General features: G+C 71.5%; 39 protein-coding genes and 1 pseudogene (1 of these 40 cut by a window edge). 21 read left to right on the top strand and 19 right to left on the bottom strand.

Annotated features, from left to right (window positions below; genetic code table 11):
• Positions 1–204 precede the first annotated feature (204 nt).
• Positions 205–741 carry a DUF4245 domain-containing protein gene (locus tag ACIRPT_RS17635; protein ID WP_403827968.1) on the bottom strand — a complete coding sequence of 179 codons (537 nt, stop codon included), beginning with the start codon at positions 739–741 and terminating at the stop codon, positions 205–207.
• 205 nt (positions 742–946) lie between these two features.
• Here ACIRPT_RS17635 and glpX point away from each other — a divergent pair, with 205 nt between their 5' ends.
• Positions 947–1978 carry a class II fructose-bisphosphatase gene (glpX, locus tag ACIRPT_RS17630; protein ID WP_033266154.1) on the top strand — a complete coding sequence of 344 codons (1032 nt, stop codon included), beginning with the start codon at positions 947–949 and terminating at the stop codon, positions 1976–1978.
• A 145-nt stretch (positions 1979–2123) separates the two neighbouring features.
• On the opposite strand, the gene ACIRPT_RS17625 is transcribed toward glpX, so the two are convergent.
• Both ACIRPT_RS17625 and ACIRPT_RS17620 read right to left on the bottom strand, forming a co-directional pair.
• Positions 2124–2432, bottom strand: coding sequence for a WhiB family transcriptional regulator (locus ACIRPT_RS17625; RefSeq protein ID WP_403827899.1), 309 nt, complete (start codon positions 2430–2432; stop codon positions 2124–2126).
• A 468-nt stretch (positions 2433–2900) separates the two neighbouring features.
• Positions 2901–3500 (bottom strand): annotated as a pseudogene (locus ACIRPT_RS17620) (DUF1707 domain-containing protein); the annotation flags it as partial.
• A 320-nt stretch (positions 3501–3820) separates the two neighbouring features.
• Between ACIRPT_RS17620 and ACIRPT_RS17615 the strand changes: the two are divergent.
• From ACIRPT_RS17615 to ACIRPT_RS17585, 7 genes are all read left to right on the top strand, one after another.
• Entirely contained in the window at positions 3821–5515 is a 1695-nt protein-coding gene (locus tag ACIRPT_RS17615) for a fumarate hydratase (protein ID WP_403827897.1), read from the top strand.
• Positions 5516–5643: 128 nt separating this feature from the next.
• The gene (gene murJ, locus ACIRPT_RS17610; protein ID WP_403827895.1) at positions 5644–7329 is read left to right on the top strand and encodes a murein biosynthesis integral membrane protein MurJ; all 1686 of its coding nucleotides are present in this window, start codon (positions 5644–5646) and stop codon (positions 7327–7329) included.
• Between the two features lie 169 nt (positions 7330–7498).
• Positions 7499–7813: a hypothetical protein gene (locus ACIRPT_RS17605; RefSeq protein WP_403827893.1), complete on the top strand. Its 315-nt coding sequence runs from the start codon at positions 7499–7501 to the stop codon at positions 7811–7813.
• A gap of 136 nt (positions 7814–7949) precedes the next feature.
• Positions 7950–9374 carry a class II fumarate hydratase gene (locus tag ACIRPT_RS17600; protein WP_403827891.1) on the top strand — a complete coding sequence of 475 codons (1425 nt, stop codon included), beginning with the start codon at positions 7950–7952 and terminating at the stop codon, positions 9372–9374.
• A gap of 127 nt (positions 9375–9501) precedes the next feature.
• Complete coding sequence (locus ACIRPT_RS17595; protein WP_403827889.1) at positions 9502–10206, top strand: DUF402 domain-containing protein; 705 nt, start codon at positions 9502–9504, stop codon at positions 10204–10206.
• Positions 10207–10417: 211 nt separating this feature from the next.
• The gene (locus tag ACIRPT_RS17590; RefSeq protein WP_403827887.1) at positions 10418–11101 is read left to right on the top strand and encodes a class I SAM-dependent DNA methyltransferase; all 684 of its coding nucleotides are present in this window, start codon (positions 10418–10420) and stop codon (positions 11099–11101) included.
• Positions 11102–11164: 63 nt separating this feature from the next.
• Positions 11165–13672, top strand: coding sequence for a SpoIIE family protein phosphatase (locus tag ACIRPT_RS17585; protein ID WP_403827886.1), 2508 nt, complete (start codon positions 11165–11167; stop codon positions 13670–13672).
• Between the two features lie 145 nt (positions 13673–13817).
• Here ACIRPT_RS17585 and ACIRPT_RS17580 read toward each other — a convergent pair whose 3' ends face one another.
• Complete coding sequence (locus ACIRPT_RS17580; protein ID WP_403827884.1) at positions 13818–16127, bottom strand: transglycosylase domain-containing protein; 2310 nt, start codon at positions 16125–16127, stop codon at positions 13818–13820.
• A 262-nt stretch (positions 16128–16389) separates the two neighbouring features.
• Between ACIRPT_RS17580 and ACIRPT_RS17575 the strand changes: the two genes are divergently transcribed.
• The 9 genes from ACIRPT_RS17575 (at position 16390) to ACIRPT_RS17535 (ending at position 27433) form a co-directional block, all read left to right on the top strand.
• Positions 16390–17346, top strand: a complete 957-nt coding sequence (locus ACIRPT_RS17575; RefSeq protein WP_403827882.1) for an SPFH domain-containing protein — start codon at positions 16390–16392, stop codon at positions 17344–17346.
• On the top strand, positions 17343–17612 hold the full coding sequence (locus ACIRPT_RS17570) for a hypothetical protein (protein WP_403827880.1): 270 nt from the start codon (positions 17343–17345) through the stop codon (positions 17610–17612). Before ACIRPT_RS17575 ends, ACIRPT_RS17570 begins: the two co-directional genes overlap by 4 nt.
• Positions 17613–17694: 82 nt before the next feature.
• Positions 17695–18162: a hypothetical protein gene (locus tag ACIRPT_RS17565; protein WP_403827878.1), complete on the top strand. Its 468-nt coding sequence runs from the start codon at positions 17695–17697 to the stop codon at positions 18160–18162.
• On the top strand, positions 18159–20555 hold the full coding sequence (locus ACIRPT_RS17560) for an FtsX-like permease family protein (RefSeq protein ID WP_403827876.1): 2397 nt from the start codon (positions 18159–18161) through the stop codon (positions 20553–20555). The genes ACIRPT_RS17565 and ACIRPT_RS17560 overlap by 4 nt, the downstream gene beginning before the upstream one ends.
• A 107-nt stretch (positions 20556–20662) precedes the next feature.
• Complete coding sequence (locus ACIRPT_RS17555) at positions 20663–21187, top strand: PadR family transcriptional regulator (protein ID WP_403500827.1); 525 nt, start codon at positions 20663–20665, stop codon at positions 21185–21187.
• Complete coding sequence (locus ACIRPT_RS17550; protein WP_403827874.1) at positions 21184–21873, top strand: ABC transporter ATP-binding protein; 690 nt, start codon at positions 21184–21186, stop codon at positions 21871–21873. Before ACIRPT_RS17555 ends, ACIRPT_RS17550 begins: the two co-directional genes overlap by 4 nt.
• A gap of 13 nt (positions 21874–21886) precedes the next feature.
• Positions 21887–24283, top strand: coding sequence for an FtsX-like permease family protein (locus tag ACIRPT_RS17545; RefSeq protein WP_403827966.1), 2397 nt, complete (start codon positions 21887–21889; stop codon positions 24281–24283).
• 2 nt (positions 24284–24285) lie between these two features.
• On the top strand, positions 24286–26709 hold the full coding sequence (locus ACIRPT_RS17540) for an FtsX-like permease family protein (protein ID WP_403827872.1): 2424 nt from the start codon (positions 24286–24288) through the stop codon (positions 26707–26709).
• Positions 26710–26836: 127 nt separating this feature from the next.
• A complete protein-coding gene (locus tag ACIRPT_RS17535) occupies positions 26837–27433 on the top strand; it encodes a Uma2 family endonuclease (protein WP_403500818.1) in 597 nt (198 codons plus the stop codon).
• Here ACIRPT_RS17535 and ACIRPT_RS17530 read toward each other — a convergent pair.
• Positions 27430–28392 (bottom strand): LysR substrate-binding domain-containing protein, encoded by a 963-nt coding sequence (locus tag ACIRPT_RS17530; RefSeq protein WP_403500815.1) that lies wholly within the window; start codon positions 28390–28392, stop codon positions 27430–27432. The genes ACIRPT_RS17535 and ACIRPT_RS17530 overlap by 4 nt on opposite strands.
• Before the next feature lie 156 nt (positions 28393–28548).
• Between ACIRPT_RS17530 and ACIRPT_RS17525 the strand changes: the two genes are divergently transcribed.
• Positions 28549–29103 (top strand): peroxiredoxin, encoded by a 555-nt coding sequence (locus tag ACIRPT_RS17525; protein WP_403827869.1) that lies wholly within the window; start codon positions 28549–28551, stop codon positions 29101–29103.
• Positions 29104–29133: 30 nt separating this feature from the next.
• Positions 29134–29667, top strand: a complete 534-nt coding sequence (locus ACIRPT_RS17520; protein ID WP_403827867.1) for an alkyl hydroperoxide reductase — start codon at positions 29134–29136, stop codon at positions 29665–29667.
• An 89-nt stretch (positions 29668–29756) separates the two neighbouring features.
• Here ACIRPT_RS17520 and ACIRPT_RS17515 read toward each other — a convergent pair whose 3' ends face one another.
• The 4 genes from ACIRPT_RS17515 to ACIRPT_RS17500 all read right to left on the bottom strand — a co-directional run bounded on the left by ACIRPT_RS17515 (position 29757) and on the right by ACIRPT_RS17500 (position 35710).
• Positions 29757–31274: an AI-2E family transporter gene (locus ACIRPT_RS17515; RefSeq protein WP_403827865.1), complete on the bottom strand. Its 1518-nt coding sequence runs from the start codon at positions 31272–31274 to the stop codon at positions 29757–29759.
• Positions 31275–31419: 145 nt separating this feature from the next.
• Positions 31420–32115 (bottom strand): transglycosylase SLT domain-containing protein, encoded by a 696-nt coding sequence (locus ACIRPT_RS17510; protein WP_403500804.1) that lies wholly within the window; start codon positions 32113–32115, stop codon positions 31420–31422.
• Between the two features lie 408 nt (positions 32116–32523).
• Positions 32524–33846, bottom strand: coding sequence for a PhoH family protein (locus ACIRPT_RS17505; protein WP_403500802.1), 1323 nt, complete (start codon positions 33844–33846; stop codon positions 32524–32526).
• Between the two features lie 1066 nt (positions 33847–34912).
• Positions 34913–35710, bottom strand: a complete 798-nt coding sequence (locus ACIRPT_RS17500) for an isoprenyl transferase (protein ID WP_403500799.1) — start codon at positions 35708–35710, stop codon at positions 34913–34915.
• Between the two features lie 124 nt (positions 35711–35834).
• Here ACIRPT_RS17500 and mgrA point away from each other — a divergent pair, with 124 nt between their 5' ends.
• Positions 35835–36872 (top strand): L-glyceraldehyde 3-phosphate reductase, encoded by a 1038-nt coding sequence (mgrA, locus tag ACIRPT_RS17495; RefSeq protein ID WP_403827862.1) that lies wholly within the window; start codon positions 35835–35837, stop codon positions 36870–36872.
• A 256-nt stretch (positions 36873–37128) separates the two neighbouring features.
• On the opposite strand, the gene ACIRPT_RS17490 is transcribed toward mgrA, so the two are convergent.
• Complete coding sequence (locus tag ACIRPT_RS17490; RefSeq protein ID WP_403827860.1) at positions 37129–37866, bottom strand: prepilin peptidase; 738 nt, start codon at positions 37864–37866, stop codon at positions 37129–37131.
• A 75-nt stretch (positions 37867–37941) separates the two neighbouring features.
• On the opposite strand from ACIRPT_RS17490, the gene ACIRPT_RS17485 reads away from it, so the two are divergent.
• Positions 37942–38328 (top strand): DUF192 domain-containing protein, encoded by a 387-nt coding sequence (locus tag ACIRPT_RS17485; protein WP_403827858.1) that lies wholly within the window; start codon positions 37942–37944, stop codon positions 38326–38328.
• 469 nt (positions 38329–38797) lie between these two features.
• Here ACIRPT_RS17485 and ACIRPT_RS17480 read toward each other — a convergent pair whose 3' ends face one another.
• From ACIRPT_RS17480 to ACIRPT_RS17440, 9 genes are all read right to left on the bottom strand, one after another.
• Positions 38798–39439 carry an OmpA family protein gene (locus tag ACIRPT_RS17480; protein ID WP_403827856.1) on the bottom strand — a complete coding sequence of 214 codons (642 nt, stop codon included), beginning with the start codon at positions 39437–39439 and terminating at the stop codon, positions 38798–38800.
• Between the two features lie 8 nt (positions 39440–39447).
• Positions 39448–40035, bottom strand: a complete 588-nt coding sequence (locus ACIRPT_RS17475) for a hypothetical protein (protein WP_403827854.1) — start codon at positions 40033–40035, stop codon at positions 39448–39450.
• A gap of 131 nt (positions 40036–40166) precedes the next feature.
• On the bottom strand, positions 40167–40874 hold the full coding sequence (locus ACIRPT_RS17470; RefSeq protein ID WP_403827852.1) for a pilus assembly protein TadG-related protein: 708 nt from the start codon (positions 40872–40874) through the stop codon (positions 40167–40169).
• Between the two features lie 14 nt (positions 40875–40888).
• A complete protein-coding gene (locus tag ACIRPT_RS17465) occupies positions 40889–41053 on the bottom strand; it encodes a hypothetical protein (protein ID WP_403827850.1) in 165 nt (54 codons plus the stop codon).
• 694 nt (positions 41054–41747) lie between these two features.
• A complete protein-coding gene (locus tag ACIRPT_RS17460; protein WP_403827848.1) occupies positions 41748–42647 on the bottom strand; it encodes a DUF5936 domain-containing protein in 900 nt (299 codons plus the stop codon).
• Positions 42648–42668: 21 nt separating this feature from the next.
• Complete coding sequence (locus ACIRPT_RS17455) at positions 42669–43619, bottom strand: type II secretion system F family protein (RefSeq protein ID WP_403827846.1); 951 nt, start codon at positions 43617–43619, stop codon at positions 42669–42671.
• A gap of 35 nt (positions 43620–43654) precedes the next feature.
• Positions 43655–44995, bottom strand: a complete 1341-nt coding sequence (locus ACIRPT_RS17450; protein WP_403827844.1) for a CpaF family protein — start codon at positions 44993–44995, stop codon at positions 43655–43657.
• Between the two features lie 43 nt (positions 44996–45038).
• Positions 45039–45473: a TadE/TadG family type IV pilus assembly protein gene (locus ACIRPT_RS17445; protein ID WP_403500775.1), complete on the bottom strand. Its 435-nt coding sequence runs from the start codon at positions 45471–45473 to the stop codon at positions 45039–45041.
• A protein-coding gene (locus ACIRPT_RS17440; protein ID WP_403827842.1) for a TadE/TadG family type IV pilus assembly protein crosses the window boundary here: on the bottom strand, positions 45473–45549 show its end. Its footprint extends 307 nt past the window's final position; only the last 77 of its 384 coding nucleotides appear in the window; its start codon lies off the right edge, out of view — the gene reads right to left on this strand; it ends in the stop codon at positions 45473–45475. The genes ACIRPT_RS17445 and ACIRPT_RS17440 overlap by 1 nt, the downstream gene beginning before the upstream one ends.

Raw genomic sequence — 45549 nt, 5'->3', positions numbered from 1 at the left:
TCCCCGCGCCCCCCCCGCCTCCCCTACGCCGTGGCCGGCGCCTGGGTGTGCGCGCCTTCGGGCGCCCCGGTCGCGGGTGTGGCCCGCCCACGGGGGGCCCCCCCCCCCCCGGGGGGGGGCGCCGGCCTCTCCTTGCATTGCCTTGCGTTGCCCTGCGTTCACCGGCCGGGTACACGCCCCGGCCCCGGGGGCCTCGGCCCGCCCTCAGCCCTTCTTCGCCACCAGCGCGGCGGCCAGATCCGCGAGCCGCCCGTAGGGCGCCGTCCCCGTGATCACGGTGGTCACCCCCGGATCCCGACGCACCAGCGCCCGGTACCGGTCGCCCTTGTAGCGGTCCCACTTCTTGCTGCCGACGGCCTGCTTGCCCTCGACCTTGGCCGCGCCGAGCGTGACCTCCTGGATGAACTTCTTCGCGGGCGCGTCGCTCTGCTCGACGGCCGCGTACTGCTGCTCCGGATCCAGCATGCCCAGGTGCCAGGCGCCGCCCTTGCCGTCGTCGCTCGCCTTGTACGAGACGGAGGTGGCGCGCCAGGTCTTCGGCAGGCCCTGGGGCGCGGCGACCGGGTACGGTGCGGCCCGCCGGGCGGTCGTGACCTCGACCCGGTAGTCGACCGTTTTGACCGCCTGATTCTCGGCGCCCCGGCTGTCGTCGTGCGGAATGAAGATGTAGACCGCCGCCACCACGACGCCGATCACCGCCAGCGACAGGATCATGTCCCGCACCGTTTGCCTGCCTCGCATACCTGCCACGCCCCCTATCGTCCCCTATGGCCGCGGCGATCCCGACAGGCCCCCCGCACACGGCCGCGACCTGCGCACTTACCACGCTCGGGGGCTTCCTTGACGGCGCTCATGCGAAGGGCCCTCTGCTCATTTTGGCGACGTACGGATAAAGTCGTATCACCCTCATCCTTCACGGCCGTCGCCGTACAGAAAGGTGCGCTCGATGACCGAGCATCATCTCCCGTCCCAACTCGAGGTCAGCCCCGAGGCCCCGGACCGCAACCTCGCCCTGGAACTCGTCCGGGTCACCGAGGCCGGCGCCATGGCGTCGGGCCGCTGGGTGGGCCGGGGTGACAAGAACGGCGCGGACGGTGCAGCGGTCAAGGCCATGCGCGCCCTGATCCACACCGTCTCGATGAACGGCGTCGTGGTCATCGGGGAGGGCGAGAAGGACCACGCCCCGATGCTCTACAACGGCGAGCGCGTCGGCGACGGGACCGGCCCGGAGTGCGACGTGGCCGTGGACCCGGTGGACGGCACGACCCTGACCGCCAAGGGCATGGCGAACGCCGTCTCCGTGATGGCGGTCGCCGAGCGCGGCTCGATGTTCGACCCGTCCGCGGTCTTCTACATGGACAAGCTCGCCACCGGCCCGGAGGCGGCGGACTTCGTCGACATCACGGCGCCGGTGGCGGTGAACATCAAGCGGATCGCCAAGGCGAAGAAGTCCGCCGTCGAGGACGTCACCGTCGTCATCCTGGACCGGCCCCGCCACGACGGCCTGGTCAAGGAGGTCCGGGAGGCGGGCGCCCGGATCAAGTTCATCTCCGACGGCGATGTCGCGGGCGCGATCATGGCGGCCCGCGAGGGCACCGGCGTGGATCTGCTACTGGGCATCGGCGGTACCCCCGAGGGCATCATCACGGCCTGCGCCATGAAGTGCCTGGGCGGCACCCTCCAGGCCAAGCTGTGGCCCAAGGACGACGAGGAGCGGCAGCGCGCGCTGGACGCCGGCCACGACCTCGACAAGGTGCTCCAGATCGACGACCTGGTCCGCAGCGACAACGTCTTCTTCGTCGCCACCGGCATCACCGACGGCGAGCTGCTGCGCGGCGTGCGCTACCGCGCCGAGACCGCCTACACCCAGTCCCTGGTGATGCGCTCCAAGTCCGGCACGATCCGCCAGATCGACTCGCAGCACCGCCTGTCGAAGCTGCGCGCGTACAGCTCGGTGGACTTCGAGCGCCCGAGCTAGCCCACGGCGGCCGGCCCGCACCTGCCGCACGCCCCGCACCACCGCTTCGCCCCCGCCGGAGATCCTCCGACGGGGGCGAAGCGGTGGTGCGGGTACCTGGGCCTACGAGCCGAAGCCGTCCGTCCCGGCCCTGCCTGCCGCGGCCTCAGCCGGCCGCCGGCATCCGGGCCGTGCGCTGAAGCTCGGACTCCCGGCGTCGGCGGCGGGCCAGGACGACCCGGCGCTCGGCCGCCGTCAGCCCGCCCCAGACGCCGTACGGCTCCGGCTGGAGCAGCGCATGCTCCCGGCACTCGACCATCACGGGACAGCGGGCACACACCCGCTTCGCGGCCTCTTCCCTGGCCAGCCGCGCGGCGGTCGGCTCCTTGGACGGGGCGAAGAACAGCCCGGCTTCATCCCGGCGGCACACCGCCTCCGAATGCCAGGGGCCGGCCTCGTCGCGAGCAGCGGGCATTCGCTGGGACGGAACGACAGCGGCATCCTGCAGGGGCTGATGCGGTAGCAGCACGGTCTACTCCTGACGACGGCTTCGGCGAAGATTTCACCCTTGCCCGTCTCGCTGCGCACGGCTTTTCGCACCCCGCAGCCGTACGAGAGACGATGCACCAGCCCTACCCGCTGTACGTACGCTTATGCACACCGTGGCGATCGTGCGGAAACCAGAAGAACGAAAACCCGAAAAGCGGCTTTGATCCCGCTCCCCCGCCCCCGGAGCCGCCGACCGCCCCTCGGCCGGCGCAGCCCCTCGGCCGGCTCAGCCGCCGAACCCCTTCCGGAAGCGGTCCCGCCGCTCCTCGCGTTCGAACCGCCGCCGCTCGTGCCGCTCGTGCCGCTCCTCGAGCGCCTGGGCATGCCGCTCGAGCCGCGCGTCCAGCCGGTCCTGCCGCTCCTCGCGCAGCCGCTCGTGGCGGTCGCGCCGGTCCTCGCGCAGCCGGCTGCGCAGATCGCGGATCCAGGCGCCGCGCTTCGGCTTGGCCTCCACGCTGCCCAGCACCGCATAGCCGTTGATCTGCACCTGCGGGGCGCTGTCGTCCTCCGCCTCGTGCGTCTCGATCTCGAAGGAGCCCAGCAGGCCGGCACCGCTGCTGCGCAGCGTGACGTTCTCCGGGACCCGGATCTCCACGCTGCCGAAGAGCGAGGTGACATTGATCTGCACCTGCTGCTGCGGGAACACCGCCTCGGTCAGATCGATTTCCACGCTCCCGAAGATCGCCACGGCGTTGATCCGCCCCGGGACCCGCCAGCGCCCCTTGCGCGCGGACGCGCTGAAGATCGCCACGAGGTTCTGGTCCGGCATCGGGGCGGCGGGCCCGTACGCATACGCCCCCGGCGCGGACCGGGTGCGGCTGCCGTCGTCCGCCGCGGGCAGGTCCCGTACGACGGGCTCCAGCTCGCCCATGGTCTTGGCGCGGTAGACCACGTCGATCCGCTCGGCGTGCTCCTCGGCGTCCAGCCGGCCCTCCGCCAGCGCCTCGCGCAGGATCTCCGCGACCCGGTCGCGGTCCGCGTCGGACGCGCGCATCTCGGCCTCGGCCACCGGCTTGGTCAGATTCACCTTCTCCGCCTGCCCCTCGCGCCGGTCGTCCTGCTTCTGAAGCGTTCCGGGCGGGGTCTCGGGGCCCGGTCGTCCCCCGTTGTCTGCAGCGTCCACGGCACCAGCGTAGCGAAACGCGATAGATCGCGACCAGCCCTACGGGGATGCGCCGCCGGGCGGCCCGGCCGTCCCGGCGCCCCGGGTACTGAGCCCTACCTCACAGCCGCGCCCGTCCGCCGGGGTTCTACGCTGTTGGGGCGCTGCCGTAGAAGCCAGCCACACCCCTCCGAGTAAGGACCAGTCCCCAGATGCCCGCCTCCTCCCACCCGGCCCGCCCGGCATTCGCCTACACCGACCTCCTGCCCACCGGTGAGGACAACACCCCCTACCGCCTGGTCACTTCGGAGGGTGTGAGCACCTTCGAGGCCGACGGCCGGACATTCCTCAAGGTCGAGCCGGAGGCGCTGCGCAAGCTGGCCGCCGAGGCGATGCACGACATCTCGCACTATCTGCGCCCGGCCCACCTCGCCCAGCTCCGGAAGATCCTCGACGACCCCGAGGCCAGCGCGAACGACCGCTTCGTCGCGCTGGACCTGCTGAAGAACGCCAATATCGCGGCGGCGGGTGTGCTGCCGATGTGCCAGGACACCGGCACGGCGATCGTGATGGGCAAGCGCGGCCAGAACGTCCTGACGTCGGGCCGGGACGAGGAAGCGCTCTCGCGCGGCATCTTCGACGCGTACACCGAGCTCAATCTTCGCTACTCGCAGATGGCCCCGCTGACGATGTGGGACGAGAAGAACACCGGATCCAACCTCCCGGCGCAGATCGAGCTGTACGCGACCGACGGCGGCGCCTACAAGTTCCTGTTCATGGCCAAGGGCGGCGGCTCGGCCAACAAGTCCTTCCTCTTCCAGGAGACCAAGGCGGTCCTCAACGAGGCCTCCATGATGAAGTTCCTGGAGCAGAAGATCCGCTCGCTGGGCACCGCGGCCTGCCCCCCGTACCACCTGGCGATCGTGGTCGGCGGTACCAGTGCCGAGTACGCGCTGAAGACCGCCAAGTACGCGTCCGCGCACTACCTGGACGAGCTGCCGGCCGAGGGCTCGCCCACCGGCCACGGCTTCCGCGACAAGGAGCTGGAGGAGAAGGTCTTCGAGCTGACGCAGAAGATCGGCATCGGCGCGCAGTTCGGTGGCAAGTACTTCTGCCACGACGTGCGCGTGGTGCGCCTGCCGCGGCACGGTGCCTCCTGCCCGGTGGCGATCGCCGTCTCCTGCTCCGCGGACCGCCAGGCCGTCGCGAAGATCACCGCCGAGGGCGTCTTCCTGGAGCAGCTGGAGACCGACCCGGCGCGCTTCCTCCCGGACACCACCGACGAGCAGCTGACCGAGGGCGCGGGCCCGGACCTCGAAGCGGTCGCGATCGACCTCAACCGTCCGATGGACGACGTCCTGGCCGAGCTGACCAAGCACCCGGTCAAGACCCGCCTCTCCCTGACCGGCACGCTGGTCGTCGCCCGCGATATCGCCCACGCGAAGATCAAGGAGCGCCTGGACGCCGGCGAGGAGATGCCGGAGTACCTCAAGAACCACCCGGTGTACTACGCGGGCCCGGCCAAGACCCCCGAGGGCTACGCGTCGGGTTCGTTCGGTCCGACGACTGCGGGCCGGATGGACGCCTACGTCGAGCAGTTCCAGGCGGCCGGCGGCTCGAAGGTCATGCTCGCCAAGGGCAACCGCTCCCAGCAGGTCACCGACGCGTGCCATGCGCACGGCGGTTTCTACCTCGGCTCCATCGGCGGTCCGGCCGCCCGCCTGGCGCAGGACTGCATCAAGAAGGTCGAGGTGCTCGAGTACGAGGAGCTCGGCATGGAGGCCGTCTGGAAGATCGAGGTCGAGAACTTCCCGGCGTTCATCGTCGTCGACGACAAGGGCAACGACTTCTTCCAGGACCCGGCGCCGACGCCGACGTTCACCAGCATTCCGGTGCGGCAGGCGTAGCGGGCGGCGCAGCACAGCAGCGCGGCACAGCGCCGACGGCCCTCACCCATCCAGTGGGTGGGGGCCGTCGGCACCGGCGCCGGAGACGGGCCGTTGAGGGACCGGGGGACGGACGGGGTGGGGCAGGAATGAACGGGGTCAAGGCGCCTGCGGAGCGTGCGGAGCCGCGGCGGACCGGGGGCGCTTCGGGCCTGATGAAGGCCGGCGCCGTGATGGCGGCGGGCACGGTCGTCTCCCGGGTCACGGGCTTTCTCCGCACGCTGGTCATGGCGGCGGCGATCGGCGCCGGCACGCTCAACGACTCCTACCAGGTCGCCAATGTCCTGCCCACGATGATCTATTTCCTGGTCGGCGGCGGAGCGCTGAACGCGGTCTTCGTTCCGCAGCTGGTCCGGGCGATGAAGGAGGACGAGGACGGCGGCGAGGCGTATGCCAACCGTCTGCTGACCCTGGTCGTGGTGGTGCTGGCGGGCGTCACGGCGGTGTGTGTGCTGGCGGCTCCGCTGCTGGTGCGGCTGATGTCGCCGGACATCGCCTCGGACCCGCGGCGGATGGCCGTCACCGTGGCGTTCGCACGGTATTGCCTGCCGACCATTTTCTTCATGGGCGCGCATCTGGTGCTCGGGCAGATCCTCAACGCCCGTGGCCGCTTCGGCGCGATGATGTGGACCCCGGTCCTCAACAACGTCGTGATCATCGCCGCGTTCGGCGGTTTCATCTGGGCCTTCGGCGGCTTCACCGACTCCGGTGTCGGTCCCTCGACCATCACCCCTCAGGGCGTGCGGCTGCTCGGTCTCGGCACGCTGATCGGGCTCGCCGTGCAGGCGCTGGCGATGCTGCCGTATCTGCGGGAGGCCGGTTTCCGGCTGCGGCTGCGCTTCGACTTCAGGGGGCACGGCCTGGGCAGGGCCATGGGCCTGGCCAAGTGGACGCTTCTCTTCGTCCTCGCCAATCACGTCGGCATGACCGTGGTCATTCAGCTCGCCACCAAGGCGGGCACCCTGGCCGAACGGGCCGGGCACCTCGGCTCGGGCATCACCGCGTACAACTACGGCCAGCTGCTGTGGCAGATGCCGCAGGCGATCATCACGGTGTCGGTGATGACCGCCGTACTGCCGCGGATCGCCCGCGCGGCTCAGGAAGGCGATGCGGCGGCGGTCCGCGATGACCTCTCGTACGGGCTGCGGACCTCGGCCGTTGCCATCGTGCCCTGCGCGTTCGCGTTCCTGGCGCTGGGCGTCCCGATGGCCTCGACGCTCTATTTCGGGTCGGGCGCCGAGGGCGCGAGCGGCATCGGCCATGTCCTGATGGCCTTCGGCCTCGGGCTGATTCCCTACTCGGTGCAGTACGTCGTGCTGCGCGGCTTCTACGCCTACGAGGACACCCGCACGCCCTTCTACAACACCGTGATCGTCGCCGTGGTCAACGCCGCCGCGTCCGGACTGTGCTTCGCACTGCTCCCGCCGCGCTGGGCCGTTGCCGGTATGGCCGCCTCCTACGGGCTGGCCTACGCGGTGGGCGTGGGCGTCGCCTGGCGGCGGCTGCGCGGGCGGCTGGGCGGCGATCTGGACGGCGCGCGGGTGCTGCGTACCTACGCCCGTCTGGTTGCCGCCGCGGCGCCCGCGGCCCTGGTGGGCGGCGGCGCGGCGTATGCCGTCACCCGGGCCCTCGGTGGCGGCGTGTGGGGCTCCCTGGCGGCGCTGCTGGCCGGCGGGGGCGTCCTGCTCGGCGTCTTCGTGGCCGTTGCCCGGCGGATGCGGCTGCCGGAGTTCGACGCCATGGCCGGCATGGTCCGGGGCCGGCTCGGGCGCTGATCTCGCGCCCGGTCCCGCGGAACGGCCGTGGCCGGTGTCTGCCGTGCGACGGGAACCCGGCGGCCGCCGCCCGCGTCTTCATGATCGATTGACCGTTCGAGCGGCGTGGCGCGGGACCGGCGCCACGGCGCGTCAGTTCGTCACGACCGTTCCTGGGGGAATGCGAACCATGCGCACAATGAAGCGCTCGATGGCCCTGGCGGCCACCACCATCGCCGTCGCCGGCATCACCTTCGCGGGGGTCGCGCCGGCCAGTGCCGCACCCGCCGGCGGCGCCGCGGCGGCCCGTGCCAACTGTCAGCGTTACATGGACGAGGCGCGCCGGCACAGCGAACTGTCCCGCGACTACGTGGCGCGTGCGAACGCGGAGGCCGCGGCGGCGCACCCGAACAGGACCAAGGTCGCCAAGTACAAGGAGCTGGCGCTGGAGGAGGCCCGCTACGCCGACAAGATGGCGGCGGAATACAAGAAGTGCAGGGGATGAACACGCGGCGTAGCCGCTGAGCAGCGACGCGAGGGCCCGGCTCCTGGAGCCGGGCCCTCCGCCGTGCGCGGGCCGTCGGGTGAGCGGATTTTCCGTATCCGGGAACAGATCGGCCGCCCCGGGTACTGAAACAGATATGAGCGAAATCAGCGGCCTCAGCAGCAATCCCGGCAACCCCGACGACTTCCGCATCGAGCACGACTCCATGGGCGAGGTCCGCGTGCCCGCGCGCGCGAAATGGCGGGCGCAGACGCAGCGGGCGGTGGAGAATTTCCCGGTTTCGGGGCTGCGGCTGGAGCGGGCGCACATCGAGGCGCTGGCGCGGATCAAGGCCGCGGCGGCGAAGGTCAATGCGGAGCTGGGGGTGCTCGAGAAGGAGACCGCGGTGGCCATTCAGGAGGCGGCCGGGGAGGTGGCGGAGGGGCGATGGGACGCGCATTTCCCGGTCGATGTGTTTCAGACGGGGTCGGGGACGTCGTCCAACATGAACGCCAATGAGGTCATCGCGACGCTGGCGAGCGAGCGGCTGGGGCGCGCGGTGCACCCCAACGACCATGTCAATGCCAGTCAGTCGTCCAACGATGTGTTTCCTTCGTCGATCCATATCGCGGCGACGGCGGCCGTGGTCCGGGATCTGGAGCCGGCGCTGGAGCATCTGGCGGTGGCGCTGGAGCGTAAGGCGATGGAGTTCGCCGAGGTGGTGAAGTCGGGGCGGACGCATTTGATGGATGCGACGCCGGTGACACTGGGGCAGGAATTCGAGGGTTATGCCGCCCAGGTCCGTTACGGCATGGAACGGCTGCGGGCTTCGCTGCCGCGGCTGGCGGAGTTGCCGCTCGGCGGGACGGCGGTGGGGACGGGGATCAATACGCCCCCCGGATTCCCGGCGGCGGTGATCGCGGAGGTGTCGCTGGCCACGGGGCTGCCGCTGACGGAGGCCCGTAATCATTTCGAGGCGCAGGGGGCGCGGGACGGAATCGTCGAGATCAGCGGTCAGCTGCGCACCATCGGGGTGGGGTTGACGAAGATTGCGAATGATCTGCGGTGGATGGGTTCGGGGCCGCGGACGGGGCTCGCGGAGATTGTTCTGCCGGATCTGCAGCCGGGGTCGTCGATCATGCCGGGGAAGGTCAATCCGGTGATTCCGGAGGCCGTTTTGATGGTGGCGGCGCAGGTCACCGGTAATGACGCGACGGTGGCCGCGGCCGGCGCGTCCGGAAACTTTGAACTGAATGTCATGCTTCCGGTGATTGCACGGAATGTGCTGGAGTCGGTGCGGTTGCTGGCGAATGTGTCGCGGCTGCTCGCGGACCGGACCGTGGACGGCATCACGGCGAATACGGAGCGGGCGCGCGAGTATGCGGAATCGTCGCCGTCCGTGGTCACGCCGTTGAACAAGTACCTCGGTTACGAGGAAGCGGCGAAGGTGGCGAAGAAGTCCCTCGCCGAGCGGAAGACGATTCGCCAGGTCGTCATCGAAGGGGGATATGTCGAGCGGGGGCTGCTGAGCGAGGAGCAGCTGGACGCGGCGCTGGACGTGCTGCGGATGACGCATCCGTGACGCGGCGCCCGGTGCCCGGTCCGCACCCCCGGTAACGCCACCACCGGTCCGCCGTCATCACCCCTCCGTAACGTTCGGTGCGGCTCAGGTCACGGCGCGCGTAACGCCGGGGTCCTAAGCTCTGGTCATGACAGCGGACATGGTGGGGACGAGGGAAGGCGAGACACCTCGCGCGGCGGAGCGGACGCGGTGGGCGCGCGGGGAGCACATCCTGTGGCGCTACCGGGACAACGCCGATCCCCACCGGTTCCATATCGCCCGCCCGGTGACCGTTGTCCAGGACACCGATGACCTGCTCGCGGTGTGGATGGCGCCGGCCACCGCCGTCGTCAAGCCGGTGCTCGCCGATGGCACGCCCGTGCACCGCGAGCCGCTGGCCACCCGCTATACGAAGGCCCGGCGCACCACCTTCGACCAGTGGTTCGGCACGGGTGTGCTGAAGCTGGCGCGGCCGGGAGACCCCTGGTCGGTGTGGCTGTTCTGGGAGCGCGACTGGCAGTTCAAGAACTGGTACGTCAATTTGGAGGAACCGCGTCGCCGTTGGGCGGGTGGCATTGACTCGCTGGATCATTTTCTTGACATCTGCGTCTTTCCGGACCGGCACTGGGAGTGGCGGGACGAGGACGAGTTCGCGCAGGCGCAGCGGGACGGGCTGATGACCGCGGCGCAGGCGGCCGAGGTCCGCTCCGCCGGGCGGGCCGCCATCGCCCAGATCGGGGCGTGGGGCGGGCCGTTCGCCGACGGCTGGGAGAATTGGCGGCCCGATCCGGGCTGGGAGGTTCCCCGGCTTCCGGAGAACTGGGACCGCCCGCCGGACCGTTTGCGGTCGTGAGCGAGTAAAGCAAAGTGGGGTGAGTGAACCGGGCGAACTGTGGAAAGACGCGCCTAAGGGCGCGGCCTTTTCTTGCGGGCCGAGAAGCCGGACCGAGCCCCCTTGCTGCGGCGGGGGTCTTCAACCGTAGGATCGTCCTCCGCAAGACTGCACTGGCGCAACTCCAGAACGGGAAAACGAACTTGACCGCGGTCGCAGGAGGGGCGAGGTCGTGAGCGCGAGAAGCTACGACGAATATGAGGGCCTGAACCGGTTAGCACTTGACCGGGCGGGACAGGCCGAGGCGTTCGATGCGATCGGCGATCTGTACGACGACGCCTTCCCGCACAAGGAGGGCCAGGTCGCGACGGGCACCTGGCTCGCCGGGGCGCTCCCCGCCGGCTCGCGCATCCTGGATGTGGGCTGCGGTACGGGTCTGCCGACCGCCCGTCAGTTGTCGGATGCCGGGCATCGCGTCGTGGGCATCGACCTCTCCCCCTCGATGATCAAACTGGCCCGGGACAACGCCCCGGACGCGGAATTCCACCGGCTGGACATCGCCGATCTGCGCGGCGGCCGGCTCGGCGGCCCGGGTTCGTTCGACGGAATTGCCGCCTTTTTCTCGCTTCTGATGCTGCCGCGTGCCGAAATCCCTTACGCACTGGGCCTGCTGCATGATCTCCTACGACCTGACGGGCTGTTGGCCCTGTCGATGGTCGAAGCGGATGTGGACGACTTCACGATTCCGTTCCTGGGCACCTCGGTCCGGGTATCGGGATACCTGCGGGATGACCTGCGCCGGGTCGTGCGCGACGCGGGTTTCGAGGTCGCCGGGGAGGACTCGTATGCATTTGCCCCGGCGAGTACGGACGTGCCCCCCGAGATCCAGCTCTTTCTGCACCTGCGACGTGTCTGACGCGCCCGCCAGGCGGTGCGTCAGGTATCAGGTATGCAGCCCCGGACGGATGGAATCCCACGCGTGACGGAGCACCCCACCTCCCACGAATCGCGGCGGTCGGCCTCGACCGCCGCGCCCTCGGCCTCCCCTTTTCGGGGGGCGGCCGGGACGGCGCCGCTCGGTGCGGTTCCCGACCCGCGCAGCGCCCTGCAGCAGCCCACCGCGGCCGGGTTCGCGCCCGTCCCCGGCACCGGCTTCGCGGTGCGCGGCGGTGATGACATCGGCATGAACATCGGTAGGGGCGTCGGCATGGGTGGTGGTGGTGTGCGCGGTGGCGCGCAGGAGGAGCCGGGCGCGGATCACGGTGCGGCCGAGCGGGATGCGGCGGGCGAGGCGGAGCATCGTGCCGCGGAGCACACGGCCGGGCGGCTGACCGGTCATCATGTGAGTGACCACGCGGCCGGTCACGCCGCGGCACGGGGTGCGGGCGGTTCGTACGGGGACTCCTACGGGGACTCGTACGGCGATGCGTACCCGGATTCGTACAGGGAGGTGGCGATGCCCGTGGCCGGGCGGCCGGCCGGGGTGCCGGAGGAACGAACCGCGGCCCGTGCCGTGCAGGCGGGCGCGGGCGCGGTGGGCCGTGCCGAGGCGCCGGAGCCGGGCGAGGACCCGCGTACGGGGCAGGAGTCGCGCCCCGGGGGCGAGGGCATCGGCCGGCAGCGCGAGGGCGGCTTCTCCGGCGAGGCGGCGTATCCGGTGGCCGAGGAGGTGGCGCGGGCACAGGTGCCGCCGCCGGCGGGTCCGCCGCCCGCTCCCCCGGCCCGTTCCGGGCATCCGGGTGAGAGCGGCGAGGTGGCGGCGGCGCGGCAGGCGGGCGGCGACCGGCTGCGGTTCATCGGGGCGGCGACGCGGCGGATCGCGCGCGGCATAGACCTGGACGAGATCGTGCTGGGGCTGTGCCGGGCGACGGTGCCGACGTTCGCCGACGCGATCCTGGTGTATCTGCGGGATCCGCTGCCGGTGGGCGATGAGCGGCCGACCGGGCCCGTGGTGCTGCGGCTGCGGCGTACGGACCGGATCCCGGAGGAGCCGGACACCAACGGCACCCGGCTGCCGATGCTGCCCGCGCAGCCCGATCTGGGGCCGGCGATGGGCGGCAGCGCGGCGGAGCTCGCCGAGGTGCGGCCGGGCGGTCCGCTGGCGGAGGTGCTGCGGGGTGTGCGGCCGCTGTTCGGGGAGGCGCAGGCGGCGCGTACGGCGCTGCCGGAGCTGCTGGGTCCGGACACCCGGCTGCCCGGTGGCCACCGGGTGATCCTGGCGCCGCTGCGGGGCCGTCGGCGGGTCATCGGTGCGGCGGTCTTTCTGCGCCGCCCGGACCGCCCCGCCTTCGAGCCGGACGATCTGCTGGTGGCGGCGCAGCTGGCGACGCACACCGCGCTGGGTGTGGACAAGGCGGTGCTCTACGGGCGCGAGGCGTACATCGCCGACGCGCTCCAGCGCACGATGCTGCCGGACTCGCTGCCGCAGCCGACCGGGGTGCGGCTGGCCAGCCGTTATCTGCCGGCGGCCGAGACGGCGCGGGTGGGCGGCGACTGGTACGACGCGATTCCGCTGCCGGGCAGCCGGGTGGCGCTGGTGGTCGGCGATGTCATGGGGCATTCGATGACCTCGGCGGCGATCATGGGCCAGCTGCGGACGACCGCACAGACCCTCGCCGGGCTGGATCTGCCGCCGCAGGAGGTGCTGCACCATCTCGACGAGCAGGCGCAGCGGCTGGGTTCGGACCGCATGGCGACGTGCATGTACGCGGTCTACGACCCGGTCGCGCACCGCATCATCATCGCGAACGCGGGGCATCCGCCGCCGGTGATGCTGCACCGCGGCGGGCGCGCGGAGGTGCTGCGGGTGCCGCCGGGCGCGCCGATCGGCGTCGGCGGGGTGGACTTCGAGGCGGTGGAGCTGGACGCGCCGGCGGGCGCCACGCTGGTGCTCTACACCGACGGTCTGGTGGAGTCGCGGATCCGGGACGTGTGGACCGGTATCGAGCAGCTGCGGGAGCGGCTGACCGAGACGGCCCGGCTGACGGGTCCCAATCCGCCGCCGCTGGAGCCGCTGTGCGACGAGGTGCTGGACATGCTGGGTCCCGGCGACCGCGATGACGACATCGCGCTGCTGGCCGCCCGGTTCGACGGGATAGCGCCGAGCGACGTCGCGTACTGGTATCTGGACCCGAAGGCGCAGACGGCCGGGCAGGCCCGGCGCCTCGCCCGCCGGGCGCTGGCGCGCTGGGGCCTGGACGAGCTGACCGACCAGGTGGAGCTGCTGGTCAGCGAGGTGGTCACCAACGCGGTGCGGTATGCGGAGCGGCCGATCACGCTGCGGCTGCTGCGGACCGATGTGCTGCGCTGCGAGGTGGGTGACGATGTGCCGCAGCTGCCGCGGCTGCGGCAGGCCCGGCCGTCCGACGAGGGCGGGCGGGGGCTGTATCTGGTCAATCGCATGGCCCGGCGCTGGGGCGCGACGCGGCTGAGCATGGGCAAGGTGGTCTGGTTCGAGCTGTCGATGCCCCCGGGGGCACGCGCCTGACGGCCGGGGCGTACGGGAGCGCAGGCGCCCCGTACGGCCCTTGTCCCACGGATTGGGCCCCGTCCGAGACCGGACGGGGCCCAATTCAGCACCGCGGCCCCCGCCTTGAGGCGGGGGCCGCGGTGTTCCGGGTCGGTGCGGGGCGTCAGTTGAAGTCGGTCAGGCCGCCCTTGCCGTTGCCGCCGCCCGGTCCGCGACTGGTCCCGCCGGTGGTGTCGCCCCCGGTGGTGGTGCCGCCGTCGGTGGTGTCACCGCCGGTGGTCCCGCCGTCCGGGAAACCGGTGTTGGTCGGGGTCGGATCGGTGGGCCGGCCCGTCGGGCGGCCGGTCTCCGTGGGGGTTCCGGTCGGCGTCGGGCTGTGCGAGGGGGTCTCGCTCGGCGACGTGCTCGGCGTGGGGGTCGCCGAGGGGGTGTTGCTCGGCGTGGGGACGGCGGTCGGCGCGGCCCAGGCGCCCTGGTCCGTGTTCAGCTGGAACTTGTCCCCGGTGCGCCCGCCCAGCGCGGCCTGGGTGTAGTCCGCCCACACCTGCGCCGGGTAGCCGCCGCCGTTGACCCGGCCGCCGCCGCCGGTGCCCTTGAGGGTGACCTGGGCGCCGCCGTTGGGGGACTCGCCGAACATGCCGACCGCGGTGACCAGCTTGGGCGTGTAGCCCACGAACCAGGCCGACTTGTCGTCGTCGGAGGTGCCGGTCTTGCCCGCCGCCTCGTACGCGGTGTTCTTCACGGACTGCGAGGCGGTGCCGTCGTTGACCACGCCGGTCAGTACGGAGGTGACCGTGTCGGCGGTGCGCTGGCTGAGGACCTGTCCGCCGATCGGGTCGCGCAGCCGGAGCTTCTCCTCGCCGTGCGTGGCGCTGGTGACGATGGTCGGGGTGACCTTCTTGCCGTGGTTGTCGAGGGTGGCGTACGCCCCGGCCATCTGGAGCGGGCTGGCGCCCATGGTGCCCAGCGTCATGGCGGGCTGGACGTCCATCTTCTCGCCGTTCAGGCCCAGGCTGACGGCGGTCTTCTTGATCTGGTCCAGCCCGACGTCGGCGCCCATCTGCGCGAAGACGGCGTTGACGGAGTTGTTGGTCGCCGTCTGGACGCTGATGTTGCCGTAGTCGTGCTCGTCCTCGTTGGGCGGCGCGAAGGGCTTGGTGCTGTTCACGACCGGGCGGCGGTTGTGGCCGCTGTAGATCGTGGCCGGGGTGATCGGCACGCCGTCCTGGGTCTTGGCGCCCCTCTCCATCGCGGAGGCGAGGATCAGCGGCTTGAAGGTCGACGCGGCCTGGTAGTCCTCGCGCGTCGCGTTGTTCCGGTAGTGCTTCGGGGGGCCCTCGCCGCCGTACAGCGCGACGATGTGGCCGGTCTTGGGGTCCACCGATGCGGCACCGAGCTGGGCGTTCGCGTCGTCCTTGCGCTGCTTCGCGTCGAGGTCGTCGAGGAGCTTGCGCTTGACGGACTTCTCCAGCGCCTGCTGCTTCTTGCGGTCGATGCCGAGGGTGACGGTCCAGCCGCCGGCCTCGAACTGCTTCTCGTCGACGCCCTGGGCGAAGAGCTCCCGCTTGGCCTCGTCGATGAGGTAGCTCTTCTGGCCGGTCACGCCGGGCAGCGGCTTGGGAGGCTTGGGGACGGCGGAATCGAAGATCTGCTTGGCCCGCTTGCTCGGCGAGAGCCAGTGCATCTCGACCATGTTGTTGAGGGTGTAGGCCCAGCGCTGCTTGACGAGCTTCCTGCCGGTCGGGGTCGCGCTCGTCCAGTCGTACTGGCTCGGGGCCTGGAGCAGCGAGGCGAGGTAGGCGCCCTCCGAGACCGACAGCTTCTCGACGTCCTTGCGGTAGTACGCCTGGGCGGCGGCCTGGATGCCGTAGGCGCCGCGGCCGTAGTAGCTGGTGTTGATGTAGCCCTCGAGGATCTGCTTCTTGCTGAGCTTGTCGTCCACCTTGAGCGAGATGACGATCTCCTGGAGCTTACGGGTGACCGTCTGCTCGGAGGTCAGGTAGTAGTTCTTCACATACTGCTGAGTGATCGTCGAGCCGCCCTGCTTGCCGTGGCCCATCAGGGTGTTGAGGATGCCGCGGGCGGTGCCCCACAGGTCGACGCCGGAGTCGTGGTAGAAGGTCTTGTTCTCGGCGGCGACGAAGGTGTTCTGGACTTCCTTGGGAATCTTCGCGAGCGGTACGGTCTCGCGGTTCACCGTGCCGTCGCGGGCGATGATCTTGCCGTCGGCGTACTGGAAGACATTGCTCTGCTTGGCGGCGTCCTGATTGCTCGTCTTGGGAATGTCCACGTACAGGTACAGGCCGAGGAAGCCGAGCATGCCCAGCAGGATCACTCCGAGGACTGCCCCGAGGATCTTCTTCCAGCTGAAGAGCCGGCGTATGAAGCTCTTGTCCTGTTTCGGCTTTCTCTGTTTCGGCTTGGCCCGGCGGGCGTTCCCCTGCCGCGCCCGCCTCGCATCCGCTCGGCCCATCGCTCCAGCAACTCCAGTCGGTTCCGCCCCCAGGTCATTCAGCTGTTGAAGCTAACACCGCATCTGTCAACAGATACTCATCGATCACGGCTTTTCCCGGCGTGACAAACAGCACGGGGCGTACGGGAACCACGGAGGGGGTTTCGGCCATCGCGCTGGACCCTGGCAGGCCAGCGCGCTAAAGTGATATCACTTTGCTAGACCAGCGAAATCACCTGGTGCGGCGGACATCACGCGCCGCACCCGAGAAACGGGGACCCCTATGTCCGCTCAGTCCGACCTGTCGACGGCCGACCCGGCCATCGACGCGCCGCAGATGCCCGAACCACAGGTCCGCGAGAGTGCGGCGCACAGCATCCCGGGCGGCCTCGCCCTGCTGCTGACCGTGCTCGGGGTGGCCCTCGGCATCGCCGCCATCAGCGTCGGCGGCGCCCTCAGCTCCGGCGACAACCGATCGCTGACCGCGCCGTTCGCGATCGCCGGCGCCGTCCTCCTGGTCACCTCCTTCTTCTGCATGACCGGCGTGAAGATGGTCGCGCCCGGCGAGGCCCGGGTCATCCAGCTCTTCGGGCGGTATGTGGGCACGATCCGCACCGACGGCCTGCGCTGGGTCAACCCGCTGACCTCCGCCCGGAAGATCTCCACCCGGGTGCGCAACCACGAGACCGCCGTACTGAAGGTCAACGACGCCTACGGCAACCCGATCGAGCTCGCCGCCATCGTCGTATGGAAGGTCGAGGACACCGCCCGGGCGCTGTTCGAGGTCGATGACTTCCTGGAGTTCGTGGGCACCCAGACCGAGGCCGCCGTCCGGCACATCGCGATCGAGTACCCCTATGACGCGCACGACGAGGACGGCCTCTCGCTCCGCGGCAACGCCGAGGAGATCACCGAGAAGCTCGCGGTGGAGCTGACCGCCCGGGTGCAGGCGGCCGGCGTGCAGATCATCGAGACCCGCTTCAGCCACCTCGCCTACGCCCCCGAGATCGCCTCCGCGATGCTCCAGCGGCAGCAGGCCGGCGCGGTCGTCGCGGCCCGCCAGCAGATCGTCGAGGGCGCGGTGGGCATGGTCGAGTCGGCGCTGGCCCGGATCAATGAGCAGGGCATCGTCGAGCTGGACGAGGAGCGCAAGGCGGCCATGGTGAGCAATCTGATGGTGGTGCTGTGCGGCGACCGGGCCGCCCAGCCGGTCCTGAACACGGGCTCGCTCTACCAGTGAGCACCGAGGCCGAGGGGCCCGGCGCCGAAGGCGACCGGACCCCCGCGCGACGGCCGCAGCAGCGCAAGCAGGTGCTGCTGCGGCTCGACCCGCTGATCCATGACGCGCTCGCGCGGTGGGCGGACGACGAGCTGCGCAGCGCCAACGCGCAGATCGAGTTCCTGCTCCGCAAGGCGCTGACCGATGCGGGGCGGCTGCCGCGGGGGGCGGGCGCGATTCCGCGGCGGGGGCGGCCGCCGAAGGCGCCGCCGCCTGACGACGCCTGACGACGCCCGACGGTCGACGGTCGACCTCCTTCGGTCCCCTAGCTATACATCACGCGTATACACTTAACGTAGAGTGCATGTCATGCCCACTGCACACCCCCCGCTCGAAGCGAGCGCACTGCGCAAGGCGTACGGATCCACGCCCGCGCCGGCCGGCGCCGGCCTCTCCCGCCGCCCCGGTGAGGTGATCGCCGCCATGAGCGACGCCGAGCACAGCGCACTGCGCCGCGCGGACTTCGGCTTGGTCTTCCCATTCGGCTGGCTGGTACCGGAGTTGACGTGTGCGGCGAATGCCGCGCCGCCGCTGCGGCCGGCCGGGGTCAAGCGCGGGGAGGCGGCGGCGCGGTCGCGGGTGGTCTTCGCCGATGAGCCGACCGGCGCGCTGGACCCGCTCAACGGGGAGCGGATGCGGGGGCTGCTGACGGACGCGGCACGGGACACCGGCACCGCGGTCGTGCCGGTCACGCACGAGGCCCGGGTCGCCGCGCACTCCGGCCCCGAGGCCGTCGTACGGGACCGCGTGGCCCGGGAAGCGGCGGCGGCGGTATGAGCGGATACGACGCCGGGGGCCGCACCGGGCGGTGCGCCACCTGGGTTCGCGACCTCGCCATCGGTATCCGCTTCGCGGCCGGCGGCGGCCGGGAGGGCTGGGTCCGTACGGCCCTGACGGCCGTCGGCGTCGGGCTGGGGGTGGCGCTGCTGCTCGGCGCCACGTCCGTCCCGCACGTCCTGGACCGCTGGAAGACACGTACGGAGGCCACCACCCCGGTCGGGGCGAGCTCGACGGCGAAGCCGACCGCCCGGACGCTGCTCCTCGGTTACGCGGAGACCTCCTTCCGCGGTGCGACCGTCGGCGGTGTGCTGCTCCACCCCGACGGGCCCGCCGCACCCCGGCCGCCGGGCGTTGCCGCGCTGCCCCGGCCGGGCGAGATGGTGGTCTCCCCCGCCCTGAAGGAACTGCTGGGCTCGGCGGAGGGAAGGCTGCTGCGGGAGCGGCTGCCGTACCGGACCGTCGGCACGATCGGCGAGCCGGGGCTGGCCGGGCCCGGTGAGCTGGCGTACTACGCGGGCAGCGCCTCCCTCACCGCCGGCGACAACGCCTTTCGCGTCACCGGCTTCGGCCAGGGGGCCGAGGGTGCCGAGGAGCGGCCCATGGACCCCAGGCTCGTCCTCCTGGTCGTCGTGGCGTGCGTGGTGCTGCTGATGCCGGTGGCGATCTTCATCGCCACGGCGGTGCGCTTCGGCGGGGAGCGGCGCGACCGGAGGCTGGCGGCGCTGCGGCTGGTCGGCGCGGATGTCCGGATGACCCACCGGATGGCCGCCGGGGAGGCGCTGTTCGGCTCGGTGTGCGGGCTGGTGGTGGGCGGTGCGCTGTTCCTGGCCGCACGGCCGCTGGCCGGGCGGGTCACCTTGTGGGGCGTCAATGCGTTTCCGGGTGATGTGACGCCGGTCCGGGGGCCTGCGCTGCTGGTGCTGGTGACCGTGCCGGTGCTGTCGGTGGCGGTCACTCTGGTCGCCCTGCGCCGGGTGACCATCGAGCCGCTGGGCGTCGTACGCGACTTTGCGGGACGCCGGCGCCGGCTGTGGTGGCGGCTGCCGCTGCCGGCCGCGGGGGCGGCGCTGATGCTGCTCAGCGGGGGGCAGCGGGCCGACGGCGCGGTGCTGCACACGGACCGGATCGCGGGCGGTGCGGTGCTGTTCCTCGTCGGGATCACCGTGCTGCTGCCGTGGCTGGTCGAGGCGGTCGTCGGGCGCTTCAAGGGCGGGCCGGTGGCCTGGCAGCTGGCCACCCGACGCCTGCAGTTGAGCAGCGGCGCGGCCGCCCGGGCGGTCAGTGGCATCACCGTGGCGGTCGCCGGGGCCATCGCGCTCCAGGTGTTCTTCGCCGCCGTCCAGAGCGACTTCATGAAGGTGACGGGGCAGGACTCGGGCCGGGCTCAGCTGGACGTCGAACTGCCCGCAGGGGACGCCGCCGCGACCGGGAAGATGATCGCGCGGTTCCGCGCGACCGAGGGGGTGCGCGGGGTGATCGCCGGCGTCAACGGCTCCGTCTCCGCCCGGCCCGTCCCCGGGCGCAACAGCGAGGAGCCCCTCCCGGCCGGCGAGGTCACCGTCGGCGACTGCGCCACCCTGCGGGAGCTGGCGCGCATCGGGCCCTGCACGGAGGGCGATGTGTTCGTGGTCAGGGACGGCGGCGTGGTGCACGACCGGTACCTCTCGGCGCTGGCGAAGATCGCGCGGCCCGGCGCCCGGGTGCTCCTCAACCGCGAACCGGGATCCGACGCGATGCCCGCGAAGCCGCGGTGGTGGACCGTCCCGGAGTCGGCCCGGGTGGTCCCCTCCCGCCCGGACCCCATGGGCACGACGCACTTCGGCATCTTCGCCACCGCCCGCGCCCTGGACCCCGCCGCCCTGGCCGACCCGCACGCCTACGCCATGATCCGCATCGATGCGCGCGTTCCCGACGCCGAGGAATACGTCCGCAACACCGCGGCCCGGATCGATCCCGCGCTGCGCGTCCGCTCCCTGCAGGACGTCGCCCCCGACAGGCAGTTCGCGGACGTGCGCACCGGCCTGCTGATCGCTTCCGCCGCGACCCTGGCACTGATCGCCGCGAGCATGCTGGTCACCACGCTGGAGCAGCTGCGCGAGCGGCGGCGGCCGCTGTCGGTCCTGGTGGCGTTCGGGACCCGGCGGGGCACGCTGGGCTGGTCGGTGCTGTGGGGGGCGGCCGTCCCGGTGGGGCTGGGGCTCGCGCTGTCCGTGGCGGGCGGCACCGGGCTGGGTCTGGTGCTGCTGAGGATGGTGGGCAAGAGCGGTTTCGTGTGGTCGGCGGTCTGGCCGCCGACCGCCGCCGGGGCCGCGCTGGTCCTGGTGGTCACGCTGCTCAGCCTGCCGCCGCTGTGGCGGCTGATGCGGCCGGACGGGCTGCGTACGGAGTGAGGGCGGCGCCCCGGCCGGCTCCCCGGGACCGGCGTCCCACCGGCCCCGGGGCCGCTATGAAGCCCGCGTATACACGAGCGATACACCCACAACGTAAGGTGGTCGGCATGTCAATCGGTCATACGCTGCTGGGCCTTCTGGAGTCCGGCCCCCGCCATGGCTACGACCTCAAGCGGGCCTTCGACGAGCACTTCGGGCAGGACCGGCCGCTGCACTACGGCCAGGTCTACTCCACGATGTCCCGGCTGCTGAAGAACGGCCTGGTCGAGGTGGACGCCGTGGAGGCCGGCGCGGGACCGGAACGCAAGCGGTACGCGATCACGGACGCCGGCGTCACGGACGTCGCCCAGTGGCTCGCCCGCCCCGAGAAGCCCGAGCCCTACCTCCAGTCCACGCTCTACACCAAGATCGTGCTGGCACTGCTGACCGACCGCAACGCCGCCGAGCTGCTGGACACCCAGCGCGCCGAGCATCTGCGGCTGATGCGCGGACTGACCGAGCGCAAGCGCGGCGGCGACCTCGCCGACCAGCTGATCTGCGATCACGCGCTGTTCCACCTGGAGGCCGATCTGCGCTGGCTGGAGCTGACCGCCGCCCGGCTGGACCGGCTGGCAGAGACGGTCAGGGCATGACGCCCGAGGGATCCCTGCTCTCGGCCGAGGGACTGCACAAGGCGTACGGGGCGACGCCCGCGCTGGACGGCGCCGACTTCTCCATCCACCCCGGCGAGGTGGTCGCCGTCATGGGCCCCTCCGGCTCCGGCAAGTCCACGCTGCTGCACTGCCTCGCCGGAATCATCGGCCCGGACTCCGGCAGCGTCCGCTACGGCCCGCACGACCTGACCCGCCTCAGCGACGCCCAGCGCAGCGCCCTGCGCCGCTCCGACTTCGGCTTCGTCTTCCAATTCGGCCAGCTGGTACCGGAGTTGACCGCGCTGGAGAACGTCGCGCTGCCGCTGCGGCTGAACGGCACCAAACGCAAGGAGGCCGAACGGCAGGCGCGGGAGTGGCTGGAACGGCTCGAGGTCGAGGCCGTACAGGGTCAGCGGCCCGGTGAGCTCTCCGGCGGCCAGAGCCAGCGGATCGCGGTCGCCCGCGCCCTCGCCACCCGCCCGCGCGTGATCTTCGCCGACGAGCCCACCGGCGCCCTGGACTCCCTCAACGGCGAACGGGTGCTGACCCTGCTGACCGACGCCGCCCGCGACACCAGCGCCGCGGTCGTGCTGGTCACCCACGAGTCCCGGGTCGCCGCCTACTCCGACCGCGAGATCGTCGTCCGCGACGGCAAGGTGAAGGACATGCTGGCGGGCTTGCGATGAGCCGTCCGTGCCGATGAGCTCATCGGGCGGAGCCCGCACCGGCCCCCCGGTCCGGGCCCGGGGCCCGGCCGTGCACGAGTGGGCCCGGGACCTGGCGATGGGGATGCGGTTCGCGGCCGGCGGCGGGCGCGAGGGCTGGATCCGTACCGCCCTGACGGCGCTCGGCGTCGCCCTCGGCGTGGCCGTCCTGCTGCTCGGGGCGTCCGTACCGTCCCTGACGGCCGCCTGGCACGGCCGGGAGAAGGCGCGCGAGAACCTCGGCCAGGAGCACCCGCCGAAGGCCGCCGACAACACCACGCTCTACACCTCGGCGGACACCGTCTTCCACGGCACGCAGATCCGCGGCCGCCTGGTACGCCCCGACGGCGCGCATCCCCCCGTACCGCCGGGCATCCGCCGCCTCCCCGGGCCCGGCCGGATGATCGTCTCGCCCGCCCTCAAGGAGCTGCTGGACTCCCCCGGCGGCGCGCTGCTGCGCGAGCGGCTGCCGTACTCCGTGGCCGGTGTCATCGGGGACGAGGGCCTGCTCGGCCCGCAGGAACTCACCTATGTCGCCCGGCCCGTCGCCCTGCGCGAGAGCGCCGGCTACCGCATCGACCACTTCGGCAAGGCCTGGGATTCGCCGCCGATGCGGGCGCCCGTCGTCCTGCTCGTGATCATGACGTGTGTGGCGCTGATGATGCCGGTGATGGTCCTCATCGGCACGTCCCTGCGGTTCGGCAACGAACGCCGCGAGCAGCGGCTGGCCGCGCTCCGCCTGATCGGTGCCGACGTCCGCACCACCCGCCGGATCGCCTCCGGCGAGGCGCTGTTCGGCTCGCTGCTGGGGCTGGCCGGGGGCGCCGTGCTGTTCCTGGGCGGCCGGCAGTTCGCGTCGCCGATCACCCTGTGGGACGTCAACGTCTTCCCCGCGGACGTGGCGCCGGGCACGCTCGCCGCCGCGGCCGTCGCCGTCCTCGTCCCGACGGCCGCGGTGCTGGTGACGCTGATCGCGCAGCGCGGCATCACCGTCGAACCGCTCGGCATCGTCCGCAGGCGCCCGCCGCTGCGCCGCCGGCTGCTGTGGCGGCTGGCGCTGCCCGCTCTGGGCACCGTGCTGCTGCTGCCGCTGTCGTGGTCGGGGCCCTGGACCGACACCGGCCTCAACACCCTGCGTCTCGCGGCCGGTTCGATGCTGCTGCTGTTCGGGGTGACGGCGCTGCTGCCCTGGCTGGTCGACGCGGTCGTCGGGCGGCTGCGCGGCGGGCCGGTGCCCTGGCAGCTGGCCGTCCGGCGCCTCCAGCTGAGCAGCGGCCCGGCCACCCGCGCGGTCAGCGGCATCACCGTCGCGGTGGCAGGCGCCATCGCGGTCCATATGCTCATGACCGGGATGCAGGCCGGTTACGCCGCCGCGTACGCCAAGTCCGGCAAGCTCCCGCGGGTCGGCTACTGGGCCGAGGCGGGGGACTGGCCGCACGCCCGGCGGGCGCTCGGCGCGCTGCGGGCCACGCCCGGGGTGAGCGCCGTGCGCGGCGTCATCGACGCGCCGGTCGACCGGCTGCCCCGGCAGGGTGAGGGCGCCGCCGGGGGCGCGAACGTGGGCATCGGCAGCTGCGCCGAGCTGCGACGGCTGGCCCGCCTGCCCTCCTGCCGCGACGGCGATGTCTTCGTGACGGACGCGCGGAGCGGGAAGGCCGGCCGGCCGCCGCTCGCGCCCGGAGCGGCCCTCGACCTCGCTCCGCCGGTCGCCGACGGCACCCCGGCGCCGGCCCCGCGCCCCTGGAAGATCCCCGCGACGGCCCGCACCGCCCGCCTCGCCTCCCCCGGCGACGGCCCCGGCCCCTTCCCCGCCCCGTACGACGTGCTGGCCACGCCCGCCGCGCTCGACCCGGCCCGGCTCCCGGCCCCCCTCATGGAGATCCAGGTCGACTTCGACCGCGGCACCCCGGACGCCCTCGAGCGCATCCGCAACACCGCGGCCCGCTTCGACCCGACCCTGCGCGAGTACTCCTTCCTGGACAACCCCCATGACCAGCAGCTCTCCAGCGTCCGCAGCGCCATCTTCATCGGCTCCGTCATCACGCTGCTGCTGATCGGCGCGGGCCTGGTCATCTCCACCGTCGAGCAGCTCCACGAACGCCGCCGGCTGCTGTCCGCCCTCGACGCCCACGGCATCCGCCGCACCACCCTGGGCTGGTCGGTTCTGTGGGGGACCGCCCTCCCGGTCGTCCTGGGGCTGGGCCTCGCGCTCGGCTGCGGGCTCGCGCTGGGGACGCTGCTGCTCACCATGATCGACAGCTCGGTGACCGTGGACTGGCTGGTGGTCGCCGGGATGGCCGGCATCGGCGCCGGCGTGATCCTCTTCGTCACGCTGCTCAGCCTGCCGCCGCTGTGGCGGATGATGCGGCCTGACGGACTGCGAACGGAGTGAGCGTGCCGACACCGACGCCGATACCCGGGCCGGCACCGATACCGCCCGCGACACCGGCCCGGGGCCGGGCGCCGCGGGCCGTCCGGTGGTGCCGCGATCTGGCGATGGGCGCCCGGTTCGCCGTGACCGGCGGCCGCAAGGGCTTCATCCGTACGGCCCTGACGGCGCTCGGCGTCGGACTGGGCGTGGCCGTCCTGCTGCTCGCGGCCGCCATCCCCAACGCCATGAACGCCGCCATGGCCCGCGACGGCGCCCGCTCCACGGTGCCCGCCGCCGCGGGATCGGGCCCCACGGACCGCACCCTGCTGATCACCAGGGTGAGCAGCGGCTACCGCGATACGCCGGTCCGCGGCCGGGCCGTACGGGCGGAGGGCCCGCACGCTCCCGTTCCGCCGGGTCTGTCGCGGATTCCCCGCCCCGGCGAGATGGCCGTCTCCCCTGCCCTCGCCGACCTGCTGGCCTCCCCCGAGGGCGCGCTCCTCAAGGACCGCTTCCCGCATCTGCGGATCACCGGCCGGATCGGCGACGCGGGCCTGACCCACCCCGGCGAACTCTTCTTCTGGGCGGGCACCGACGCGCTGCGCGGCCCCGGCGAGGACATCGAGCGGATCACCGGCTTCGGGGCGCGGAACAACGGGTTCGACGCCGGCCCGCTGATCGTCCTGGCCATCGTCGTGGGCTGCGTCGCCCTGCTCACGCCGGTCGCCGTCTTCATCGCGACCGCGGTGCGGTTCGGCGGGGAGCGCCGCGACGGGCGGCTGGCCGCCCTCCGCCTCGTCGGCGCCGACCGGGCCACCACCCGCCGGATCGCCGCCGGCGAGGCGCTGGCCGGCGCCCTGCTCGGCCTGCTCGCCGGCGCCGCGCTCTTCCTCGCCGCGCGCCTCCCGCTCTCCACCCTCACCCTCGCCGACCTCGGCGTCTTCCCCTCCGACGTCATACCGAACGCCGTGCTGACGGCCTTTGTCGCCCTGGCCGTCCCGTGCTGCGCGGTCGGCGTCACGCTCCTCACCATGCGGCGGGTCACCGTCGAACCGCTGGGCGTGACCCGTACGGCTCCGCCGCTGCGCCGCAGGCTGTGGTGGCGGCCGCTGCTGCCGGCCGCCGGGGTCGCGCTCCTGCTGCCGCAGGCGATCGGGGGGCTCTCCGCCGGCGACGCCGCCACCATCCAGACCATCGTCGGCACCTCCCTCCTGCTGCTGGGCGTCGCGGCGCTGCTGCCCTGGCTGCTGGATGCCGCGGTGGCCCGGCTGGGCCGCTCCGGACGGGGCAGCCAGGCCTGGCAACTCGCCGTACGGAGACTGGAGTTGACCGGCACCACCGCCGCCCGCTCGGTCAGCGGGATCACCGTGGCGGTGGCCGGCGCCATCGCCGTACAGCTGCTGCTGACCGGCGTCGGCATCCAGGACGCGCCGGAACTCCTCCGGACCCGGTGGACCACCGTCCAGGCCCGCGACGGCGCCGTGCCCGCCGCCCGCGCCGCCGCCATGCACGCCCGGCTGTCCGCGGCCGACGGCGTGCGCGCCACCCACGGCCTGATCACGTCGTACGCGGGCCCGGCGCGCGGTCCGCACGCCCCCGCCGCGCCGGACGCCGACCCCGAGCCCTACCCCCTGACCGTCGCCGACTGCGCCACCCTCCGCGAACTGGCCCGGATCGCCTCCTGCTCCGACGGCGACGCCTTCCTCGTCAAGGACGGCGCATACGAGATCCCGCACCCGGGGCAGCGGCTGGCCCTCGACCCGGTCGGCAGCCAGACCGCACACCGCCGCCCCGCCGTCTGGACGGTCCCGGCCACCGCCCGCCATGTCGCCGGCCGCCGCTCCGCCCCGCCCTGGCTCACCGGCCCCGGACTGCTCGCCACGCCCGGCGCCCTGGACGCCACCCTGCTGCGCCGTCCCGCCGTCAGCACCCTGCTGCGCCTCGACCCGGACCGCCCCGACGCCATCGACCACGTACGCAACGCCGCCGCCCGGATCGACCTCCGCATCGACGTGGTGCCCGGCGACTACGGCAACACGGATGACGACGACGTCCTGAGCCTCACCCGCGGCAGCCTGACCGCCGGCGCCGTCGCCGTCCTCCTCCTGATCGGCTGCGGCCTGCTGCTGACCACCCTGGAACAACTCCACGACCGCGCCCGCCTCCTGTCCCACCTCGACGCGCTCGGCACCCCCCGTGCCGTCCTCGGCCGCTCCGTCCTGTGGCAGACCGCCCTCCCCGTCGCCCTCGGCCTCGCCCTGGCCCTCACCTGCGGCCTCTCCCTGGGCACCCTCCTCGTCCACATGGCGGGCCGCACCCTGCAACCCGAGTGGCCCGCCATCCTCACCCTCACCGGCACGGCCGCCACCGTCATCCTGGGCGTCACCGCCCTTTCCCTGCCGTTCCTTTGGCGGCTGATGCGGCCGGAGGGCCTGCGCACGGAGTGACGGGGAGCCGCCCCGATCGACTGCGGCCGGCGCCCACCATCTCGAACGGGTGAACGTGGTCTTACAAGACGTATGGGGGTGCCTCTGCCTACGATGATGGCCTCGATACGAGCCACTAGGAGGCGCCATGTCTGCCGCAGCGGTCGAGCACCCCTGTGAGAGCGAGCGCACGCTGCTCCAGGAAGCGGATCTGATCGCCGAGAAGCTTCCCGGCTACCGCATCGAGATCATTGGGGAATCAATCACCGTGACACCGCCGCCCGATCTCCCCCACTCCGTAGCACTGACCAACCTCACGTTCGCGTTGGCGGCGGCCCACGGCCCGGAAACACAGGTGGCCCAGGGCGCGGGCGTCTGGCTCCCCGATGGCCCCTATGACTACGCCGTCCCCGACCTCGCCATCGTGGACGCCGACTTCCGCGATCACCTCATCGAGCACAACTGCTACGACCCGGCGATCTTCCGCATGGCCCTGGAGGTCACGTCTTCCAATTTCAACAACGACCTCAAGTCGAAGGTCGCCGCCTACGCCATCGCCAAGATCCCTGTCTACGTCATCATCGACCGCAAGAAGGACCGCATCCACGTCCTGACCGACCCGTTCGCCAACGAGTACCGCAATCACCAGATCCACGCGCCGGGGCAGCGGGTCGCCCTCCCCGACTCCATCGGTGCCGAGATCACCCTCGACGCCGAGGCCATCCTTGCGGCGGGCCGCCCCTAACCGCCCTCCACCACCCGCACCGGCAGCAACCGCATCGCCTCCCGCAACGCCCCCGCGAACTCCTCGAATTCCGCCTGGCGGGCCGTGCCCGTACGCATGGCGACGGCGATGCGGCGCGACGGCTGGGGATCGGCGAAATGGCCGGTCGTCAGCAGATCATTACGAGCCGTCTCCACGCGCAGCGCCGTACGCGGCAGCAGCGTCACCCCGAGGCCGCCGGCCACGAGCTGGACCAGCGTCGACAGTCCGGCCGCGCTCGTCGTCACCGGGGCGCCCTCCTCCCGGCCCGCCTCGCGGCAGATGTCGAGGGCCTGATCGCGCAGGCAGTGACCCTCGTCCAGCAGCAGGAGATCGAGTTCCCTCAGCGCCTGCCGGGGAATGTCGGCGCGGCCGCCCAGCCAGTGCTCCTTGGGGGCGACCAGGACGAAGTCCTCGTCGAAGAGGGGGAGTTCGGTGATCTGCGGGACGCCGAGGGGGACGGCGAGGAGCAGCAGGTCGAGGCGGCCCTGAGTGAGGCCTTCGATCAGGGAGGCGGTCTGTTCCTCGTGCACCTGGAGGTCGAGGTCCGGGTACGAGCCGTGGGTGAGCCGCAGGACCGTCGGCAGGAGGTACGGCGCGACGGTCGGGATGACGCCGAGGCGCAGGACGCCGGTGAAGGGGGCGCGGGCCGCCTCCGCCTCCTCCATCAGATCGCCGACCGCCTCCAGGACCGTACGGGCGCGCGCGGCCACCCGCTCCCCCGCGGGCGAGAGCAGCACCTTGCGGGTCGTACGCTCCAGAAGCTGTACGCCGAGCGCCTCCTCCAGCGCGGAGACCGCACCGGACAGCGCGGGCTGGCTCATGCCGATCTCGGCGGCCGCCTCGCGGAAGTGCAGATGCTCGGCCACCGCCGCGAACGCCCGCAGCTGGGCCAGGCTGGGCTGGCGGGGCCGGCCGCCGCCGCTCACTGGTGAAGCCACTGATAACCACCTCCGATCAACATCAACCAGTCTAGCTATTTCCCTGATCAATGGCTGCTGTGGCACTGTGTGAACCGTCCAAGCCCCAAGGAAAGCCACTCAAACCCCCAAAAGGGGCAATTCTGTTGGCTTTTCCCCCCGCTGCAAGGAGAGCGCGTGCTCACTGTCGGTGACAAGTTCCCCGAGTTCGACCTGACCGCCTGCGTCTCGCTCGAGTCCGGCCAGGAATTCGAGCAGATCAACCACAAGACCTACGAGGGCAAGTGGAAGATCGTCTTCGCGTGGCCCAAGGACTTCACCTTCGTGTGCCCCACCGAGATCGCCGCGTTCGGCAAGCTGAACGAGGAGTTCGCCGACCGCGACGCGCAGATCCTCGGCTTCTCCGGTGACTCCGAGTTCGTGCACCACGCCTGGCGCAAGGACCACCCGGACCTGACCGACCTGCCCTTCCCGATGCTCGCGGACTCCAAGCACGAGCTCATGCGTGACCTGGGCATCGAGGGCGAGGACGGCTTCGCGCAGCGCGCCGTCTTCATCGTCGACCAGAACAACGAGATCCAGTTCACGATGGTGACCGCCGGCTCCGTCGGCCGTAACCCCAAGGAGGTCCTGCGGGTTCTGGACGCCCTGCAGACCGACGAGCTGTGCCCCTGCAACTGGTCCAAGGGCGAGGACACCCTCGACCCGGTCGCGCTCCTCTCCGGCGAGTGAACTGACCTCTGAACGGAAGGCTGATCCGACATGGCTCTCGATGAGCTCAAGTCCGCGGTACCGGACTACGCCAAGGACCTGAAGCTGAACCTCGGTTCGGTGATCGGCAACAGCGACCTGCCGCAGCAGCAGCTGTGGGGCACGGTGCTGGCCTGCGCGATCGCCTCGCGGTCGCCGAAGGTGCTGCGTGAGCTGGAGCCCGAGGCGAAGGCGAACCTCTCCGCCGAGGCGTACAAGGCGGCCAAGTCCGCCGCCGCCATCATGGCGATGAACAACGTCTTCTACCGCACCCGGCACCTGCTGTCGGACCCGGAGTACGGCAACCTCCGTGCCGGTCTGCGGATGAACGTCATCGGCAACCCGGGCGTGGAGAAGGTCGACTTCGAGCTGTGGTCGCTGGCCGTCTCGGCCATCAACGGCTGCGGTCTGTGCCTGGACTCGCACGAGCAGGTGCTCCGCAAGGCGGGCGTGGACCGCGAGACGATCCTCGAGGCCGTCAAGATCGCCTCCGTCCTGCAGGCCGTGGCCGCCACGCTGGACGCCGAGGCCACGCTGGCGGAGTAACTCCCCGGCACCCGCAGAACGCAGGAACCCCGCAGATTCGTCTGCGGGGTTCCTGCGTTCTGCGGGGTTCATGCGGGGCGGGCGCCGCCCTACCCGCCGGCCTCCGCGCGGCTGCCGGCCTCCGGACGTCGCTCCGTGGACGCCGCCCCGAGCGCGGTGGCGCCGTGCGGTCCCGGCATCATCCGCAGCGCCTGCTCCTTGGAGTACGAGCGGAGATAGCCGACGACCGTGTTGGTGACCGCCACCAGGGGGACGGCGACGACCGCCCCGCCGATGCCCGCGATCAGGCTGCCGGAGGCGACCGAGAGGATCACGGCGAGGGGATGGACCCGTACCGCGCGGCCCAGGATGAACGGCTGCAGGACATGGCCCTCGATCTGATTGACGGCCAGGACGATCGCCAGCACCATCAGGGCCGCGAAGACGCCCTGGGTGACCAGCGCGACCACACAGGCCAGGGCGCCCGAGACCACCGCGCCCACCAGGGGGATGAACGCGAAGAGGAAGATGAAGACCGCGAGGGGGACGGCCAGCGGTACGTCGAGGACCCACAGCCCGATGCCGATGAAGATGGCGTCGATCAGGGCGACGATGACCGTGCCGCGGACGTAGGCGGTCAGCGTCCGCCAGGCCCGCGGCCCCGCGCCCGCCACGCCCTCACGGGCCGCGCCCGGTACGAGCTTGAGCACCCAGGTCCAGATGCGGCGGCCGTCGTAGAGCAGGAACAGCGTGGTGAACATCGCCAGCAGGATGCCGGTGAACACCTCGAGGATGACGGTGACGCCCTCCAGCCCGGCCGAGGTGATCGCTTCGGTGTTGGCGCCGATCGCGTCCTGCAGGTTCTTGGCGATGTGGTTGATCTGACTCTCGGTCACATGGAACGGGCTCTTCAGCAGCCAGCCCTTGAGTTCGGTGATGCCCTCCTGGATACGGCTGGAGACCGAGTCGACGTTGTCCTGGACCTGCCAGACCACAAACCAGCCGACCAGGCCCATGACAACGAAGCCGCCGATGAACGTCAGCGCGGTCGCCAGCCCGCGGGCCAGCCCGCGATGGCGCAGCCAGGCCACGGTGGGCTGCAGCAGCGCGGTGATCAGCATGGCCGCGATGAAGGACAGCACCACCAGCTCGATGGTGGTGATGACCCGGGCCAGCACCCACAGCGTCCCGGCCAGCACCAGAAGCCGCCAGCCGACCTCGGCGGCGACCCGTACGCCCCACGGCACCGCCGCGACGGGATCCGGGCGGGCCGCGACGGCGGGCGCGTAGGAGGGCGGCGCGGGGACGGAGTCGGGCGGCGGGGCGGCGGGGGACGGCTCGCCCTGCGCGGCCGCCCGCGGGACACCGTCGACGGCCGCCGGGGCGTCCGGCAGGGCGGTACGGGTGGCGGTGAGCGGTCCGGCCGAGCCATCCGCGGCCATCGCGGCGGCCGGTGCGTAGGAGGGCCGCGCGGGGACGCCGTCGGGCGCGTACTCGGCACGCCTCAGTTCTTCCGGGTCGCCGTTCTCCGCCGCGGCCTCCGCCCGGCGGCGCTGCTCCTCGAGCCGCTGCGCGAGCCGCGTCAGACCGGTGCCGAGGCCGCCGACCCACTGAGGCAATCTGGACATGTTGCTTCCTCTTCCCCTCCCCTGCGCCACACCTGACGGCACGACGTTACCTGTGCCGGATGCGCGAAACCCCCGACGCTGACGCAGTCGGGGGTTTCGCAAGTACTGGGCGCCGCCGGTATGACCCGATGGCTGCCGGTACGGCCTAGTACCAGCTGTTGGCCTGCCAGAACGACCAGGCGCCGCAGGGGCTGCCGTAGCGGTCGTTCATGTAGTTCAGGCCCCACTTGATCTGGGTTGCCGGGTTGGTCTGCCAGTCGGAACCGGCCGACGACATCTTCGAGCCCGGCAGGGCCTGGACCAGTCCGTATGCACCGGAGGAGGCGTTGGTGGCGCGGTAGTTCCAGCCGGACTCGTGGTCCACTATGTTGCTGAAGCACTGGAACTGGTCGCCGGCCATCATGCCGCGCGCGAGGGACTGGGTCTCGGCGATGGTGTACGAGCTCTTGCCGAGAAGGTCGCTGACGTCGCGCTCTGCGGAGCGGGACGCGGCCAGCTCCTTCTTCTTGCGCGCGTCGGCTTCCTTCTTCGCCTTGGCCTCGTCCGCCGCGTCCTTCTTGGACTGCGCGGTCTCCGCGGCTGCCTTACGGGCGGCTTCCTGCGCCGACTTCAGGGATGCCGCGTCCGCCTGGGTGGATGCGTCGTCCGCCTGCTGCGTCAGGGAAGCCGTCTGCACCTGGGCCTGTGCGCCCGCGGGGATGTCAGCGATCGTCGCATCGGCAGCGGTGGCCTCGGCGTTGACCGAGGCGGGCTGCCCTGCGGCGACGCCGACGACGGCGCCGACGGTGGTGACCGCGGTGGCGGATGCCACGGCGAATCCCCGGACCGAGATCCGGCTCACACGTTTTCCTTCCAGCATCGTCCGCATAGGTGACCTCGCGGACGCAATCGTGCCCCTGGCGCTGGTCTCCCCTTGTTCCGGACCCAGTTGAGCGGGCGGGACCGGCTGGTCACGGGAGGCACTGGCCCGGTACGTCCCCCTCGGGGGTCCGCGTGGTGCTCGGGCGGCATACGGCGACTCGCTATGAAGTTCGGTTGTTCCGCACCTCTGAGGATGCTGGTGGTGCCGTATGCGGGGCCTGACAGGACCCAGACTCTGCCCGAACCCGCCGCCGCGAATCAATTCCCGGCCGGGTGTGAAAGCTCACACCTCGTTTACGCCCCAGTATTTTCGGATATCCCCGCGCACACGCGCGCCGCCCGGCTAAGCTCCTTCGCTTCGCCGGGCGGCGCGGTGGTTCACAACGGGTCAGATCCTGCCGTCCTCCAGCATTTCGGTCACCAGTGCGGCGATCGGCGACCGCTCGGAGCGGTTGAGGGTGACGTGCGCGAAGAGCGGATGCCCCTTCAGCTTCTCGACGACCGCGACCACGCCGTCGTACCGCCCGACCCGCAGATTGTCCCGTTGTGCGACGTCATGCGTCAGGACGACGCGGGAGTTGGCGCCGATACGGGACAGAACCGTCAAAAGGACGTTCCGCTCCAGCGACTGGGCCTCGTCGACGATGACGAACGCGTCGTGCAGCGACCGCCCGCGGATGTGCGTGAGCGGCAGCACCTCCAACATGCCGCGCCCCACCACCTCTTCGATGACCTCTTTACTGGTCACCGCGGACAGCGTGTCGAAGACGGCCTGCGCCCAGGGGCTCATCTTCTCGGCCTCGCTGCCCGGCAGGTATCCCAGCTCCTGCCCGCCGACGGCATACAGCGGCCGGAAGACCATCACCTTGCGGTGCTGCTGGCGCTCCAGCACGGCCTCCAGGCCCGCGCACAGCGCCAGCGCCGACTTGCCCGTACCGGCCCGGCCGCCCATCGAGACGATGCCGACCTCCGGGTCCAGCAGCAGATCCAGCGCGATCCGCTGCTCGGCGCTGCGGCCGTGGATCCCGAACGCCTCCCGGTCGCCGCGCACCAGCCGGACCCCGCCGTCCGCGGTGACCCGGCCGAGCGCCCTGCCGCGCTCGGACTGGAGGACCAGTCCGGTATGCACCGGAAATTCCTCCGCGCCCGGTACGTCGGCGAACTCGGCGGCGAACAGATCGTCCACCTGGTCAGCGGAGATGGCCAGTTCGGCCATGCCCGTCCAGCCGGAGTCGGTGATCGCCAGCTCGGCGCGGTACTCCTCGGCCAGCAGCCCCACCGAGGACGCCTTGATGCGCAGCGGCAGGTCCTTGGAGACGACCGTGACGTCATAGCCCTCGGCCTGCAGATTGCGGGCCACCGCGAGGATCCGGGAGTCGTTGTCACCGAGACGGAAGCCGGCGGGCAGGATGCCGGGGTCGGAGTGGTTCAGCTCGACCCGGAGGCTGCCGCCGAGCCCGCCGATGGGGATGGGGGCGTCCAGCCTCCCGTACTGGACCCGGTACTCGTCCAGCAGACGGAGGGCCTGCCGTGCGAAGTAGCCGAGCTCGGGGTGGTGCCTCTTGGCCTCCAACTCCGTGACGACGACGACCGGAAGGACGACTTCGTGCTCCTCGAAGCGGGACATGGCGCCTGGATCCGCCAAAAGGACACTGGTGTCGAGAACGTAGGTGCGCCGGCCGTTCTCACGGCGCTTGTTGCTGTTCACCACGGGTGGACGAACCCCCTCGGATGAGGTTGGGGTGCGACGGCGTCGCGGGGGACAGGACCGGCTTCAGGCCACGTTGCACGGGCCGAACGCCGGCCCTTCGCGTCGTCCGTGCGGTCCGCACGATCGTCCGTGATGTGCAAAGGGCCTCCCGGGCGGACGACCCCATGCCGTCCGCTGAGATACGGCGCCCGATGTCTTGTTCCGGACGCCGACCTGCAAGGGATATTCCCTCGATGACCCGCCCCCATGCCACGGCATATGACACACGCTTGATGAACCTTTGGTTACGGCCTCCGGAGCCCGGCGGCGCCACGGCTCGCCGCCCGGGGCGGCGCCGGGCGGCGTTCCCGCCGGGGGATGCCGGGGTGCATCCGGGTGCGCCGGGATGCGTCTCGTCAGGTGGCGCCGGGGTGCATCGGGCCGCACCGAGATGCGTCTCGTCGGGCGGCGCGGGCGATTTCTCGCCGGGGTGGCGCCCAACCGGGTGGTGCCGAGCGGCGTCTCGCCGGGTGACCCCCAGCCGGGTGGCGCCGGGCGACGTCTCGCCGGGTGATGACCCCCCAGTCGGGTGGCGCCGGGCGGCGTCTCGTCGCGCGAAGCCGGCGGCTTCCCGCAGGGGTGCCCCCCAACCGGGTGGCGCCGGGCGGCATCTCGCCGGGTGGAGCGGGCGATGTCTCGCAGGGTGGCACCCAGTCGGGTGGCGCCGGGCGGCATCTCGCCGGGTGGAGCGGGCGATGTCTCGCAGGGTGGCACCCAGTCGGGTGGCGCCGGGCTGCATCGGGATGCGTCTCGCCGGGCGGCAGCGGGCTTCACCGGGGGCGCACCGGGCCGCGTTACGCCGCGTCTCACCGGGCCGCGCCGGGCTTCAGCGGGCTGCGCCTCGCCGCGCGTCCCCCGGGCCCGGAGCCCGGGAAGGGCGAACCCGGCAGCCCGAGGACGGCCGGCCCGGGAGATCGGGGACGGCGAGCCCGGGAGCCTGACGGGCCCGGGAATACCCCTCCCGCCCCGCCTCGTTATGGCCCGCAGGGGGCGCTCCCATCCCCTACGGGATGCGTTCGACCGTCCCCTAGAAGCCGTAACGGCGGTGCCGGGCCGCGTAGTCGCGCAGCGCGCGCAGGAAGTCGACCTTGCGGAAGGCCGGCCAGAAGACCTCGCAGAAGTAGTACTCCGAATGGGCGCTCTGCCAGAGCATGAAGCCCGACAGCCGCTGCTCGCCGCTGGTGCGGATCACCAGGTCCGGGTCGGGCTGGCCACGGGTGTAGAGGTGCTCGGAGATCAGGTCGATGTCGACGATCTCGGCGAGCTCCTCGAATGAGGTGCCGCGCTCGGCGTGGTCCAGCAGCAGCGAGCGCACCGCGTCGGCGATCTCCTGGCGGCCGCCGTAGCCGATCGCGACGTTCACCAGGATGCCCTTGTTCTCGAGCGTGGCCTGTTCGGACTCCTTGAGTACCCGCTGCGTCGCCTCGGGCAGCAGATCGCGGTTGCCGACGTGGTGGACCCGCCAGCGGCCGTCGGCGGCCAGGCCGCGCACGGTGTTCTCGATGATGCCCAGCAGCGGGGTCAGCTCGTCCTCGGGCCGGTCGAGGTTGTCCGTCGACAGCAGCCAGAGCGTGACGACCTCCACATCGGTCTCCGCGCACCATCCCAGCAGCTCGCTGATCTTGGCCGCGCCCGCCTGGTGGCCCTGCTCGGTGGTCCGCCCGTCGGCCCGCGCCCAGCGGCGGTTGCCGTCCAGGATGACGCCGATGTGCTTGGGCACCTGGTCGTGGTCCAGGCGGCCCTCCACCCGCCGCGCGTACAGCCGGTAGACCAGATTGCGCAGTGCGGGCGGATAAGGGATGCGCACCCCGGAAGATCGCGTCATATGTGGTCCAGCCCCTCCGTGCCGAAATGGCCATCGCCCCGTCGCCTCAAGGGGGCAACTTTACTTCTCGGGTGTGTCGACGGCCCAATCAGGTGTGTCACAAGTACGTGATAGGGAGATGAGCATGACTGGCACATCTGACTACCGCGCCGTGGATTCGCGCTACGACTCCATGCAGTACCGGCGCACCGGCCGCAGCGGTCTGAAACTCCCCGCCATCTCCCTCGGACTGTGGCACAACTTCGGTGACGACCGCACCCTGGCCTCCCAGCGGGCGATCCTGCGCCGGGCCTTCGACCTGGGCATCACCCACTTCGACCTGGCCAACAACTACGGCCCGCCGCCCGGGTCCGCCGAGCTGAACTTCGGCAAGATCTTCGCGCAGGACTTCCGGCCCTACCGCGACGAGATGATTCTCTCCACGAAGGCCGGATATCTGATGCACCCCGGGCCGTACGGTGAATGGGGTTCGCGGAAATACCTCCTCTCGTCATTGGATGCGTCACTGAAGCGGATGGGCGTCGATTACGTCGATATCTTCTACTCGCACCGCTTCGACCCCCACACCCCGCTCGAGGAGACCATGGGCGCGCTGGCGTCCGCGGTCCACCAGGGCAAGGCGCTGTACGCGGGCGTGTCCTCGTACAACGCCGAGCAGACCCGTGAGGCGGCCGGCCTTCTGCGCCAGATGGGCGTCCCGGCGCTGATCCACCAGCCCTCGTACTCGATGATCAACCGCTGGACCGAGGACGACGCCCTGCTGGACACCCTCGAGGCCGAGGGCATGGGCTGCATCTCCTTCGCGCCGCTGGCACAGGGCATGCTCACCGACAAATACCTGCACGGCATCCCCGAGGGCTCGCGGGCCTCCCAGGGCAAGTCCCTGGATCCGGATCTGCTGTCCGAGGACGTCGTGGGGCGCCTGCGCGGCCTCCACGACATCGCCGCCCGGCGCGGCCAGTCGCTGGCGCAGCTCGCCCTGCGCTGGGTGCTGCGCGACGAGCGGATGACCTCCGCGCTGATCGGCGCCAGCAGCGTCGCCCAGCTGGAGGCCAATGTCGCGGCGCTCGACGGCCCCGAGCTGACGGATACGGAACTGGCCGAGATCGAGCGGTTCGCGACGTCGACGGAGGGCGTGAACATCTGGGCGAGGCGGGGCTAGCCCCGTACGTCGCGGGGGGGGGCGGGGCAGGGGCCGCAGTGGGTTGCGGTTGGTGGTGCGTCCGGAAAGCCGGGCGGCCCGCCCCGGGGCAACAAAAAGCGGGCCGGTCCGTGGGGGGGGTTACGGACCGGCCCGAGGGGGGGTTTCCACCATAACCCCGGAGGAGGCGTGATGCGTGCACCGCGTTCTTTCGCGGCGCGCCGCGCCCCACCGGCGGCGGAGCCCGCCGGGCCGCGCGGACCGGGGCGGGCGGCCCTCAGCCCCGGGCCGCGGCCCCCAGGAGCAGCCCGCCGAATGCCCCAATGATCATGAATGGCCCGAATGGCATGACCTTCGGGCCACCCCTCCTGACCAGCATCACCGCCGCTCCGTAGGCGGCGCCGATCAGCACTCCTGCCGCGCCGCCGGTGACGACGGTGCGCCAGCCGTACCACCCAAGGGCGATGCCCAGCGCGAACGCCAGCTTGACGTCACCCAGGCCGATGCCCCCCGGATTGACGGCGAACAACAGGAGATAGAACACACCCAGCGCCAGCCCGCCCAGCAGCGCCCGCCGCCACGCCCCGGTCTCCCCCGTCATCGCGCCGACGAGCCCCAGCGCCCCGGCCGCCACGACCGCGAGCGGCAGCGTCAGCACGTCCGGGAGGCGCCGCACCTGGCGGTCGACGGCCACCAGCAGCACCGCGACCGGCGCCATCGCCAGCCAGACGGCGAGCTCGGGCCGCGCTCCGGTGGCCGCCGCGAGCGCCGCGCAGACCAGCGCGGTGCCCCCCGCCGACGGCAGCGCCCCCGGCCCGTACACCCCGCACCCCGGCTCCGGACACCGTCCCCTGCCCAGCCATCCCCGCGCCGCCCCCGCGATCACATGCCCGCCGGGACAGGCCGCCCGCCACTCCTCCTCGGGCTCGACGGCCATCCGATGAACGGGCCGAGGTATCAGCAGCCCGGCCGCGGCCCCGTAGGCGGCGGCGAGAACCATCAGCAGCACCGACATGCGTCGACCCTAGACGTGACCGCGCGCGGGGCTCGCCCTTACCCGTCTCTCACGACGGCTGATAGAACGACGGGCATGGCACGTTGGCAGAACGGCACCGGACTGCTCCACAGCGCGGACGCCGGCACCGGAACCGAGCTCGGCACCGGCATCCCGCTGGAGATCGCGACGTCCTACCGGGCCCGCGCCCGCGGCCTGTTGGGCCGCGACGGGATCGAGGGGGCGCTGCTGCTGTCCCCGGCGAGCGGGGTGCACACCTTCCGGATGCGGTTCGCCATCGATGTCGCCTACCTGAGCCGGGACTTGACCGTACTGGCCGTACGCACCATGTCCCCCGGCCGGCTGGGCCGCCCGCGCCTGCGCGCCCGGCACGTCGTGGAGGCGGAGGCGGGGGCGATGGCGAAGTGGGGAGTGCGGGCGGGCCTTCGCCTCACGGTGGAGCCGGACGGCCCGGCCGGCTGACCACGCCGCACGGCCGGCAAAGAACCCGCGGTGCGGGACGGTTGGTCCCGGACCGCGGGTCCCGACGTACGGAGATGACCGATCCAGGCCCGCACTGCCACCTGTTCCGCGCCTTGCCTTCGTGCACTGCATTTCATTGGTGATGCGTTGAGCTCAAGTGCACGCAGGCTGCTCGCGACGACCTGAATTTCCTGACGAGCCCATACCTGTTGAGCGAAACGCGACTCGACGTATGTGCAGTTCGGGGGTGCGTGGGCCGGTTTGGCGATTTCTCGGCCGCGGCGGCGGAGAAGTGGGGGACAGGCGCAACTCAGTGCAGAGCGATGACATATCTGAATCTTTTTAGCCGTCAACTTTCCGACGGAATACTCTAGTTTGCTGGAGATGCGGCAGCTTGCCCTGCCTGCCGAATTACGTGATCTCGGCAGGCGGAAAGGACGGCGATCAGCGGCCGCTCATGCCTCGTACCTCACGACCCGGTGCGCGGGAAGCTGACCTCGACCCGGCGGTTCTTCTTGCGGCCCGCCTCGGTGGCGTTGTCGGCGATCGGGTACTGCTCGCCGTAGCCCCGGATCTCGAACGACACCGATGAGCCGAGGTCGTTGGCCAGTTCGCGCTGGACGGCGTTGGCCCGCTGCTTGGACAGCGTCAGGCCGTGGGTCGCCGAACCGAGGTTGTCGGTGAAGCCGAAGACCCGTAGGCGGGATGCGTTCTGCTTCTTGACCTCGGTGGCGATGGTGTCGATGCGGGAGAGCGCGTCGGGGGAGAGTTTGGCGCTGTCCTTGCCGAAGAGGACCTCGGCCTGGAGCGAGAAGGTCACGTTGTCGTTGGTGTCCTGGCGGCGCTCGGAGCCGTCGTCGGTCTCCACGATGGACTTGATGTTGAGGACCTTGGAGGGGGCGAGCTTGGCGCCCTGGACCATGCGGAGGTCGGGGTCGTTGGGGTCGATCTTGACCGGGGGGTCGGAGTTCTCGGTGATGCCGGGCGGGTCGGCCTGGGCCACCGGCACGGACAGCGCCGCGGTCAGCAGCAGCGCCAGGCATGCGGTGATGGCCGTGCGCGTGGCGTAGGCGGTCCGCGAACGTCGGGTCGCTGGGGGCGTCTCGGTCATGGGCCGGCTCAATCCGTGATCTCGACGCTGGCCGGCGGCAAGGTCGGCAAATTGAAATCGACCTCGGTCACCTTGGCCGGCGGCGCCGGGAACTGCGCGAAAATCGGGCTGCTGGCGCCCGGCCGCAGTCCGCTCAAGCCCGTCGTACACAGGCATTCGTTATTGGTGTCACGCAGCACCAAGTACCTCTTTTTCCCGGCCTTGTCGACGAGCGTGGCACCGGAGAGGGAAGAACGGGACTGCATCTCGGTCTCGTTGGAACGCCAGTCGATGGCGTTGAAGACGCGAGTGCCGCCGTTGGTCACCGTACCGCTGACCGTGACGAAGCCTCCGGAGTCGCGCACGACGGAGTGCAGCCTGACGATGACCCCGTCCGGCCCCTTCATCTCGGCGATCACCGCGTCGGATTCCGCCGCCGGAGTGCCGCGGCCGCTGTCCTTCGGGGCGGTGGTGCTCCTGGCCGACGGCTTCTTGCCCCCCATGGTCCGGGATCCGCCGTTGTCACCACCGCAGCCGGCGACAACGAGCGCCAGGCCGACAGCGCTCACCATGGCGACCGCTCGCCTGGCGGCCTTCGTGGTGCGCCGAGTGCTCATGGGTCCGATTCCTTTGATCGTCGAGTGAGTCGATTGACCGGGGTCGGGGGCGGATGCAGGGGATCAGGGAATAGTGGGGGTATCGAGATAGGGAGGTATGGGGATAAAAAGGCATAGGGAATACGGGGCGGTCAGTGCGCCAGGCGTACGGCGAACAGGTCGGAAGCGTCGGGGAAATCCTGGGGCTTGTCCCGGTCCAGCGTCCAGTTCTTACCTTCGCAGGTGAGTTCACGGGGCGGCGGATCGTCATCCTGTCCCTTTCCGCCTTTTTCACCCTTCCCGTTCCTTCCTCCCTCGCTCTCTTTGCCGGCGTCACCGCTCTTGTCCTCATCCGGCGGGGCGGGAGCCAGCGAACACCGCGGTACGACGACGGCCTTGGCGTTGGCCGTCGCGTGCTTGCTCTCGGTCCCGGGGATGACCGAATCACCCACCGTGTTGCGGGTCTTGATCGTGACGGCGAACGAGGTGGGCCAGGAGTCCGGGGTGCACATGGAGACCTCGGCGTCGTTCTGCTCCGCGAACCAGCCCGCGTTCCGGCAGGCGGCACCCGAAGGGATTCCGCGTCCGTTCAACAGGTCTTCCCAGGCCGTTTGGTCACCCTCGGCGCTTCCGTCGCCGATCGCGGCCAGGAAGCCCTTGCTCAGCTGCTCGCGGTACTTCTGGCCCGCGGCCACCGCGGCCGCGTCGGCGGCCGTTTGCGCGCCGGTACGGGTGGCCGCCGCCTGGCCGACGGCGAAGAGCGCGAACGCGAGAAAGAGCAGGCCCCCGACTGCCACGATGTACAGCGGAGCGGCCTGCCCGGCGTCGCGCCGTCGGCGGCGCGCGATGCTACCCGTCACGGCATGATCGTCGGTCAGATGCCGACCACGTCGGAAATCTTGTCCGAGATGGCGTGCGCGATCTGGCTGCCGAAGTCCGTGGTCGACAGTACGAGCACGATCGCCACGACCACCGCGATGATGCCCAGGTATTCGATCGAGGTCTGTCCCCGGTCGTTCCCCAAAAACCGCTTCGCCATCGTCTTCCCCTCCATGGGCGGCCGGCCCGCTCTGGTCCGGCTGGTCTGCCCCCGTGGTGCCGGCGCGCCGGTGCGCGCTCAGGACACGTGCAAAGTACGCCGGAACAGGGTTCCCGGAATAGGGAATCCGAACCCCTTCCTTCGTGAGGAAGATGAACGGGCGATGCAACGGCGCGTTTCGGCCAGTCAACCGCACCTCGGCCACCCCCGCTCCCCCTCCGGGATCATCCGGCACTCCGACACCTTGTGGACCGGCCGGCCCGCTCGTACCAGGGTGCGAGGGAGGCCGCCAGGACACCACTGTGGCACAACTCGTTGCTCCTGCGAAGATGTTGGCGGGAAGCGGGCCGCGTATCGGCCTCATCCGGCCGCCTGCGGCGTCGGGTGGGCGAGGGGGTGCGACGGGTGCGGGGCGTTGTGGTTGCGGGCCGGGTCGGGGCGTATCGCGGCCAGGCCCCGGTCGCCTCGGAGGGCAGTGACGGCACGGCTCGGAGCGGGATGGTGAGGGCGGTGGCGGGGGCGGCGGCGGCTTGGGCGGGCGGCTGCGGCGGGGGTCCGGACGCGGAGTGCGGTGGGCTGCGGCGGGGCCGTCAGGGCGCTGGTGAGGGAGGCTTCGGCGGCGATGTGCATCCGCAAGGATGCGGCAGGACGGGAGGCCTGTGGCTACGGCCAGGGTCGATGGGTACGGCTCCGTTCAGTCGCCCATCAGGGAGCCGAAGTTGGTGCCCGAGCCCAGGAAGAAGCCGGCGACGAGCAGGATCATCGTCGCGGGGACCATGAAGGTGGTGATCACCATGGTGGCCTTGGGGACCGCGCGGGTGGCGCGGCGGCGGGCGTTCTGGGCGTCGGTGCGGCGCATGTCGTTGGCGATCTGGATGAGGGTGTCGACGATGGGTGAGCCGAGTTCCTCGCCCTGCTGGAGGGCCGTCACGAATTGGGCGACCTGTTCGGAGTCGTTGCGTTTGCGCAGTTCGTCGAAGGCCACCCGGCGGCTGACGCCCATGTCCATCTGGCGGAGCGTGATGCGGAGTTCGTCGGCCCAGGGGCCCTCGTACTTCTCCGCGACCCGGTCCAGAGCCTGGCGGAAACCGAGCCCCGCGCTGACGACGACGGCGAGGACGTCCAGGAAGTCCGGGAGGGTGCGTTCGATGGTGTCCTTGCGCTGGCGGATCGCGGCCCAGATGCCGACCTCGGTCCAGAAGAAGGCGAAGAGGAGCATGAGGACGCCGAGGAGGGGCTGGTCGCGGAGGAACATCACCGCGGCGGCGACGAGGCCGAGGGCGCCGTAGACGGCGCGGCGGGCGGCGTAGCGGTCGACGGTGAGGCCGCCGGGGTTGCCGGCCTGGTCGATGCGGCGGCGGATCTTCGCGACGCGTTTGCCGCCCATGAGGCGCAGGACGAGGGGCGCGTGGCGCATGCCCATGCGGTCGACGGCCGAGCCGACGACCGTCGTACGGGTCGAGCCGACCTCCAGGGACAGCGCGAGGTCGGGAGGGAGTCTGGCCTCGCGGCGGTAGAGCGCGATGCCGCAGCAGATGCCGATGACCGAGAGGGCGAAGGCGAGGGCCAGCAGGGTGGCGATTCCCGTTCCCATAGGTGTACCCGAGACCCGTTCCTAGACGTCGATTTTGGCGAAGCGGCGGATGAAGAAGAAGCCGAGGGCGTAGAGGGCGAAGGCCACGACGACCGCCAGCTGGCCGAGGAAGGTGGAGGTCATGCGGTCGATGGCGCCCGGTGCGATGCGGTTCATCAGGAGGAGGGTGCCGATGCCCAGGAGCGGTACGACGTAGGCCGTGACGACGACCTGGGAGAGCTGGGTGCGGACCTCGCGGCGGGTTTCCTTGCGCTCCTCGAGGGTCTTGGTGAGGTTGCGGAGGGATCCGACGACGGTGCCTCCCGCGCGGTTGGCGAGCACGAGGGTGGTGACCAGGACGACGAGTTCGCGGGAGGGGAGGCGTTCGGCGAGTTCGCCGAGGGCCTCGTCGAGGGAGTGGCCGACGGCGAGCTTGTCGGAGACCTTGGCCAGCTCCTCGCCCGCGGGGGCCTCCAGTTCTTCGGCGGCCATGCCCAGTGCCGTGCGCAGGGCGAGGCCCGCCTGGGTGGCGTTGGCGAGGATCCGGGAGAGTTCGGGGAGCTGGTTGATGAATTTCTCGATGCGCTTCTGGCGCTGCCAGTTGAGGAAGGCGAACGCGGACCAGATGGCGACCAGCGCGGCGATCGGGCCGAAGAAGGGGGCGAGGGTGGCCTGCGCGATCAGCCAGAGCGCGATGACCGCGGCGAGGAGGTAGACGAAGAATTCGCCGGGGGTCAGGTCCAGGCCGGTGGCGGCCAGCCGCATCTCCAGGCGGCGGCCGAAGCGGGTGCCGCGCAGGGTGCGGTCGACGGACGGGAAGCGGCGGCGGCGCCGGGTGGGCGGCAGTCCACTCTCGTCGGCGAGGCGGTCGACGATGGCCTGGCGCCGGTCGCGGCCGGTGGCGTAGACGCGTACGCCGATGACGGCCAGCACTCCGCACAGCACGGTGGCGCCGAGGGCCAGCAGGGGCAGGGCGTTCCCGGAGGCCGTCATCGGCCCCCCTGCGGCAGTGGTCAGGGCCCAGCCGGTCATGACGTGGCCTTCCGGGTGGCGAGCTGGTCGTCGGTGGCCGCCACGCCGAAGGCGGGCGGGGTGGGTTCGCCGGCCATGAAGAGGCGTTCGGCGACCCGGCGGGGCAGCGGGAAGTAGCGGAAGGCGCCGTGGACGATGCGGTCGGCGCCCATCGGCTCGGCGTCGAAGCGGCAGATCGTCGCGAGCCGGTAGTCCTCGTGGCCGCGCGAGTCGAGGATGGCGATCTCGCTGATCCGGCGGGAGCCGTCGGCGTGCCGGGTGAGCTGGACGAGGCAGTCGACGGCGCTGTTGATCTGGTCCCGCAGGGCCTCGAAGGGGATCTTGACGTCCGACATGGAGGCCAGGGTCTGGAGTCGCATCAGAGCGTCCTCGGCGCTGTTGGCGTGGACGGTGGCGAGCGAGCCGTCGTGGCCGGTGGACATCGCCTGGAGCATGTCGAGGGTTTCGCCGCCGCGGACCTCGCCGACGATGATGCGGTCGGGGCGCATGCGCAGGGAGTTGCGTACGAGGTCGCGGATGGTGATGCGGCCCTTGCCCTCGACGTTCGGGGGCCGCGATTCCAGGCGGATGACGTGGGACTGCTGGAGCTGGAGTTCGGCGGCGTCCTCGACGGTGATGATGCGTTCGCCGTCGGGGATGAGGCCGGAGAGGGCGTTGAGGAGGGTGGTTTTGCCCGCGCCCGTGGCGCCGGAGACCACCACGTTGAACTTGGCGCGCACCAGCCCCGCCAGCAGCATCAGCATCTGTTCGTCGAGGGTGCCGATGCCGATGAGTTCGGCGAGGGTGTAGGCGCGGGGGAAGCGGCGGATGGTGAGGGTGGCGCCGTTGAGGGCCAGCGGCGGGATGATGACGTTGACGCGCTCGCCGGACGGCAGGCGGGCGTCGACCATCGGATTGGACTCGTCGACACGGCGGTTGACGGTGGAGACGATCCGCTCGATGGTCTGCATCAGCTGCTCGTGGGAGGCGAAGCGTACGGGCAGGAGCTCGACCCGGCCGGACCGCTCGACGTACACCTGGTCCGGGCCGTTGACCATGATCTCGGTGATGGAGGCGTCCTCGAGCAGCGGTTCCAGGACGCCCAGGCCGAGTGCCTCGTCGACCACCCGGCGGATGAGCTGGGAGCGTTCGGCGGTGGACAGGACGGGGCCCTCGCGGCTGATGATGTGGCCCAGGACGCGTTCCAGGCGCGAGCGGCGCTCGGCGGCGCTCAGCGAGGACATCTCGGCGAGGTCGATCTCTTCGAGCAGCTTGGCGCGGTAGACCGCGACCAGATGGCTGTCGTGGCGGGCCTCGCCGGGCGGCTCGGGGGCGACGATCCGGGCTTTCAGGCTCATCGCGGTGGTGCTCCTGGTCCTGTGGGTGGCAGTTGCGCCGGCACTACGGGGCTCCTTCGTCCGTGCCCGCCGCGGCGTTCGGGGTGTCGTGGGCGGGGGTGGGCATGGTGGCGCTGCGGCGTGCGGTGCCGAAGTCGACGCCGGGGATGACGGAGGGGATGTGCACGGTCGCGGTGGCGCGGGCCGCGCCCGTGCCGGCGCCGGACACCGAGATCGTGGCGCCCTTGCCGATCCAGCCGCTCATCGCGGCCCGGCCCGCGGCGGCCGGATCGGCCTCGCGATCGGCCTCGTCCAGGGACGCCGTACGGGCCGCGGCGCGGGCGCCGGTGCCGGCCTGCTGGACGGCGTACGCGCCCAGGCCCAGCTGGACCACGGCCAGCGCGACGGCCAGCAGCACCGGCAGGAAGCCGAGGAATTCGATGGAGACCTGGCCGCGGTCGCGGCCGGGCCGCCGGGCGGGGGCGGTGCGTGCGGCCATCAGTCCCGGGCCTCCTTCACGGCGCCGGCCGAGCCGGTCACGGTCCAGGGGAAGGCGGCCGCGCCGGGGAACAGCA

Origin of the sequence: Streptomyces sp. NPDC101227 (assembly GCF_044767545.1) — a bacterium.
In the GTDB taxonomy this organism is placed as follows: Bacteria; Actinomycetota; Actinomycetes; order Streptomycetales; family Streptomycetaceae; genus Streptomyces.
The sequence above is the reverse complement of the archived record's forward strand: the minus strand, read 5'-3'. Positions and strand labels throughout refer to the sequence as shown.

What these genes read in the sequence shown, in the direction of transcription:
- ACIRPT_RS17635 (WP_403827968.1), bottom strand. Translation starts at nt 741, where the DNA reads ATGCGAGGCAGGCAAACGGTGCGGGACATGATCCTGTCGCTGGCGGTG.
- glpX (WP_033266154.1), top strand. Translation starts at nt 947, where the DNA reads ATGACCGAGCATCATCTCCCGTCCCAACTCGAGGTCAGCCCCGAGGCC.
- ACIRPT_RS17625 (WP_403827899.1), bottom strand. Translation starts at nt 2,432, where the DNA reads ATGCCCGCTGCTCGCGACGAGGCCGGCCCCTGGCATTCGGAGGCGGTG.
- ACIRPT_RS17615 (WP_403827897.1), top strand. Translation starts at nt 3,821, where the DNA reads ATGCCCGCCTCCTCCCACCCGGCCCGCCCGGCATTCGCCTACACCGAC.
- murJ (WP_403827895.1), top strand. Translation starts at nt 5,644, where the DNA reads ATGAACGGGGTCAAGGCGCCTGCGGAGCGTGCGGAGCCGCGGCGGACC.
- ACIRPT_RS17605 (WP_403827893.1), top strand. Translation starts at nt 7,499, where the DNA reads ATGCGCACAATGAAGCGCTCGATGGCCCTGGCGGCCACCACCATCGCC.
- ACIRPT_RS17600 (WP_403827891.1), top strand. Translation starts at nt 7,950, where the DNA reads ATGAGCGAAATCAGCGGCCTCAGCAGCAATCCCGGCAACCCCGACGAC.
- ACIRPT_RS17595 (WP_403827889.1), top strand. Translation starts at nt 9,502, where the DNA reads ATGACAGCGGACATGGTGGGGACGAGGGAAGGCGAGACACCTCGCGCG.
- ACIRPT_RS17580 (WP_403827884.1), bottom strand. Translation starts at nt 16,127, where the DNA reads ATGGGCCGAGCGGATGCGAGGCGGGCGCGGCAGGGGAACGCCCGCCGG.
- ACIRPT_RS17575 (WP_403827882.1), top strand. Translation starts at nt 16,390, where the DNA reads ATGTCCGCTCAGTCCGACCTGTCGACGGCCGACCCGGCCATCGACGCG.
- ACIRPT_RS17565 (WP_403827878.1), top strand. Translation starts at nt 17,695, where the DNA reads ATGCCCACTGCACACCCCCCGCTCGAAGCGAGCGCACTGCGCAAGGCG.
- ACIRPT_RS17560 (WP_403827876.1), top strand. Translation starts at nt 18,159, where the DNA reads ATGAGCGGATACGACGCCGGGGGCCGCACCGGGCGGTGCGCCACCTGG.
- ACIRPT_RS17555 (WP_403500827.1), top strand. Translation starts at nt 20,663, where the DNA reads ATGTCAATCGGTCATACGCTGCTGGGCCTTCTGGAGTCCGGCCCCCGC.
- ACIRPT_RS17550 (WP_403827874.1), top strand. Translation starts at nt 21,184, where the DNA reads ATGACGCCCGAGGGATCCCTGCTCTCGGCCGAGGGACTGCACAAGGCG.
- ACIRPT_RS17545 (WP_403827966.1), top strand. Translation starts at nt 21,887, where the DNA reads ATGAGCTCATCGGGCGGAGCCCGCACCGGCCCCCCGGTCCGGGCCCGG.
- ACIRPT_RS17535 (WP_403500818.1), top strand. Translation starts at nt 26,837, where the DNA reads ATGTCTGCCGCAGCGGTCGAGCACCCCTGTGAGAGCGAGCGCACGCTG.
- ACIRPT_RS17520 (WP_403827867.1), top strand. Translation starts at nt 29,134, where the DNA reads ATGGCTCTCGATGAGCTCAAGTCCGCGGTACCGGACTACGCCAAGGAC.
- ACIRPT_RS17515 (WP_403827865.1), bottom strand. Translation starts at nt 31,274, where the DNA reads ATGTCCAGATTGCCTCAGTGGGTCGGCGGCCTCGGCACCGGTCTGACG.
- ACIRPT_RS17500 (WP_403500799.1), bottom strand. Translation starts at nt 35,710, where the DNA reads ATGACGCGATCTTCCGGGGTGCGCATCCCTTATCCGCCCGCACTGCGC.
- mgrA (WP_403827862.1), top strand. Translation starts at nt 35,835, where the DNA reads ATGACTGGCACATCTGACTACCGCGCCGTGGATTCGCGCTACGACTCC.
- ACIRPT_RS17490 (WP_403827860.1), bottom strand. Translation starts at nt 37,866, where the DNA reads ATGTCGGTGCTGCTGATGGTTCTCGCCGCCGCCTACGGGGCCGCGGCC.
- ACIRPT_RS17485 (WP_403827858.1), top strand. Translation starts at nt 37,942, where the DNA reads ATGGCACGTTGGCAGAACGGCACCGGACTGCTCCACAGCGCGGACGCC.
- ACIRPT_RS17480 (WP_403827856.1), bottom strand. Translation starts at nt 39,439, where the DNA reads ATGACCGAGACGCCCCCAGCGACCCGACGTTCGCGGACCGCCTACGCC.
- ACIRPT_RS17475 (WP_403827854.1), bottom strand. Translation starts at nt 40,035, where the DNA reads ATGAGCACTCGGCGCACCACGAAGGCCGCCAGGCGAGCGGTCGCCATG.
- ACIRPT_RS17465 (WP_403827850.1), bottom strand. Translation starts at nt 41,053, where the DNA reads ATGGCGAAGCGGTTTTTGGGGAACGACCGGGGACAGACCTCGATCGAA.
- ACIRPT_RS17460 (WP_403827848.1), bottom strand. Translation starts at nt 42,647, where the DNA reads ATGGGAACGGGAATCGCCACCCTGCTGGCCCTCGCCTTCGCCCTCTCG.
- ACIRPT_RS17455 (WP_403827846.1), bottom strand. Translation starts at nt 43,619, where the DNA reads ATGACGGCCTCCGGGAACGCCCTGCCCCTGCTGGCCCTCGGCGCCACC.
- ACIRPT_RS17450 (WP_403827844.1), bottom strand. Translation starts at nt 44,995, where the DNA reads ATGAGCCTGAAAGCCCGGATCGTCGCCCCCGAGCCGCCCGGCGAGGCC.
- ACIRPT_RS17445 (WP_403500775.1), bottom strand. Translation starts at nt 45,473, where the DNA reads ATGGCCGCACGCACCGCCCCCGCCCGGCGGCCCGGCCGCGACCGCGGC.